Raw genomic sequence first — 57,671 nt, 5'->3', positions numbered from 1 at the left:
AGAATGGATTCTAGATTCTCATCTACTGACTTCGCTAGAAAAAGAAGTGCTACATTTCAATCACTTCCAAACGAATGGTTATTTAAAACAACTACATTTTGGTACGATAAGCCAGCAAACAATTATTTCAAATGGTTTCATGTGTTTGAAGATGAATTGAGTCATCGTGGACAAATTCGAATTATTAAAAAGATGCAACAAGCTCATTCCGTAAAATAATATACAAAAAGATGTATTACTGTATACGTGAAGTAGTACATCTTTTTATTATGACTTTGATTTATCCCGCTACTTTTGGGAAGTAAGACCTTGATGATTAGTTGAACTTTATTTCATTTACATAAAAGACGCTTTTATTTTGGTAAATGAAATTATATACTTTCTTTCGCCCCAGACTCACACTCTTTCTCTTCAAACATGACAGAGCACACCTATTCAATAGAAGCGTGCTCTGATGGTTATTGGATTAATGTCCCTACTCTATCAAGTTTTAAAATACGCTAGACTTATTGCCCTCATGAATTTAACTTATATGCTTTAATGGTGTGTCTTCTTTCTTTCTATTCCGACCTTTAAATAAAGCAACACCAATTAAAATTGCTAAAGTTGTAAAACAAACCACTGTTCCGACTGAAATCCCATTACTAAACGTTGAGCCTATGAAAATAATACACAATCCTACGATTCCAATAATAGTCGTAGTTGGAAATAACCTCATTTTAAAATTTGGCATTGTTGAATAAGTAGGACGTAATTTAAGTTGCGCAAAGCAAATACTTAGCCAAAGCAATAACATTGTAAATCCTGGAATTGTCATCATTGTTCCGATAATACTATCTGGAGCAAAGAATGCTAGGCCTGCCCCTATCAATAATAATAAGCCATTCAAAGAAATTGCAATGATTGGTGCACCTGATTTCGCAGTCTTTTTCAATATTTTTGGCGCTTCTCCTTTTTCAGCTAACGCAACCATTGTTCTGGAAGTAGCAAAAACTCCTGAATTCGCAGCTGAAAGAACTGCAGTTAATAAAACAAAATTCATGATGTGTGCAACACCCGGAATACCAATTGCATTCATTACTTGTATAAATGGACTTTCATTTCCTGCAACTTTATTCCAAGGTATTAATCCCGCAATAATTGTAATGGGTAAGATATAAAATATGATAACGCGCCAAACAACACCCTTTATCACTTTAGGTAAAACCTTTTCAACGTCTTTTGTCTCAGAAATTGCTACCCCTATTAACTCAGATCCTCCGAACGAAAACATTACAATAAAACAAGCACTAAAAACTCCTTTAATACCATTTGGAAAGAATCCTCCATGTCCAAGTAAATGTTCCGTTGGTGTCGATGGAGCAAAATTCGTTAGTCCGAATAAGACTGCTCCACCTAAAAGGATGAATAATACAAGTGCCAAAATTTTTATACTAGCAAACCAAAATTCCATTTCGCCATAAAATTTCACCTGAAAACTGTTAATCCCCACAACTAAAAGCGCACAAACAGCACTTAGTAACCAAAGAGGTACATTCGAAAACCAAAACTGTAAAAAAGATCCTGCAGCTAATATTTCTACAATTGTAACAAGCGTCCAGTTAATCCAGTATAGCCATCCAACTACAAATGATACATGAAATCCAAAAGCCTTATGAACTAAATGTTGAACATTATGATTTGGGTAAACAACAGCCATTTCAGCTAAAGCCACCATAACAATCATCATTAATAATCCACCAAGTAAGTACGAAATAATTACGCCAGGCCCGGCAATCCCTAAAGTATCTCCACTACCTTTAAAAATACCCGTACCAATCATTCCCGCTAACGCTAAAAATTGAACATGTCTAGGTAATAACTCTTTCTTTAAACCATCCTTCTTCATTCTTTTTTCCTCTTTCTGTTCCTAATTTTTTTAATGGTTTTGCAAGTAATCTTACATAATAATAGCCATCTTCCATGGCTATTCACCTCCTTTACATCACTATTTTTACTTGGCGAATGAGTTAATTTATATGATCTATATAAATCCAATTTGATTTCTCGACATATAAATCGCTGCTATGCAGAATATAACATGACCGCTACTTGCTTTCTCCTTTTGTTTTAAAACCCCGCATGTGGCAGAAAAAGGCACTGACCGCTTCTATGCACGGCCAGTTGCTCTCGCCCACCGAGAAAAAATGGTTTTATGTCGGTTTTTTAGTTTGGATTTATATAAATCCATTTTTTCAGAATAAAGACATGTAAATCTCATCCACAATTAAGCCTCCTAAAGACATAATCATCATTCATACATTTAAATACTTCTACTTTTAAAAGCAAATAAAAAAATCCCTACTGAAATTAATCAGTAGGGACGATTTCATTCGCGGTACCACCCTAATTATTGACAAACTTTATATGTCAATCTCTTCATTCTCTATAACGGCTCTTTACCGTCTTCCCCTTACAATTCGCTCGAAGAAGATGCTCCTGGATTGTAATTCATGCTGTTCTTTGTACTGACTTGCACCAACCGTCAGCTCTCTTTAACAGGGAGAACATACACTACTTTATTCCATTCATCGCTTATCTATTATTTAGTTGTTATGAAAATACAAAAAATCCCTACTGAAATTAATCAGTAGGGACGACTTTATTCGCGGTACCACCCTAATTATTGACAAACTTTATATGTCAATCTCTTCATTCTCTATAACGGCTCTTCACCGTCTTCCCCTTACAATTCGTTCGAAGAAGATGCTCCTGGACTGTAATTCATGCTGTTCTTTGCACTGACTTGCACCAACCGTCAGCTCTCTTTAACAGGGAGAACATACACTACTTTATTCCATTCCTCGCTTATCTATTATTTAGTTGTTATGAAAATACAAAAAATCCCTACTGAAACTAATCAGTAGGGACGATTTTATTCGCGGTACCACCCTAATTATTGACAAACTTTATATGTCAATCTCTTCATTCTCTATAACGGCTCTTCACCGTCTTCCCCTTACAATTCGCTCGAAGAAGATGCTCCTGGATTGTAATTCATGTTATTCTATGTACTGACTTGCACCAACCGTCAGCTCTCTTTAACAGGGAGAATATACACTACTTTATTCCATTCATCGCTTATCTTATTTACTTAATGATTATCCTATAATAAATAAGGTGAAAAAGCAATATTTTTTATGCATTAGATGTATCGTCATATAATAATAACTTTCTATTCACTGTGGAAACAATCATTCCAGAAACGATTAAAATTACAAATATATAAACGAATTTCGCTAAAAATAACCACTCTTGAAAAAATGACATAACAGCCATTTTCTTCTGACCTTCTATTAAGAGAAATGCTACAGTAGGTACTAGAATAATAAATTCGATCGTAAAAATTAGTTTCTTTTTCTTATTTAAATTTCGAATATCGTCCCACCTGTATAGTAAAGCAAAAATAATTCCAGCAACAAAAACAATGTTTATCCAATTACTTTCAATTAGATGATTTAAAATAATAGATAAAATAAAACAACCATTTAAGCCGTAAAAACCTATTTTTTTCGCCATTAAACCCTCCATTATATTCCATATTTAGGATTACTTTCATTATAACATTTACTCATTATTTTTTTCTGTATGTCATTCTTATTTCATTACGATAAGTGAAATTATTTCCACATGTAACTTCTGCTATAAGCAACCCGCGAAATGACATTCTATTCGAAAGTGTGCGAATTTTTCTATAAATACGGTAATCCCCATCTCATTTATGGTAATATAAACCATATACAATAACAGAAAGGAGTAATATTTATGCCACACATTATTTCCCTCAATATCGGAACACCGCAAAAATTACAGTTTCAAGGAAAAGAAATTGAAACCGGCCTCTTTAAAGCAAGTGTTAACAGACCGTTATATTTATCGACACTCAACTTCGAAGGCGACGGTCAAGCTGATTTAAAACACCACGGCGGAAAAGATAAAGCTGTTTGTATATATCCCTTTGAACATTATCCATATTGGGAACAAGAGCTAGCGCAGCAACTTCCATACGGGGCATTCGGAGAAAACTTAACAGTAACCGGATTACTGGAATCAGATATATGCATTGGTGGTATATATAAAATAGGTGAAGCGCTCGTTCAAGTAACGCAGCCGAGACAACCTTGCTATAAGTTATCTTATCGCTACGATCGAAAAGATTTCCCGCTTCTTGTTCAAAATACAGGATTTACTGGTTTTTACGTACGAGTGTTAGAGGAGGGAACTGTTTCCCCTTCTGATGAAATGAAGTTAATAGAACAAAATGAGCATCACATAACAATTGCCTTCGCAAACGAAATGATGCACCACGATAAACATAATATAAAAGGAATAAAGAGCATATTAGCAGTTGATTCTCTATCAGAAAGCTGGCGAAATACATTTACGAAGCGATTAGAAGGAAAAGAAACGAGTACAGAAAAGCGTCTGACAGGAAAATAACAAACTTATAGGAAAAGAGGACAGCGCATGAGTGAATTTATATTCGCATTACTTGTTTGTCCATTGCTTGTCTTTATTTTCTCTGTTATTGGTACACGGATTACAAAAACGTATTATACGATGCCTATTATAACGTTTGCGATTTTTCTTATATTGGCAGTAACCTTGTTTAATCGATCATTTTTCTTTTGGGTCGGGATGTATAGTATTTTTTCATTTCTTGTTTCTTATATAACGCTATTATTTGTAAAGGGTGAAAAGGAAGTAGATAAAAAGCAATAACTATATGAATCTATTTTAATTTTTCGACATATAGATTGCTACTATGTAGAAGAGCATGCACTCACTTTCTCCTTTTGTTTGAACTTCGCATGTGGTAGAAAAAGGCCCTGACCGCTTCTATACACGGCTAGATGTACTCGCCTACTGAAAAAGAATGGTTTTATGTCGCTTTTTTATTTGGATTTATATATAACTTTTATTCCATTTTTTAAGGAGCACTATTCATGATTTTCTTTGATATTGATGGTACTTTACTTGATTATGAACTTGCTGAAAGAAATGGTATTCTTGACTTCTTTCGTGAGTATAGTCACATTTTTTCTGGTGAGGAACTTGAAGCTAGCAAACTATGGAATCAACTCTCAGAACAATACTTCAATCAATTTTTATGTAATAAACTATCATTTCAAGAACAAAAAAGGTTCAGAATGATAGGCCTTTTTCAAAAGTATGGCGTACTCTTAACAAACGAAGAAGCTGATCAGAAATTCAACTTATATTTATCCTTATATAAAGAAAAATGGGTAGTGTATGAAGATGTAATGGATGTATTAGATACTTTAAAGCAAAAAGGTTATCTAATGGGAATTATTAGTAATGGAGATTATGATCAACAAATTGAAAAACTAAGTCGTTTAAACATCTTACATTATTTTAACCCAATCATCACCTCTAGTAGAGTAGGGGTCGCAAAACCAAATATTGCTATCTTTCAAATAGCTAGTATGAAAGCAAAATCCCCAATTCAAGATTGCTATTATATAGGAGACAGATTAGAAACAGATGCCCTAAGTAGTAAAAATGCTGGTATGCATGGAATATGGTTAGATCGATGTAATAAAAAACAACAATGCAGTGTTCCAACTATACAATCGTTGTATGAGCTAATTCATATACTTACATAAACGCTCTAGTACGAATACTTAGACTGCCTATTATAAAACAAGAAAAGAAAGGAATAACATATGTACCCATTATTAAAAATTCTAGTCAATCTCATTTTTGTTTGTTGTATCTTCTTTTTAGCATTTGCATGGGATAAAACCGAGCAATTTCTTAATACAACAATTTTAAAAAGGCTTAGTGAAAAGTGGAGAAAGGTCATCTTAACAGCCATGACCATCTTCTTCGAATTACTAGTAATCTGGCGCCTCTCAGTTTTTTTCAAAGTATCTGCCTTAGAAAGTTTAGTTATGGGAAGTATTTTATTATTATGTTGCATTTGGCTCATTCCTTATTTCGTTACGATTCAAAGAAACAAGGCTAAAATTTTTGATAAATATCATAGCGGTGGTGTGGATTTAGGATCAGTAGCAGTATTCCGCCTTTCTTTAAATCCTCTTGTATTAGGAACGATAATTTTATCAACTGTAAGTATTGGTATTGGCATACTTTATTACCTACCTTATTTTTTATAATAAGATTGATAGATAATGATTTCTGTAACTCCCCTTTATTTTCTCTGAATTTTGAGATAATGAACCATGTAGTCCATGAATGTAAAAAACACGACCGCGTTTCCCCCTCGGTCGTGTTTTCTTTATCATTACGCTGTAACCCAAGCCTCATCAGCTGGATTTTTGCGCCATTCTTGTAGTTTCTTTGTTTCTGCTTCGCCAATCATACCTTTTTCTGCAGCTACTTTTGTAAGTGCAGTGTAGTCGCTTAAAGAGTATGATGCAACGTTTGCTGCTGCTAATTTTTCTTTTCCTGCTTCCAGTTCGTATGTGAAGATTGATACGATTCCTAATACTTCACAACCAGCTTCGCGAAGTGCCTCTACACAAGTGATTGCACTACCGCCAGTTGAAATTAAATCTTCTACTACGACAACTTTTTGGCCTTTTTCTGCTTTACCTTCGATCTGGTTTCCTTTACCATGACCTTTTGCCTTGCTGCGTACATAGCACATTGGTAAGTTCATACGATCGCTTACCCAAGCAGCGTGCGCAATACCTGCTGTTGCTGTACCTGCAATAACTTCTACAGATGGGAAGTGTGTTTGAATTAATTCTTCTAATCCTGCAGCAATCGCCCCGCGTACTTCTGGGTATGATAACGTTAAACGGTTATCACAATAAATTGGTGATTTCATGCCAGAAGACCATGTAAATGGATCATTTGGTTGTAAGAATACTGCTCCGATATCTAATAAATGAGATGCAATTTGTTTTTTCATATTGTTACACCCTCCCACTGTTCTTTTACAATTCGATACGCCTCTAGCGGATTTTCTGCTTTTGTAATACTACGTCCTACTACGATATAACTAGAGCCTAGTTCACGTGCACGTTTTGGCGTTGCTACGCGCACTTGGTCATTTACATCGTCGCTTGCAAGACGAATCCCCGGTGTTACTGTTACGAAAGCGTCTCCGCATACTTCGCGTAGTTTTGGTACTTCAAGTGTTGAACAAACAACGCCGTCCAAACCGCTTTCTTTTGTTAATTTCGCATAGTGAGCAACCGCTTCTTCTAACGTTTTCTCAATGCCAATCTCTTTTTTCATTACTTCTTCCGATGTACTTGTTAGCTGTGTAACTGCAATACAAATCGGTCTCTCTTTTCCTTCTTTCTTACCTTCCTCTAATCCCTCAAGCGCATATTTCATCATGCGGCTTCCCCCAGCAGCATGAACGTTTACCATATCAACTTCTAAACTAGCTAAATTGCGCATTGCACTTTTTACTGTGTTCGGAATATCATGAAGTTTCAAATCTAGAAAAATTTGATGTCCTTTTTCTTTAAGATACGTGATAATAGCAGGTCCCTCTTTATAAAACAGTTCCATACCAACTTTGACAAATAATTGTTCCCCTTCAAAGTGACTTAAAAACTGTTCAACCTCTGCCTTACCCGGAAAATCTAGTGCAACAATTAAAGATTGTGACATGTTTACTTCCAGCTCCTTCCCTGACATTCCGAAATATGTTCAAATCCTAATTCATCTAAAAGCGCTGGTAATTCTTCAATAATTGTTGGACAGACAAATGGATCAACAAAGTTTGCTGTTCCAACTGCTACTGCACTTGCACCAGCATAGAAGAACTCAATTACATCTTCCGCCGATTCAATTCCGCCCATTCCGATAATCGGAATATTAACAGCTTGACTCACTTCGTGCACCATGCGAATTGCCACTGGCTTAATCGCTGGTCCAGATAATCCGCCTGTACGGTTTGCTAAAATTGGTTTTGCTGTTTTTAAATCTAAACGCATGCCAAGCAATGTATTAATCATCGTTAATCCGTCTGCCCCTGCGTTTTCAATTGCTTTTGCAATCTCAACAATGTTTGCAACGTTTGGTGATAGCTTTACATATACCGGAACTTCAGATACTTCTTTTACACGTTTTGTTAAATCTGCAGCAATTTCCGGTACGGTACCGAAAGCAATCCCACCTGTCTTCACATTCGGACAAGAAATATTTAACTCTAATGCATGAACATTTGGTGCTTTTGAAATTTCTTTCGCAACTGCCACATAGTCTTCAGCTTGTGATCCTGCAACGTTCGCAATAATAGGAAGATCGAATTGCTCTAGAAAAGGTAATTCCGAAGTCATTACCTTTTCTAGGCCAGGATTTTGAAGTCCAATTGCATTTAACATTCCACCTGGTGTTTCAGCAACACGAGGCGTTGGATTTCCATAACGAGGTTGCTCTGTCGTTGCTTTAATCATGATTGATCCAAGTACACTTAAATCGTAAAATTGTGCATACTCACGACCAAACCCGAAGCAACCAGAAGCCGGGATGATTGGATTTTTTAATGATAATCCTGGTAATTCAACTTGCAATCTGTTCATAGTACAACCTCCCCGATTGGAAATACTGGCCCGTCGCTACACACCTTCTTGTATGAATGTCCGCTTGGATCTTCTTGCAAGTGGCATACACATGCGAAACACGCCCCAATACCACAGCCCATACGTTCTTCTAGTGAAATGTAGGCCTTTTTCTCTTTATAACGGCCTTCTAATGCACGTAGCATCGCTAAAGGTCCACATGAGTATAAAATGTCAAAGTCAATTCCATACGCATCAATCACATCTGTTACAAATCCTTTTGTACCATGTGTGCCGTCTACTGTTGCAACGTACGTATCACCAAGCTCTGCAAATTTTTCTTCGTAGAAGACAACATCTTTTGACTGAAAACCTAAGATGTGGATGACGCGAACCCCTTTTGCTGTAAGGCGCTGTGATAATTCATACAATGGAGGTACGCCAATTCCGCCCCCTACTAAAAGAGCTGTTTGCCCAGCTTCAGCTTCTTCCACCGGAAAACCGTTGCCTAATGGACCTAATACATCGACCATTTCACCTTGTTTCTTTCGTGACAACGTTTTTGTTCCTTGTCCTTCTGCACGGTATAGCATTGTAAATTCATTTTTCTCTTGATTTATATTACAAATACTAATCGGGCGACGTAGCAGAGGCGTGCTGCCTTCTGCTACTTTAATGTGTACAAATTGCCCTGGCTCGTTCATGTGCTCTACTAAATCACCTTGAAGTACGAGTTCATAAATATTTTTTGCGATTTCTTTTTGGTTAACGACGATCATATTTTGCTTTTGCATCATGCATGTACCACCTCGTGACGCTCAGCCCCCGCAAATTCTTTCATTGCGTGAGCTGAAAATGTCATAGACTCTAGTACGCGTAAAATTGCTCTTGTTGTATCTAGTGACGTTAAGCATGCTACACCATTTTCTACAGACTCACGACGAATACGGAAGCCATCACGCGCTGGTTGTTTTCCTTTTGTTAATGTGTTAATAACAAATTGCGCTTTTCCTTGGCGAATAATATCAAGCAAGTTATAGTCTTCAGAATCAATTTTGTTTACAACTTGAACTGGAACACCTTGGTCTGTTAATGATTTCGCAGTTCCTGCTGTCGCTAATAAGTTATAGCCAATTTCATGGAATCGTTTTGCGATTTCCATTGCTTCTTCTTTATCTTTATCTGCTACTGTGATGATTACAGATCCGTGCGTTGGAATATTGATTCCAGCAGCAACAAGTCCTTTATATAATGCTTTTTCAAGCGTTAAGTCTTTCCCCATTACTTCCCCTGTTGATTTCATTTCAGGCCCTAATGTTGTATCAACAGAACGTAGTTTCGCAAAAGAGAATACCGGAGCTTTTACATACACTTCTTTCTCTTCTGGGCGATATCCAGTTTCATATCCTTGTTCTACAAGATTTTGACCTAAAATAACTTTTGTTGCGATATTCGCCATTGGTACACCTGTAATTTTACTTAAGAATGGTACTGTACGACTCGCACGTGGGTTTACTTCAATTACATACACTTCGTCTTTGAATACTACAAACTGGATATTCAGTAATCCAACAATGTTTAATCCTCTTCCAAGTGCAATTGTATTTTCGATAATTTGTTCTTTCAGTTTTGCAGATAAGCTTTGCGGTGGGTATACTCCAATTGAGTCACCAGAGTGAACTCCAGCGCGTTCAATATGTTCCATAATACCTGGAATGAATACATTTTCACCGTCTGAAATTGCATCTACTTCAATTTCTTTACCAACCATGTAACGGTCAATTAATACTGGATGATCCGCATGAACTTTAACCGCATTTTTCATGTAGTGCAGTAGTTCTTCTTGACGATATACGATTTCCATCGCACGCCCACCTAGTACGTAAGATGGTCTTACTAATACTGGGTAACCAATTTCTTCAGCGATTGCTACCGCTTGTTCTACAGTCGTTGCTGTTTTTCCAACTGGCTGTGGAATGCCTAGTTCTGTTAAAGCTGCTTCAAATTTATCACGGTCTTCTGCGCGATCTAAATCTTCTAGTGATGTACCTAAAATTTTCACGCCGCGTTCTTGTAATTTTGCCGCTAAGTTAATTGCTGTTTGACCACCAAATTGTACGATTACGCCTTCTGGTTTTTCTAAATCGATAATGTGCATTACATCTTCAATTGTAAGTGGTTCAAAATATAATTTATCTGAAATACTAAAGTCTGTTGAAACTGTTTCTGGGTTATTATTTACAATAATTGCTTCGTAACCAGCTTCTTTAATTGCCCATACAGAATGAACTGTTGCATAGTCAAACTCGACACCTTGACCGATGCGAATTGGACCTGAACCAAGAACGACTACACTTTTACGCTCTGTCACGATTGATTCATTTTCATCGCCATATGTGCTGTAGTAGTAAGGCGTTGCAGACTCAAATTCCGCTGCACATGTATCTACCATTTTGAATACTGGTGTCATGCCGTTTTCTTTACGCATATCGTAAATTTCACGTTCTGTTTTACCCCAAGCAGCTGCGATGTAATGATCACTGAATCCCATTGCTTTTGCTTCTTGTAATACTTCCATATCACCTACATGGTTTTTAACGTTACGCTCCATGTTTACGATGTTTTCAACTTTTTGTAAGAAGAAGAAGTCCATTTCACACCATGCATTAATTTCTTCTTTCGTTACACCTTGACGAATTGCTTCTGCTACAACGAACAGACGCTCATCATCTGCTTTTATAATACGTTTTTTCATTGTTTCTTTATCAAGCTCTTTTAAATGATCAATCTCTAAATGATAAATACCAAGCTCTAAAGAACGAACTGCTTTTAATAATGATTCTTCTAAATTACGACCGATAGACATGACTTCCCCAGTCGCTTTCATTTGTGTGCCAAGCGTTCTGTTTGCTGATTCAAATTTATCAAATGGCCAGCGTGGAATTTTAGAAACCACATAGTCTAATGCTGGTTCAAAGCATGCATATGTTTTTTGTGTAACCGGGTTTACAATTTCATCAAGCGTTAAGCCGACTGCAATTTTCGCTGCCAATTTTGCAATTGGATATCCTGTTGCTTTTGATGCTAATGCGGATGAACGACTTACACGTGGATTTACTTCGATTACATAGTATTGGAAACTATGCGGATCAAGTGCAAGCTGAACGTTACATCCACCTTCAATTCCTAATGCACGAATAATTCTTAATGAAGTATTACGAAGCATTTGATATTCACGGTCACTTAATGTTTGGCTAGGTGCAATAACGATTGAATCTCCTGTATGCACACCAACTGGGTCAATATTTTCCATATTACATACTACAATCGCATTATCGTTTGCATCACGCATTACTTCATATTCAATCTCTTTAAAACCAGCGATACTTTTTTCTAATAAACATTGTGTTACTGGACTATGTTTTAGACCACTTGTTACAATTTCAATTAGCTCTTCTTCATTATCGCAAATACCACCGCCAGTTCCGCCTAGCGTAAATGCAGGACGAACAATTACTGGATAGCCAATTTCTTTTACAAATTCATATGCTTCATCAAGCGTATGAATAATTTCACTTGGTGGTACCGGTTCGTTTAAATCGTGCATTAATGTACGGAATAAATCACGATCTTCCGCTTGCTCAATTGCTGATAATTTTGTTCCTAAAATTTCAACTCCGCACTCTTCAAGTACACCTGATTTCGCAAGTTCAACAGCCATGTTTAATCCCGTTTGTCCACCAAGTGTTGGCAAGATTGCATCCGGGCGCTCTTTACGAATAATGCGGCTTACAAATTCTAATGTTAATGGTTCAATATATACTTTATCTGCTGTTGCAGTATCCGTCATAATTGTTGCTGGGTTAGAGTTTACAAGGATTACTTTGTAACCTTCTTCTTTAAGAGATTGACAAGCTTGCGTTCCAGAGTAGTCAAACTCCGCTGCTTGCCCGATTACAATAGGTCCTGATCCGATTACTAAAATTGTGTTAATGTCTAGGCGTTTTGGCATAACTCTTCCCCTTCTTTCTTAAAGTTTTCAATCATTGTTAAGAAGTCTTCAAATAAGTTGTTTGCATCTTCTGGTCCTGCTGATGCTTCTGGATGATATTGCACTGTAAATGCTGGGAACTTCGTATGACGAAGACCTTCTACTGTACCATCATTTAATGCAACGTGTGTAATTTCAAGATCGGTAGTTGCTACGGACTCTTCTTCTACTGCGTATCCGTGGTTTTGAGATGTAATCGCAACTTTTCCAGTTTCTAAATGTTTTACAGGATGATTTAAACCACGGTGACCAAATTTTAATTTGATTGTATTTGCACCAGATGCTAGTGCAAATAATTGGTGCCCAAGGCAAATTCCGAATAATGGTACTTTTCCAAGGATGCCTTTAATCATTTCAATTGCTTCTGGTACATCTTTTGGATCCCCAGGTCCGTTACTTAACATGATACCGTCTGGATTTAATCGTAAAATCTCTTCAGCTGTTGTATTGTAAGGTACAACAATTACATCACAATCGCGTTTATTTAATTCTCGTAAAATACCGTGTTTCATTCCGAAGTCAACAAGTACAACACGATGACCACGGCCTGGGCTTGGGTATGGATCTTTTGTTGATACACGTTTTACATGATCTGTAAATACTGTCGCTTTTAATTGGCTAACGATGTACTCTACATCCGCATCCATGTTACAAAGACGTCCGCGTAGTGTTCCATATTGACGAATTTTTCGTGTTAATTTTCTTGTATCAATTCCTGCTAGCCCGGGAATATTTCTTTCTTTTAAGTAATCATCTAACGAAATTTCATTACGGAAGTTAGATGGATGATCACAAATTTCATTTACAATTAACCCATTTACAGATGGATGAATAGATTCAAAATCGTCACGGTTAATACCGTAGTTTCCAATTAACGGATACGTAAATGTTACGATTTGACCGCAGTAAGATGGATCAGATAATGTCTCTTGGTATCCAGTCATTCCTGTTGTAAATACCACTTCACCTGATTTTTCAATTTCTCCGCCGAAACCTTTTCCAATTAAAATTGTTCCATCTTCTAAGATAAGCTGTCTTTTCATACTAATGCACTCTCCTTTTGCCATGCGATCTTACCGTCAACTAATGTCATAATCGGCCATCCTTGGCACTTCCAGCCTGCGAATGGCGTATTTTTTCCTTTTGATAAGAATGTTGCTGGGTCAATCTCTTCTTCTTGTTCTAAATCGATAATTGTAATATCAGCGGCTCTTCCTTCTTGCAGTCGGCCAGCTTCTAAACCAAATGTGTCAGCTGGTTTTTCTGTTAAGAATTGAATTAACTGTTCTAATGTGATAATTCCCTTTTTCACAAGGTTTGTATATAGTAATGGGAATGCTGTTTCAAAACCAGTAATTCCAAATGGCGCTCTTTCAATACCTTGTGCTTTTTCTTCTGCTGCATGCGGTGCATGATCTGTTGCGATGATATCGATTGTTCCATCTAATAACCCTTCAATTAATGCTTCTTGGTCTTCTTTTCCTCGAAGCGGTGGGTTCATTTTAAAGTTTGGATCAACCGATGGGATATCATCTTCACATAATACTAAGTGATGCGGTGTTACTTCTGCTGTTACTTTAATTCCAGCACGTTTCGCATCACGAATCACGCGAACAGATCCTTTTGTACTTACGTGACATACGTGATAGTGGCAATCCGCCGCTTCCGCAAGTAATATGTCCCGGGCAATATGTACAGATTCACATACTGATGGGATACCGTTTAATCCGTGTTTCTCAGAAAACTTCCCTTCATGTACACAACCTTTATTAATTAACGTATTTTCTTCACAGTGTGCAACAACTGCCATATTTAATTTTGCTGCACGTTTCATTGCTGCCAGCATCATACTTGCATCTTGTACGCCTACTCCATCATCAGTAAACGCGAATGCTCCAAGTTCTTTTAATGTTTCAAAGTCTGTCATTTCAGAACCTGCTTGGCGCACTGTAATCGCGCCATATGGCAGTACGTTTACATGTGCTTTTTCTTGAATTCGTTTTTGCAGGTCTTCCATATGTTCTCTGCAGTCTGGTACTGGACGTGTATTTGGCATTGCGCAAATTGTTGTAAATCCACCTTTTGCTGCCGCAAGTGTACCTGTTTCAATTGTTTCTTTATGTTCACCACCTGGTTCGCGAAGATGTACGTGTACATCAATTAACCCAGGTGCAATTAATTTTCCATTTACATCAATTACTTCTACATTTTCAGCAGTAATGTTTTCTGCTACTTTCGCAATTTTACCGTCTTGTACGAGAAGGTCTGTTGTGACGATATTTCCCTCTTCATTTACATAGCGACCATTTTTAAACAAATAATTCATGTTTCATTCCTCCTAATACATTTGGTAATGCGCGTTTTAGTACAGCCATTCTTGCATAAACACCGTTTTCCATCTGTTTAAAGATACGTGAACGCTCACACTCGACAAGTTCACTTGCAATTTCTACATCACGGTTCACAGGTGCTGGGTGCATAATAATGCTTCCTGACTTCATGCGTTTCTCACGATCAATCGTTAAACCGTGCTCTTCATGATACTTTTTCATAATGTCTGTTTCATAGTGATCATGTCGCTCATGCTGCACGCGTAGTAACATCATTACATCAACTTCTGGAACTAATTCGTCTAATGCTTTGTACGTTCCAAATGTGTTCGTTTCGTCTTTCCATTCTTCTGGACTTGCAAAATAAACGGTTGCTCCTAATTTCGTTAACGCCTCTGCATTTGAGCGCGCCACTCGGCTATGACTGATATCTCCAACAATTGCCACTTTCAGCCCTTCAAATGTTCTAAATTCTTGTTTTATCGTTAGTAGGTCAAGCAAACATTGTGTTGGATGATTTCCACATCCATCTCCTGCATTTAAGATTGGAATATTCACTTGCTCTCTAAGCTCATCAAAATAACGATCTTGCTCGTGGCGGATGACAACAGCTCTTGTTCCGATTGATTCTAGTGTTTTTACCGTATCGTACAATGTTTCTCCTTTTTGTACGCTAGAAGACTCTGCTGAAAAGTCGAGAACATCTAAGCCTAAACGTTTCTCTGCTACTTCAAAGCTAAAACGCGTTCTCGTACTATTCTCAAAGAATAAGTTTGCGACAAACGTTTGCTCTGTCGCTTTTATACCCTTTCCGTTCGCGAAATCTTCTGCATCTTTCAGGATTTCTGAAATCTCCTGCTCCGATAACTCACTCATCGTTAACAAATGGTTCATTGTCATCCCTCATCTTTCTAGTTTTTATGATCATACTTTTGAATTTATATAACATCAACTGCATAAAAAACACCCTAGCCGTGTGAGACTAGGGTGTAACAAACTACACACCCCTTTCCGTCTCACAGGACTGAATTAAAAGGCTGCCTTTATGAAGCAATTCGCTTTGATTGCTTTTTCGTTTTCATTTCAGGTAAAACTAGATTCAACAGTACTCCCACTAATGCTGCAAGGGCCATGCCTTCTACTTGAAAAGACTCACCAATATGAAGCACTGCACCGCCGATTCCAATGACTAGTATAACAGATGCAATCATTAGGTTGCGCTTATCTCCTAAATCTATTCCCTCATCTACTAACATGCGTAAACCGCTTGATGCGATAACACCGAAAAGTAAGATCGATACACCGCCCATCACTGCGGTTGGAATCGAATGGATCAGTGCTGAGATTTTCCCAATAAACCCGAAGATAATTGCAAGTACTGCCGATCCGACGAATAAGTACACGCTGTATGCTCTTGTGATCGCAAGCACTCCAATATTTTCACCATATGTTGTATTTGGTGGCCCTCCAATTGTGGATGCGATAAACGTTGCAATGCCGTCTCCCATAATAGAGCGGTGCAAACCTGGTTTTTCAATTAAATCTCTATTTATTACATTTCCAAGTACAATTTGATGTCCGATATGTTCTGAAATTGTTACAACTGCAACTGGTACCATGACTAGGACGATTTTCCACGAAAATTCTGGTGTGTATGTGACAAATGGTACTATGAAGTCTGGCATTTGAAACCATTTTGCTTCTATTACTGGTTTCAAATCAACTAATCCTTGAGTGTAAGCAAAGATATAGCCACCAATGATTCCAATTAAAACTGGTATGATGCTAAAGAATCCTCTTCCAAAAATCGAACAGATAATTGTAATTGCTAATGTTACGAGTGCGACTGAAAAGTGTGTAAAGCTATATTTTCCGTCCGCATTATTCATTGCCATATTTACCGCAGTATGTGCAAGCCCCAGTCCAATTACCATAACAACTGGTCCCACTACAATTGGCGGTAAGAGATTCATAATCCAGTTTGATCCGGATTTTTTAATTCCTAGTGCAACTAACATGTAAACTAGCCCTGCCATCATTCCGCCAAGCATAGCTGCTCCTGGACCACCTGCTGCTTTTGCTGTAATAATCGGTGCAATGAATGCAAACGATGATCCGAGATAAGCAGGTACTTGCCCTTTCGTCACAATTAGGAATGCTAGCGTTCCTAATCCACTTGAAATTAAAGCAACTGCTGGACTTAATCCTGTTAAGAATGGCACAAGCACCGTTGCCCCAAACATTGCGAATAAATGTTGTATACTTAACAATAACCATTTTCCTGGTTTCGGTACTTCATGAATGTCTAACACTGGCTTTTGTTCCATTGTTATCTCCTCCTCCAATGTTAAAAACTTGCAATAAAAAAACTCTTTGTGTCTATGCACAAAGAGTCCTATACTTACGTATGTCAAACTAGACATATGAAAGCCAAGACCCTTTGGCAGTCTCACAGGACTACATTTAAAAGGGCTTTATTTTTCGTATATGCTTACTCGATCTTGTTTATCAGTTTCTTGAAGGTCTACTTCAATACGTTCTTCGCTTGATGTTGGAATGTTTTTCCCTACATAGTCAGCGCGAATTGGCAGTTCACGGTGACCTCTATCTACGAGAACAGCTAACTGAATTTGCGATGGTCTACCGATATCCATTAATGCATCCATTGCAGCTCGCACTGTTCTTCCTGTATACAATACATCGTCAACAAGAATAACTTTTTTATTTGTAATATCAACTGGAATGTCTGAACCTTTTACAAGTGGCTCTTTGTTTTTAGATTGTAAAGTTAAGTCATCACGATATAACGTAATATCTAACTCACCAACAGCCATTTCTTTTCCTTCAATTTGAGCAATTCGTTCTACTAAGCGCTGTGCGATGAAAATACCGCGTGTTTTAATTCCAACTAGAACACAATTTTCAACACCTTTATTGCGTTCTACAATTTCATGACTAATACGTGTTAAAGCACGGCGAATCATTTGATCATCTAGTACCACTGCTTTTTCTTTCATGTTCTTCACCTCCAGGCTTATTTCTTGCGTGAGAGGAATGGTATAAAAAAACCCTCTCGTCGTGTGCGAGAGGGTTTTCTGAAAAAGGGTATACAATACCCTATATATTTCAAACCGTTACCTTCTCAACCTCACGGGGTTGCGTTAAAGGACTTATTCAACTGCTGTTATTATGTCAGTTTTTATAGCGATTGTCAATATTATTTTCGTAAATCATTTAAAAGATCGGCAAAAATTTGTGGAACTGGTGCTTCAAACTCTAAATATTCACCTGTACGTGGGTGAATGAAACCTAAAATACCTGCATGTAAAGCTTGACCATTTATATCAAATGTTTTCTTTGGTCCATATTTCGGATCACCTGCAAGTGGATATCCAATATATTTCATATGTACACGAATTTGATGCGTACGGCCTGTTTCTAGTTGACACTCTACATGAGTGAAGTTATTAAAACGTTCTAATACACGGAAGTGTGTCACAGCATGTTTTCCTTTTTCTTCAACGGTCATACTTTGACGGTCTTGTTTATCACGACCAATTGGCGCATCAATCGTTCCTTTATCATGAGGAATAACACCATGAACAATTGCTTGATAACGTCTCGTTACCGTTTTCTCTACAAGCTGATTGACAAGCGCCTCATGTGCCATATCATTTTTTGCCACCATCAATAATCCAGATGTATCTTTATCTATGCGATGGACAATCCCCGGACGCATTACACCGTTAATACCTGATAAATCTTTACAATGATACATTAAGCCATTCACTAACGTACCACTCGTATGCCCTGGTGCAGGATGTACAACCATGCCGCGTGGCTTGTTTACAACAAGTACATCACTATCCTCATAATGAATCTCTAAATTCATATCTTCTGGAAGGATATCTAATGATTCTGGCTCTGGAATCGTAACTGTAATTTCATCATTTGTTTTTACTTTATAATTCCCTTTGATGTCTTTTCCATTTACCGTTACAACACCATCTTTAATCCATTGCTGTACTTGTGAACGAGACCATTCATTGTTCACCCCTGCAAGAAACTTATCAATCCGTTCACTTTTGTTCTCTTCTGTAACTGTTACTTGTACTACTTCGCTCATTATTTACTCCTTTGCTTTCTTTCCTTCTAGTAATGTTTGAATAATAATTAATGCCACACCCACACATAATGCCGAATCTGCAACGTTAAATACAGGGAAGTTGTATGAAAAAATATACGTATGAATAAAATCAACAACTTCTTTTCGTACGACACGATCAATAAAATTACCAATTGCCCCGCCTAGAATAAGACCAAGCGAAATGCCGAGAAGCTTGTCTGTCTTTGCGTATTTCTTCATATAAAACAGAATAAAAACAACAAAGATGACTGTAATAACATAGAAGAACCACATTTTATTTTCTAAAATGCCCCATGCAGCTCCGCGATTGCGGTGAGACGTTATATACAGCACATTATCAATAATTGGAATGCTCTCACCTAACTCCATTTCCTTCACGATAATCCATTTTGATACTTGATCAATGGCAATCACAAATAATGCTATTAAATAATATATCATTTTCGTTTCCCCCACAATGACAGTGTACCTCAAAATTTTAGCATAGCTGCTATGTTTTCACAATGAAGCATCGCATGAGAGCATAAAATAAAATGAATTAGGTAATATAATATTGTTATCTTTAAGGTGTTTTTACTTTTCCATAGAAACATTCATGGACTGTACGTGCTATTGGCATTCCCTTTAATTGTCTAAGTGTCATTCTTTGTCCGGTTTCTTCACAAATTCCATACATCCCAATTTCCATTTTCCAAAGTGCTCGCTCTACATCTTTTAAATCTTCTCTCATATCATGCAATAATAATTTATTTTTCACATCTGTTTTAACGATACCTAACAATTCTTGACCAAATTCTACATTATACGCATACAACTCTTCTTTTGCTAATCTCTCCTGTAATTCTCGCTGCATTAATTGTAGTTCTGCTTGAATCTCCATGTATGTGTCAGTCACAAGTGCGTCCCTCCCGGCTGGAATGTATCGTTAGTTTATCCGAAACGCACACGATTACCGCACACACATTTTTCCTTCCAAGGAAGAAAAAAAAATCGACTGCCTTGTATGCAGTCGATTCTTTTATTTCATTATTTTACATAATGTTCTGTTACAACTTCTCCGCAACGCTTACATAATGTTGGATGATCTGCATTACTTCCTACTGTCTCAGAGACAACCCAGCAACGTTCGCACGTTTCACCAGTTGCTTGCGCTACAACAACAGCTGTATGTTCATATTTCGGTGCATCAGCTGGTGCTTCTTCCATCATTCCACCAAGATTGTACTCAGAAACGATAAATAATTGTTTCACATCTTCTGTAATGGATTGTAACAATTCTTTCATTTCTGCTGTTGGATAAAGTGTGATACTTGCGTTTAATGATTTACCAATCACTTTTGCATTACGCGCATCTTCTAACGCTTTTAATACATCATCGCGAAGTGTCATAAATGCATCCCATTTTCCTTTTAACTCTTCAGCATCTTCTACTTCTACAGATTCTGGCATATCAGTTAATTGGACGCTCTCTTCTACTACTCCAGGGATATATGGCCATACTTCATCTGCTGTATGCGGTAAAATTGGCGTTACAAGTTTTGTTAATGCAACAAGTACATCATATAGTACCGTTTGAATTGCACGACGGTCCTGATTATTTTCTGATTCGATATATAAAATATCTTTTGCAAAATCTAAATAGAATGAACTTAAATCAATTGTACAGAAGTTATGAATCGCATGATATACAGCAGCAAATTCATATGTTTCATAAGCATCTTTCACTTTTGCAATTAAGTCATTTAATTTCACTAACATGTAGCGGTCTACTTCACGAAGCTTCGCAGCAGATACCACATCTTTACTTGGATCAAAATCAGCTAAGTTCCCTAATAAGAAACGGAATGTATTACGAATTTTACGATATACTTCTGCTACTTGTTTTAAAATATCATCAGAAATACGTACATCAGATTGATAATCAACTGAAGATACCCATAAACGTAAAATATCGCCGCCTAATTGGTCCATAATTTTCTTCGGTACAACAATGTTTCCAATAGACTTACTCATCTTACGACCTTCACCATCAAGTACGAAGCCGTGACTTAAGACACCTTTATACGGCGCTTTACCTGTTACCGCAACTGCTGTTGATAATGAAGAGTTAAACCAACCTCGATATTGGTCAGATCCTTCTAAATATAAATCAGCTGGACGTTGCAAATCATCACGCTCTTCTAATACAGCCTGATGAGAAGAACCAGAATCAAACCATACATCCATAATGTCTGTTTCTTTACGGAATTCACCATTTGGACTAGATGGGTGTGTAAAGCCTTCTGGTAGTAAATCTTTCGCTTCACGTTCAAACCATACGTTCGAACCATGTTCACGGAATAACGCTGCCACATGATTAATTGTCTCATCTGTAATAATTGGATCACCATTTTCTGCATAGAATACAGGAATCGGAACACCCCATGCACGTTGACGAGAAATACACCAGTCACCACGGTCACGAACCATGTTATGAAGACGAGTTTCCCCCCAAGCTGGTACCCATTTTGTTTCCTCCACAGCTTGTAATAACTCTTTGCGGAACGCTTCAATAGATGCAAACCACTGTGCCGTTGCGCGGAAAATAATTGGTTGTTTCGTTCTCCAGTCATGCGGATAAGAATGCGTAATAAATGTTAATTTTAATAACGCACCAACCTCTTCTAATTTTTCTGTAATTGGTTTATTTGCTTTATCATAGAATAATCCTTCAAATCCAGGAGCTTCGCTTGTTAATACCCCTTTATCATCAACTGGACAAAGAACTTCTAAACCGTATTGCTTTCCAACTAGGAAGTCATCTTCCCCATGTCCAGGTGCTGTATGTACACACCCTGTACCAGCATCTGTTGTAACATGCTCACCAAGCATAACTAGAGAATCACGGTCATAGAATGGGTGTTTGGCCGTTGTATATTCCATTTCGCTACCTTTTACTGTTTTCACAACTTCAGCATTTTCCCACTCTAATGTTTTCGCAACTGTTTCAAATAACTCAGAAGCAATGATATATTTCGCATCCGCCACTTTCACAATGCTGTATTCAAGTTCTGGATGAACAGAAATACCTAAGTTAGCTGGCAACGTCCAAGGTGTCGTTGTCCAAATAATGAATTTTTCGTCGCCTTCTAAAACATTCTTTCCATCTTTTACAGGGAACGCCACATAAATAGATGCAGATTTTTTATCTTTATACTCAATTTCCGCTTCAGCTAACGCAGACTCACTCGTTGGAGACCAGTAAACAGGTTTTTGTCCTTTATAGATATAACCTTTTTTCGCCATTTCACCAAATACTTTAATTTGCTGTGCTTCATATGCTGGCTCTAATGTAATGTATGGATGATCCCAATCACCGCGTACACCTAAACGTTTAAATTGCTCGCGCTGACGATTTACTTGCTCGTATGCATATTCTTCACAAAGTTTACGGAATTCAGCAACTGTCATTTCTTTACGCTTAACACCTTTATTTGTTAAAGCTTGCTCAATTGGTAATCCGTGTGTATCCCAACCTGGTACATATGGTGCACAGTATCCCATCATTGATTTATAACGAACAATAAAGTCTTTTAATACTTTATTTAACGCATGTCCCATATGAATATCACCGTTCGCATATGGCGGTCCATCATGCAGCACAAATAGCGTGCGTCCTTTTGTACGTTCTTGTACTTTTTCATAAATGTTCATTTCTGCCCATGTCTCTTGCATGACAGGCTCACGTTTCGGTAAATTTCCACGCATCGGAAATTCAGTTTTTGGCATTAATAATGTATCTTTATACTCCATGCTCAAATTCCTCCTTGATTATATAAAAGAATGACATTTTTTCTAGATAAAATGGAATAAAAAAGAGACCTTCTCATCCCCAAAAAGGGACGAGAAGGTCTCCCGCGGTACCACCCTAGTAGACTACTACATATAGTAATCCTCTTTATATTCTTAACGCGAATACACGCCTCTACTTACTTTGTTGTTCAGCGAGGAACTCCAGGGTGATATTCCCATTCTCTCCTTATCCTGAGCTTACACCGTCCTCAGTTCGCTATATAAGGTATGAAAAAAGTACTTATCCCTATCTTCGTTTTTCTAAAAAATTATGTTGTATAGAATTATATGTAATAAAGCGAAAAACGTCAAGTTTACACTGTTTCTTCTTTCTTAAGAAGCTCATCTACCTCTTCTTCTAACTCAATTAGCTTGTCCCAATCATCATTGTTTAACATTTCAAGCTGCGCTTCTAATAGCATACGGAAACGTGTACGGAACACTTTTGCCTGCTTTTTCAATTCTTCAATATCAAATGCCACTTTTCTTGATTTTACTAGCGCTTCATTAATAATACGGTCCGCATTTTTCTCTGCTTCACGAACAATTAATTTCGCCTCTTTTTGTGCATTACGTTTAACTTCTTCTGCTGCTTCTTGCGCTACAACGATAGATTTATTCAATGTATCTTCAATATTAGAGAAATGTTCTAATTTCCCTTCTAGTTGTGCGACTTTTTCTTCTAACGCCTTCTTCTCACGAATTACTAATTCATAATCTTTGATGACTTGATCAAGAAATTCATTTACTTGATCCTCATCATAGCCACGAAAACCACGACTAAATTCTTTATTATGAATATCTAACGGTGTTAACGGCACAAACGCCACCTCCAAGTAGGTTATCTAAAATTTCCTTTTTTAATTATATCTTTTCTTCGACAAAATGGGAGACTTTCCTTCTAAAAAAAGAAATCATTTTAAGATTCCATACAAAATTCTCCATTTATCGCGCTTTGTTTTTCCTTCAACAGTGAGTAATTTACTTCTGCCAAAACCTCTCACAGAAAATACGTCTCCCGGAAAGCATTCGTAAGCAGATTGCTCAACGACTTTCCAATTCACTTTCACAAGACCATTTTTAATGAACGGTTGAACCTTTTGACGAGATACATGAAACATTTCTGCTAGTAATACATCTACTCGCAGTGATGATACTGTCCCCGACTTTTCATTCCACTGATCTTCTATATGTAATGCATGATCAGTAGACACAGGCGATAAAGATACTTTTGTTTTTCCAATTGATTGTAAATTCATTCCTATATACGATACAACTTCTTTTGCAACTACAATTTGGGCACGATCGTTTTGGAGCCAAATATCTCCGCATTTCTCTCGCTTTAAACCAAGTGACATAAATGCTCCTAATATTTGACGATGCTCCAGTGAATAAAATTTAGAAGGATAGTCAATTTCTAATATTTCTATTTGAAATTCTTCTGTATTCGGCATAAGGTAATTAGGATAAATTAACGCCCGTTTTCTTTCTGCACTGGAAGCAGCACCATATAACTGAAACGCAGTATCTCCTTGATGTCCAACAATCATCGAAACAATTTGTTGTTCCCGCGGGTCAAGAAAATCGGTAAGTTTTATTTGATGATATTCTTCTGCTGCGTGCTTCCATTCTAATACTTTATCAACAAAAACCATTTCTTCAGGTCTAAAATGTTCATAAATGCTCATCTATATTCTCTTACCTCAAAAAAAATTCAAATACACGCACTAATCCTGAACTCGCTAAATTTAGTACAAGGATTGCCACGATTGGAGATATATCAATTACACCAAGTGGTGGAATAAATCTCCGGAATGGTTCTAAATACGGCTCACAAATACGGGCAAGGAAATCACCAAATGTTGACTCTCTTGCTCCCGGAACCCAAGATAAAAGAATATAAATAATAAGCGCATATGAATAAAATTGAAACAGATAGTACAATATTTGAAAAATTATTGTCATAGCGCACTACCACCTTTTTGTATTTGTATCTTCTTCTTCACCAAACAATTCAGAAATTGCTCCAACAATATCTACATTATCCGGCGTACATATAAATGTTTTTGGACCTAGCTTTTGAATATCCCCGCTGATTGCATATACAGTTCCACTTAGAAAATCAACGATACGCAGCGCTTGATCTGTAGACATGCGTTGTAAATTAATCACAACTGCACGGCGACCTTTCAAATGATCGGCAATCCCTTGTGCCTCTGAGTACGTACGCGGCTCTAATAAAACAACTTTCGAAGGTTGTTTCGCTGTTTCAATGCTTACTACATTTTGTTTCGGTGGTACCTTTGCAAGAGGAATATCCTGCTCTGGGTCCTGCTGTTTTTTCATTTCAGTTTGCTCCTTTTCGTAAGCATATTGTGCTTCTCGCTCTTCTGGTGTGTCAAAAAAGAAGTACTTTACTTTTGACCAACTCATAATAAAATTCTCCTTCCTTCTATTCTTTTCCCACTAAAATCGTTCCCAAACGAATAAATGAAGCGCCCTCTTCAATTGCAATTGTATAATCATTTGACATCCCCATTGATAACTCCAGACACGGAGCATTCGATAAGTTTAAATCTTGTACTTGCTTTTGCAGTTTACGCAACATTTGAAAACAACTGCGAATTTGCATTTCATCGTCTGTGTAAGGTGCCATTGTCATCAATCCGACAACTTCAATTTTATCAAATTGTTGTAAGTTGTAAATAAAGTCAATTGTCTCATCTATGTCTAGCCCCTGTTTAGACTCTTCTGCTGAGGTTTTTACCTGAACAAAGCAGCGAATTGGTTTCGCTCTTCGTTTTTGAATTTCTTTTGCAAGTGAAAGACGATCAAGTGAATGTAAATAATCAACTTCATTTATGATCTCTTTTACTTTTCTAGTTTGCAATGATCCGATAAAGTGCCATGTCGCTTTGCTTCCAAAATACTCATACTTCTGCAAAAAACCTTCATTGCGATTTTCACCAAGATGTACAAGCCCAGCTTGTAACACTTCATTTGTCTTTTCAATACCTACTGTTTTTGTAACAGCAACAAGTGTAATTTCGTCTAAGGATCGATTCACTCGCTGACATGCTCTTTCAACTTCTTGCCCGACACATTCTAAATTCCCTTGTACTGTCACCGCTTTCCAGCCTCCTTAAAACCAATAAAACTAAGCATTCTTCCTGTCTTTCCTTGGTCGCGGCGATGTGAGAAGAATAATTGCGTTTCACAGCTTGTACAAAAAGATGACATCGCAATATTTTCTTCTTTAATCCCAGCTTGTAAACATAGCAAACGATTTATTTCCTTTAAATCTATTGCATATTGTCCCTCAGAAATCATTTCATATGGAACAGAACCATGAAGCACTTGTTTAGCAGCAGATAATACGCGATCATCTACAACATAACAACACGCGCCAATAGACGGACCAATAGCAACATGTATATCATCAAGCGGTATACCTTCCGCATTCCACTTGCCGATCATTTCATTTGCAATTCCTTTTACAGTTCCTTTCCAGCCAGCATGCGCAAGTCCAATCATTCTATAAGATGGTGCATAAAAGTAGAGTGGGACACAATCCGCATAACAAGATGTTAACAACACATCTGTATCCGTCGTATATATACCATCCGTATTAGGAATACCATCTTCATAAGAAAAGACACCTTTTCCTTTCTCTTGCTTACCTACTTTTACAACATGACGATCATGAACTTGTTCCGAACAAATCCAAGTTTCTAATGAAACGTGCAACTTTTCTGCTAAAAGGCTCCGGTTTTCATGAACATCTTCTACATTGTCATGAACGTGTAACCCTAGATTCATTGTATGAAAGGGGCCGGTACTCACTCCACCTTCTTTTGTAGTAAATCCAGCTATAATGTTTCCAAGTTCTTCCCACATATGTAAATGTAACATACCGTCCTTATATGTAAATGGTTCTCTCATAAAAAGGCTCCTTATAATAAAATAACATAAAAAGTATGGTACTTCCTGTCTATTTTACCATACTTTTATTTTTCCATAATGACAACATAAAAAAAAGAGAAATTTGTAATATTCTTTAAGAAGTTGTCGGTGTTTGTATTGTTTCTGTAACAGTTGGAACGTGATCCGCTCGAACTAAAATAACATCTTCGCCTATTTTTACAATTTGTTTCCAAGGAATTACAAATTCTTCTTCTTTTCCGAATAACCCTAACATTTTTCCTTGCTTTGTAATTATAACTGCCTGAATCTTCCCTGTTCTCATATCAATGTCGATATCTCCAATATTTCCAAGTCTTTTTCCATCGGATACATTGACAACATCTTTCATTTGAAACTCTGAAATACGTAGCATTGTCATCCTCTCCTTTATCTCATACTTACCTAATCCCGTCACAAATTCGACTTTAGTGTGCAAATATAGTAAATCTTCCAGCATCTGTCTCTCACTAAACGAGAGCACGCCAGCAGTTATCACACACCTACCTTCTCCACTTCTCTCTGAATCTTAAAGTGGTAGAACCAACCTTTCCGTGAATAGTGAGATAAAGTAAACCTTCACGCTTTAAGCATATATTCTTTACGTACAAAAATTTTTCTTTATAGTTATCATATGAACTCCCTATCCTTCCTATGAACAAAATCTTTCTTCAATACGGTATAAACTCATTTTGATCTTTCAACATATACATTACTATGAAGAAAAATAGATTCTGCACTCTCTTTCTCCCTTTGTTTGAACTTTGCATGTGGAAGAAAAAGGAACTGACCGCTTCAACGCATGGCCGGATGCTCTCGCCCACCTAAAAAGAAAAGGGTTTTTATGTCGTTTTTTTAACTTGGATTTATATATATATAAAAGGTCTCATCATAAATGATGAGACCTTACCCTTGAATTGTTTTATTCATTTGTTTAATTGCCGATTTTTCAAGGCGTGACACTTGTGCTTGAGAAATCCCAATTTCCTCGGCCACTTCCATTTGTGTTTTCCCTTGAAAGAAACGTTTACGAATAATCATCTTTTCTCGTTCATTTAATCGCTTCATTCCTTCTTTTAATGCCAGCTCTTCGACCCATTGCTCGTCCCTTTGTTTATCATCACTTAACTGATCCATAACAAAAATTGGATCTCCACCATCGTTATATATCGGCTCAAATAATGAAACGGGGTCTTGAATTGCATCAAGTGCAAACACAATTTCTTCATGCGTCACATCAAGTACTTTTGCAATATCCATTGCTGTCGGTTCCTTCGAATTTTCAGCAATAAGTTTTTCACGTACTTGCAACGCTTTATACGCAATATCTCGCAAGGAACGCGATACTCGTATTGGATTATTATCACGTAAATATCTTCGAATCTCTCCGATAATCATTGGTACAGCATATGTTGAAAATTTAACATTTTGGCCTAAATCAAAATTATCAATGGATTTCATAAGTCCAATGCAGCCAACTTGAAATAAATCATCAACAAACTCCCCTCTGTTGTTAAATCTTTGGATGACGCTCAGTACAAGACGTAAGTTTCCGTTTACTAGTTTCTCTCTTGCGCTTATATCACCGCTTTGCATTTCTCGAAATAGCCGCCGCATTTCTTCGTTTTTTAGTACTGGAAGTTTAGATGTATCAACACCGCAAATTTCTACTTTGTTTCTCGTCAAAGTGTTCCCTCCTATCGGGAGTTGCTGTACAGTGTAAAGTATCTCCTTAGGAGGGAATTTTATGCACATATTCATTTATTGCACTTTATCAAATGAAACTTACATTATTTATAACGAGACAATCGACCGCTTAACCTCATACCATTTTATTAAATTCTTTGCGAAGCCTTTTAATAATTCGTTTTTCTAAACGTGATATATAGGACTGAGAAATTCCAAGCATATCAGCAACATCCTTTTGTGTTTTTTCTTCTCCACCATCTAAACCAAAACGAAGTTCCATAATTTGCTTCTCTCGATCATTTAATTGATGCAATGCTTTCATAAGTAAATGACGGTCAACAGTTGCTTCCAAATCCTTTGTAATAATATCTTCATCTGTTCCTAAAACATCTGATAACAATAGTTCATTTCCATCCCAATCAATATTAAGCGGCTCATCAAATGATACTTCCGAACGATTTTTATTATTTCTCCGCAAATGCATCAATATTTCATTCTCGATACACCTTGATGCATACGTTGCAAGTTTGATTTTTTTTTCTGGATTAAATGTATTAACCGCTTTAATTAAACCAATAGTTCCAATACTAATAAGATCCTCGATATTAATTCCTGTATTTTCAAACTTTCTAGCAATGTATACAACAAGACGTAAATTGCGTTCTATTAAAAGCGACCTTGCTGTTTCATCTCCTTTTGGTAGTTTTTGCAGCAAAATTTCTTCTTCTTCTTTTGTTAATGGAGGTGGCAATGCTTCACTTCCACCGATATAGTAAATTTCATCGGTCTTAATTCCAAGTTTTAGTAATAATTTATACCAAAGATACGTTAACCGAAATTTCAATTTCAACCCAATCCCTCCGTTTCTGTATTAAGCAATTGTTATTTTTTGTGACAATAACATTTTTGGATGTAGAATACATTGATACTCTCCATTCGCTGATAACTGCTGGGCATTCAAACCAATTAATACTTTATTTACAATCAACTTCGTACCTTCATGATCAATTTGCACATAGTCAGGTTTAAACGCCCATAAAAATTGTTGATTAATCCCTACAGCTCGGTATGGAATTAAACGCAAACGAGTTGCCCATTGTGATTCTTCATCTGGTATATAAGGAATAGCCGTTTTCATTTGAACTTGTTCTATTAGCCATTGCGGGAGCACATGTTCCAAAGAAGAAACATGGATAATCATAACTGGTGTTTTTGTAAGCGGGTCATGTAATTGATTTCCACTATCAATCAATCCATCTAGTTGAATATCATTTATATCAATTTTGATATCTACTTTCACAATTTGCTCATAATGAATTTTTGTCACTTCTACATCCTCAATTCTCTTTTTAGAAAAATAATAAATAACAGGAAACCCAATGATAACAAACAACCAACTTACAGGATCACCATACGAAATAGATTTCGTCGAAATTAGTCCATTCATCATGTCATTTGTTTGAAGAAAAAAGTGTGTTCCAACGAGACCACCTCCTACCATAAACGTTACAAAATAAAACGTTAAAACCCTCTGTAGAAATGTTCGAAAACGAATAAAGCCAAATGCAGCATAAACTATAAGAAATGAATATATTAATTTCATTACAGGATGTGTCATCAACGATGCTAACGGCGTGAATGCAAAAACAACAATTGTTGAACCGATACATGCGCCAAGCACTAGTCTCCACCTTTTCACTTTCTGTTTTAAAACAATTGCTGTTAATAAAAGTAAAAGAAAATCAATGCAGACATTTAATAACCATATAATGTCGGCGTAAACAACCAAACGGTTCACCTCTTTTTTATAAAGTTGAGACTAGTATAATGCATATCCAATGGAAAAGTGTGTCAATTTACGGAAGGGATTTCTTGTTATTTTGAAACTTTGAGGAATAATTTGTCATCTAAAAAAAGGGCTTTCTTTGAGTAAGTAACGGAATTTATATCTATATAAATCCAAATTAAAAAACCGACATAAAACCATTCTTTTTAGGTGGGCGAGAGAATCTGTCCGTGCATAGAAGCGGTCAGGGCCTTTTTCGGCCACATGCGCAGTGAAAACCAGAGATAGCAAGCAAGTGCAGCTTCCTTTTTTCTGCATCGCAGCAAGCTATATGTCGAAAATTTAAAATGGTTTTATATATAAAGCAAAACTTCTATCAGTAAGGATTTTACTAACCAAAAATAGCGGGATAAAAAGAATAAAAAAAGGCAACCATCTATAATGCATAGTTGGTTGCCTTTTTTATATTCCATGATATACGAAAATTCATCTCGCTACCTATGAACAGGAAGAGCTTGATTGGTTTAAAGAATAAGCAGTGGGGAGTCCCCACTGCTTAAAGTTTCACTTTATAATCGCTCCCTTAGCGTCTGCGACGATTACGTAAAAATGCTGGGATATCGATATCATCTACATCTGCGTGACGATCATTCACAACTGGCTCTTCACGCATAACCTCACGCTTTACTTCACGTTGTTTAACCGGTTGTACTGATTGCTGCACACTTTTAGTAGAAGTTGCTGTAGGACGAGTAAGTGGCTTAGGTGGTTGCATTGAGATGCTATCATCAAAACCTGTTGCAATCACTGTTACAACAATTTCATCTTTTAAACCTTCATTAATTACTGAACCGAAAATCATATTTACTTCCGGATCTGAAGCTGAAGCTACAATATCTGCTGCTTCTTGTACTTCATATAAACTTAAATTCGTGCCACCTGTAATGTTCATAATAACACCTTGTGCACCATCAATAGATGTTTCTAACAATGGACTAGAAATCGCGCGTTTTGCCGCTTCTGTCGCACGGTTTTCACCAGTTCCGATACCAATACCCATTAAGGCAGAACCTTTGTTAGACATGATTGTTTTTACGTCTGCAAAGTCTAAGTTAATAAGACCAGGCGTTGCAATTAAGTCAGAAATACCTTGAACACCTTGACGTAATACATTATCTGCTTCCCGGAACGCTTCAAGCATTGGTGTATTTTTATCCACAATTTCTAAAATACGATCATTCGGGATAACAATAATTGTATCTACATTTTCTTTAAACGCAGCAATTCCAGATGTAGCTTGCGTTGCACGCTTGCGACCTTCAAATGTAAATGGGCGAGTTACAACTCCAACTGTTAATGCGCCTAGCTCTTTTGCAATTTGTGCAATAACTGGAGCTGCTCCTGTCCCAGTTCCACCGCCCATACCAGCTGTGACAAAGACCATATCCGCACCACGAAGTGCTTCTTGAATTTGTTCTTTACTTTCTTCAGCAGCTTTTTTTCCTACTTCTGGATTTGCTCCAGCACCAAGTCCGCGCGTTAATTTACCACCGATTTGCATTCTTGTTTCAGCTTTTGATAAATTTAGTGCTTGTGCATCTGTGTTTACGGCGATAAAGTCCACGCCCTGTACACCATTTTCAATCATACGATTGACAGCATTGTTTCCGCCGCCGCCAACACCAATAACTTTTATATTTGCTAATTGATCTTGTGTAGTATCAAACTCTAACATGTCGAAATCCCCCTAGAACCTCATTTTTCGCGTTCAAACCTAATCCCATAAATATCGGAATACACGCTTCACTTTTGACATCATTCGTTCATTGTTATTATCGTTATTGTTATTATTGTTGTTATTATTGTTACGAGGCTTTTGCTTTGCCGGTTGTTGCACTGCAGCAGGTACTGGTGCATGTGTATGCTGTAATTCAAAGTTTTCCTGCTTTTCCTGCATACTCTTTCCTCGCAACTTAGCTTTTTGGTATGCATTTTTAATAAGTCCAACACCAATTGTATATTGTGGTTCACGTACACCAATATAATCTGGCGTCGCAATACGAACATTTTGATGTAGAATGTCATTTGCAAGATCAAGAATACCAGACATAGAAACAACACCACCAGTAAGTACATAACCAGCTGGTAACTGTTTAATGCCAAATTTTTGTACCTCATCTTGTACAAGTATAAGAATTTCCTCTACACGAGCTTCAATGACATCAGCTAACTCTACTTGAGAATATTGCTCTGTTTGATCACTACCCATCATTGAAACAGTAAACACTTCTTCCTCAGATGCTGTATCATAAAAAGCATGTCCATATTTCAGCTTAATTTGTTCGGCATTTTCAGTTGATGTTTTCAAACCGATGGCAATATCTTTTGTAATATGATCTCCGCCAATCGGTAATATACTTGTTGTTTGTAATTCTCCATCTTGGAAAATTGATAATGTCGTCGAACCTCCACCGATGTCAACAAGAGCAACCCCTCTATTTTTTTCATCGTTCGATAAAGCAACTGCTGATGCTGCTAATGGCTGAAGGCAAATATCAATTATTTCAAGGCCCGCTTTTTCTACACATCGAAGTAAATTATGTAACAATGTTCTCGAGCCTGTAACTAATGTACCTTCCATTTCTAAACGTACGCCAATCATTCCGCGCGGATCATTAATTTCATCGAGACCGTCTACGATAAACTGTCGAGGTACCACATCAATAAATTCGCGCTCTGGTGCAATTGACACAACTTGTGCTGCATCAAGTACCCGAAGCACATCTTCGTTTCCAATTTCACGGTCTTCATTTGAAACAGCGACTACTCCATGACAAGGAAGAAGCTGTACTTGATTTGCATTTACACCTACAACAACTCGTTCAATGTGTATTCCTACCATGCGTTCAGCTTGTTCGATAGCCTTTTTAATCGATTGTACAGTCTCATCTATGTCAACAATGGAGCCCTTTTTCAAACCATTTGACTTTACATTTCCAACACCAATAATGTTTAAAGCGTCATTGACCATCTCGCCAATTATGACTTTAACATTGGATGTACCGATGTCAAGACTAACATATATTTCATTGCTGTTCATTCTCTGGCACCTCCTTCTTTATTTATACCATAAAAATCAATATATGGAACAACAATCGTTGCTTTACTATGTTATAAGAAAAATATTCAACGTATTTATGAGTTTCCCTTTTTTAACACTATATTTTTCTTATTTTTATTTGGCATTCATTCACTTTTATAACAATAATATGCAAATCGCTGTTATATTTTGAAATAATCTTCTCTAAATACAAAGATTACCGCCAATTATAAGTCTACACTAAGATGTACTTCTAGAAAAGTGAAACTTGCACCTAAGATTATATTAAAAAAGAAAACAGGAAAAAATATGACTAAATTACATAATTTTCAAGAATACATTCCTATTTTTCCTAACAAAACATATTTTACAATCAAAGTATCTACTTTACCACCTTTTATATCATTTAATTGATATATTCAGTATAAGCACCTACTTCTAGATGAATAATTGCTTTTTTATCTGGCGATAAATTCTTAATAATAAGAGGGTAAGCTTCCATTCGTTTTGCAAAGTCTTGAATCACCACACTTACTTCGTATCCCTCATTCATATACAATGTAAGATGATCTGCATACAAATCTGTTGGTTTGTATTGAATTTCTGAAATGGATCGAAGAACAGCTGGTGTTAATTTTTCTAGTTCAGCAATCAATTCTTTCATTTTCTTTTCGTCAAAAGGAATAAAAATCGGTGCAGCAACTGGCAACTTCCCATTTGGAAGAGCATCTAATGATTTTCCATTTTGCAAAAGGGGATATAATTTACCATCTTTATTAATGTAGCCAATTGTCACATATTCCTCAACGTCGATAACAATTTTATTTGGAAATTGTTTTTTCACATGGACATTTTTAATTTCCTTTTGCTTTTTTAAATTCTCTTCTGCTTGATGACCGACTACACGAAAATAACCTGTTTTATATGTAATTCCTGTCTGCTCCATTATTTGTTCATCCGTCATATAATGATTACCATGAACTGTAATCTGCTTTATATTGCTAAGCGGAGATTGAAAATAAATTAAAAAAAGCACCAATAAAAATAAAATCGATACATATAAAATTAATCGATTATTTCCTTGTTTTTTCTTCTTCTGATTTTTTAACTTTGGTACACGATCTTGTAACTTAATAACTTTACTATTCTTCATGTACGCTCCCCCTATGTAACATAAAGAACGGCATGTTATGCATGCCGTTCTGCTTCTTATTATATCATAAATGACAATAAGCGGGACAGACAACTGTTATCTTCCAATGATTTCTACTTCGGTATACATATTTATCCCAAACTGTTCTTTTATTGTCTTCTTTACAAAAGCGATTAAATCAAGAACATCTTGAGCTGATGCTGCACCTGTATTTACAATAAAATTCCCATGCATTTCTGAAATTTTCGCACCACCAATTTGATAACCGCGCAGTCCAGCCTTTTCGACTAGATTACCTGCATAGTTTGGTAGCGGATTTCTAAAAATACTTCCTGCACAAGGATGATTCCAGGGTTGTGTATCACGACGATAATCTTTATTTTTTTGCATAATACCAATAATTTCGTCACGATTTCCTTCTTCCAACTGCAATTCCACTTCTAGTACTATACCAGGGCACTTCTTTTGTAAAACAGATGTACGATAAGAAAAGTCTAGTTCTTCTTTCGTTAGCCACTCAATCTTTCCATCTTCAAACAACACACGAGCTCTCTTCAAAATTTCAGACATATCCGATTTATGAGCACCTGCATTCATATAAACGGCTCCGCCTACACTTCCCGGAATTCCACTAGCAAACTCTAATCCTGCGAGTCCTTGACGGCTTAGTAAAGTTGAAAGCTTGATAAGAGGATATCCTCCTCCTACACGGACATTTGTTCCAGTCACTTCTAAATGATCCAAACCCTCTCCTAATCGAATGACAACACCTTCAATTCCGTTATCTGAGATAAGCAGATTAGATCCACGACCAATTGCAGTCCACTTTGTTCCATGCTTTTTCACAAGCTCTAACGATTTTTCTACACCTTCCACGTTGCTTGGAATTACTAAGATATCTGCTGGACCACCTATTTTCATCGTTGTATAACGAGCTAATGGTTCATTTTCTAATACTTTTCCTACTTGCGCTTCCATAAGTTCGTTTGCTAATTGTTTCATGATGCTCTCCCCCATATTAAATCTCTATACTACAGTAGTATGCAGGGCATTCACCTTACGTTATTTTCTACAAGTTTTTTCATTACTTCAAATAACTTGTTTGCTGCATCTGGAATTCCTAACTGTTTTGCAGCTAGTTTCATATTTTGTAATTTCTGTGTATCCAATAAAATCTCATCAATATCGCCAAGAAGTGTTTCACCTGTTAACTCTTTCTCAAGAAGCATCTTCGCTGCTCCTTTCTCAACGACAGAAAGGGCATTTTTCTCTTGGTGATTGTTTGTTACATATGGACTTGGAATTAAGATACTTGGTTTTCCTAAAGCTGTCAACTCAGCTAGCGTTGTAGCACCTGCACGTGAAACAACAAGATCCACTCCTGTAAGTACTTCAGGCATATTATCAATAAACGGCTTAATGATAACATTGTGTGGATTCCCTTTTTGTTTCACCAATTCCATCACTTTATCATAATGCACTTCACCTGTAACATACAATACTTCATAAGTTTTATTACCAAATTGTTCAATTGCTTCTAAAAACGCGTCATTAATTGGTCTAGCGCCTCTACTTCCACCAAAAATTAGCACTGATTTTTTGGAAAGAGATAAACCTACAGAGCGCTTTCCTCTCATACCATTTTGCTTCAGCACTTCTGAAGCACGAGGATTTCCTGTCATCACAACTTTATTTTGCGGGAAATGTTCTGCTGCGTCTTCAAAACATACCGCTACTTTATTCACGTAACGGCTCAAAAATTTATTTGTTACACCAGGTACACTATTTTGTTCATGTACAATTGTTGGAATACCAAGTTTAGCTGCTGCGTATACAACTGGACCACATACATAACCACCTGTTCCAATTACAACATCTGGATTAAAACGACGTATATATCGTTTGCTATCCTGTACACCTTTTACAAAACGCATCACCGTTTTCACATTATCAATTGATAATTTCCGCTTAAAACCACTAATAACTATAGATTGAAATGGTATACCAGCTTTGCGAACAATTTTGCTTTCTAAACCATTTTCTGTACCAATATATAAAAACCTTGCTTCTGGATGTATTTTTTTGATTTCTCGAATTAACGCAAGAGCTGGATAAATGTGCCCGCCCGTTCCGCCACCACTGACTAATACTCGCACTGCCTATTCCTCCGCTTCCTTTTTCTATTATCCCGCTAATTTCGGACAATAAAAGTACAATTTGTTGTGCTAACCTTACTCATAGTAAATTTCACTGTATGCTATCCATATGTCAATCGCATAATTTCTATTTTTACATACGAAAAACCCTGTCATAAAAACAGGGTTTAGTAGCGAGAATGACGACTTATATTTAGTAACACTCCAACCGCCATTAACATAAGGGTCAAGCTGGACCCACCATAGCTTAAAAATGGTAAGGTAATTCCTGTAACTGGCATTAACCCAGTTACAACGCCGATGTTAATCATTACTTGAATCGCAATCATCGCCACAATCCCGACTGCTAAAAAAGTACCGTATAAGTCTGGCGCCCCTAACGCTACACGAATCCCGCGCCATACCAACAGACTAAATAATAATAACACAAACGAACCACCAATAAAACCTAATTCTTCAGACAGAATCGCAAAAATAAAGTCTGTTTGCGGCTCTGGTAAGTAAAGAAATTTTTGTCTACTTTGACCAAGACCAAGGCCAAATAATCCTCCCGGTCCGATTGCAAGTAGCGATTGAATAATTTGAAATCCACTTCCAAGCGGATCTGCCCATGGATCTAGATAAGATGTAATCCGTTTTATTCGATACGGTGCCGATGCAATCAGCCCTACAAACCCTGCAACTCCTATAAGTCCTAACATAGCAAAATGAAAAATCCGTGCTCCCGAAACAAAAATCATAACGATACAAGTTCCAACCATTACAGTTCCTGTTCCCAAATCTGGTTGCAACATAATCATACCAAATGCTACAAATACAAAACTAAGTGAAGGAAGTAATCCCTGTTTAAAAGATGTGATCATTTTTTGTTTTTCCGATAAAAATTTCGCTAAAAAAATAATCATCGCAAACTTCATAAACTCAGAAGGCTGAATAGAAAATGCCCCTATCCCAATCCAACTGCGCGCTCCGCCGCGTACTAGTCCAATGCCAGGAATCAAAACTAGAATAAGGAGAACAAAACAGATAAGTAAAATTAATTTGGAATATGTACGCCATACCCAATAATCAATTCTCATGATGAAAAACATAGCAACGACACCAAGCCCAGCAAATAACAATTGACGCTTTGCAAAAAAGAATGAATCTCCCATTTTATACGAAGCCCATACAGCACTAGCACTGTACACCATCACCATTCCTACTGTTAAAAGTAACAATGTTACAATAATAAGAATAAAGTCAGGAGTCTTCTTTGCCCGCAATAAGTATCACCTCTTTGAATGCAGCTTTTCGTTAACCATAGTTTCTTCACAACCGAAGCCTCATTTATTCAGCCATCTAGCAGCATGATTCCCACCTCAAAATTGCGAAAAATCAAAGAAGATATGTGCGAAATAACTGCCTATAAAATTTCCATTAGTGGATGCTGAAACCTCCCACTAATAGAAATTTCATATTATCCTACCTATAAAAGAATCATCAGTAGAAATAATCCACTGATGATTCTTTCACTTTATACTAGCTTATGCACAGCTTGTATAAACATGTCTCCTCTTTCTTCAAATGTTTTAAATTGATCCCAACTTGCACATGCAGGAGATAAGAGAATTACATCTCCTTCTTCAGACAGAGCAAATGCTTCTTGTACCGCTTGTTCCACATTATCGACACATTTAATAACTTTTATTCCAGCCTTTTCTGCAGCTTTGACAAGTTTCGGTGCAGTTTGTCCAAATGTAAGTAGCGTCTTCACATGCTCAAAGTATGGAATTAAATCGTCAAATTCATTCCCGCGATCTAGTCCACCAGCTAATAAAATAACTGGGTTTGTAAATGCAGATAACGCTTTTTCTGTCGCCAGCATATTCGTTGCTTTCGAATCATTATAAAACTTACGGTTTTGAATCGTCGTTACATATTCTAAACGATGCTTTACACCTGTAAAGCGTTTTAAAACTACTATAATTGCTTCATTCGCAACTCCCATAAGCTTTGCAATACTCATAGCAGCTAGTATATTTTCTAAATTATGTTTCCCCGGCAATACGATATCTTGAACATCAATTACCTTTTCACCTTTGAAGTAAAGAGCACCGTCTTTTACACAAGCACCTTCTTCAATTACTTTCGTCGTAGAAAAGTATACCTTTTGTCCTTTACTTTGCTCAGAAAACATCATTACATCATCATCGTCAGCATTAATGATACTATAGTCATTTTCAGTTTGATTTTTAAAGATATTCGCTTTTGCTAAACCGTATTCTTCCTTCGTACCATGATAATCTAAGTGTGCTTCAAATAAATTTAATAGTACCGCAATCTTCGGCTGAAATGTTTCAATCCCCATTAATTGAAAAGAAGAAAGTTCTGTTACAACCACTTCTTGTTTCGTTATATTTTGCGCAACTTCACATGCCACCGTCCCGATATTTCCAGCAATAACAGGGTGTTTTTCTCCTTCTTTTAACATTTCAAACGTTAATGTTGTTGTCGTTGTTTTCCCGTTTGATCCTGTAATCCCAATAAACGGGGCTTCCGAAATACGATACGCTAGTTCTACTTCTGTTACAATCGGAATATTTTTTTCTTTTGCTGCTATAAGTAACGGATTTGAATACGGAATCCCTGGATTTTTTACAACGACAGAAATATTTTTTTCTAATAATTCTAAAGGATGGCCGCCACATACAACTTTCATACCTTGATTTTGTAATTCTGTCGCTAACGGATTTTCAACTAGCGGCTTGCTATCATTTACAATTACATTTGCTCCAAGTTTCTTTAATAAGACAGCTGCAGCATAGCCACTTTTTGCCATACCTAATACAAGAATATTTTTATTTTGATAGTCAGTTATCGTTTTCAATTACATCCACACCCCGATATAAATTCCTAGCACTGCAAATAAAAGTCCAACTGACCAGAATGTTACAACCACTCGCCATTCTGACCAACCACATAATTCATAGTGGTGATGAAGCGGACTCATTTTAAATACACGCTTTCCTCGCGTTTTAAACGACACAACTTGAATAATAACAGAGAGTGTCTCAATAACAAACATTCCACCAATGATAACTAATAATAATTCTGTTTTCGTTAAAATAGAAACAGCTGCTAAAGCACCGCCAAGGGCTAAAGATCCTGTATCTCCCATAAACACTTTCGCAGGATGAGCATTAAATACTAAAAATCCTAATACAGCCCCCACGACTGCCATACAAAAAATAGCGACTGTATAATGTTCCTGAGCAAACGCAATAATACTATACGCACCAAATGCAATAGCAGCTGTTCCTGCTAATAATCCGTCTAAACCATCTGTTAAATTGACTGCGTTTGAAGCTCCTATCAACATAAAGAGCACAAGAATAAAATAAGCCCAGTGTAGGTCAAACTTAATTTCTGTTCCTGGAATCATTAAATGTGTGTCAAATCCCTGTCCTTTTGCAATGATAAAGAAGGCTACCGCAATAATAAATTGACCCACTAATTTTTGTTTTGATGTTAAACCAAGATTTCTTTTTTTAACAACTTTAATATAATCATCTAAAAATCCGATTAACCCATAACCAAATGTAACAAGAAGCAATAAGTACATCTCAGCGCCTTTTTGAAACTTAAACATCATAATAATAGACGTAATCATAATTGAAATAAAAATAACAATTCCGCCCATAGTCGGTGTTCCCGATTTCTTTTGATGTGATTTTGGCCCTTCATCACGAATGCTCTGTCCAAACTTTAAACGACGTAAAAATGGAATGAAAATTGGTGACAACGCAACCGAAATTAAAAATGCCACCCCAACTGTAATTAATAATCCTTGTTCAAGCATATTTAGTCCCCCTCTCTTGTTGTTATTCTTTCATGCTTAAACGTTGTGCAATTGCCTCTCCAGCAACTTCACGATCGTCAAAATGATGTACTTCTGCACCAATAATTTGATATGTCTCATGCCCTTTACCCGCAATTACAATAATGTCTCCAGCTTTTGCCTCTGATACAGCATGAAATATCGCTTCTTTTCGCTCAACAATTACTTCATAATTATTTCCTTTTATACCTTCAATCATATCATCAAGAATTGCTTGTGGCTGTTCGCTGCGCGGATTATCTGACGTATAGATTGCATGCGTTGCGTACTTCGATGCAACACTGGCCATAATTGGCCGTTTCGTACGATCTCGGTCTCCGCCGCAACCAACAATGCAATACACATTTCCTTTTGCAAATTGTTTCGTTGTCAACAATACATTTTCTAAGCTATCTGGTGTATGTGCATAATCAACAATGACAGTATAATCTTGCCCTCTATCAACAACTTCAAAGCGGCCTGGTACACCTTTTAATTCTTTCACAACGTCAATAATTGTTTGCAGCGCTACACCAGAAACAAGACATGCAGCTGTTGCAGCTAATACATTATATACATTAAACTTCCCAATTAATTTCATCGTGATATCGATACTTTCACTTGGAGTTACAAGCTTAAACGCCGTGCCTGCACTTGTCATCTCAATGTTTTTCGCCATTATATCACTTTTTGTATCAATCCCATACGTAATGACTGTTGCTGCTGTATTTTTCGTATAGTCTATCGCTGCAGCGTCGTCATTATTTAATACAGCGTACTTTACATGATTATGATGATAACTATTACCAAGCTGTGCAAATAGCAACCCTTTTGCATATTTATACCCTTCCATCGTTTTATGATAATCCAAATGATCTTGTGTTAAGTTTGTAAACACCGCTACATCATAGTCACATCCATGCACTCTTCCAAGATGCAAAGCGTGTGAAGATACTTCCATAACAGCGCTATTTACATTTTGTTCGATCATTTTAGCGAACGTCTTTTGTAATGTTAATGCATCAGGTGTAGTGTTTTTCACCTCATACGTTTCATCACCTATTTTCATATTAATTGTTCCAATTAATCCTGTTTTATGTCCATGTGCGCGCATAATTTCGTCCATTATATGCGATGTTGTTGTCTTTCCATTTGTACCTGTAATTCCAATTAAGTGTAACTTTTGCGTCGGCTGTCCATAAAAATAATCAGCTAACATTGCTAATGAACGTACTGTATCTTTAACAAGTACAACTGGAACGTCAACATCAATAGGCCTTTCCGCAACAATAGCAGCCGCACCTTGCGCGGCTGCTTGCATAGCAAATTCATGACTATCAACCGTAAAACCTTTTATACATACAAATAAACTTCCAGTTGTCACTTTACGTGAATCTGCTTCAATAGATGTAATTTCTGGATTTTCTTTTGGAATGACCGGAAAATCATGCAAACTTGATACGAGTGTATGCAACTTCATTTCTTTAAATCCTCTCTACTCTTTTATTTATCCCTTATAAATGGATACGTTCAAAATACTCCATATTTAAGAGTGTCATGTATTTCATGAACAGACAGTGTGAATCCAACAACTCACTACTATATATAAAGCCATTTTGATTTTTCAACATATAAGTCACTGCTATACAGAACACAACATGACCTGCACTTGCTTTCTCCCTTTGTTTTAAACTTCGCATGTGGTAGGAAAAGGAACTGACCGCTTCTATGCACGGCCAGATGCTCTTGCCCACCTAAAAGAAAGGGCTTTTATGTCGGTTTTTCAATTTGTATTTATATAGTTAGTTGAGTGTTATTATATCGTACACACATGCCTTCATACTTACTTATTAAAATATATTCGAACCTTGGATCCTGCTTTTACTTTCGTACCTGGTTTTGGAGATTGTTCAACCACTTTGCTTCCATCACCGCTGGCATCAATTTGTAGATCAACAAGTTGACTTTGTAATTCCTTTCGATCCATCCCTACTATATTAGGGACCTCAACTAAAGGCGTCTCATCCCAAGTTAATTTCTTTTCAATTTGCTCTTTTCTAGGCTCTACTCCCATAACCGGTAAGACATCACGAAGAATATTCCCAACGATTGGTGCAGCAACAACCCCGCCAAATTGTGTAATCCCCTTCGGATTATCTACAGCAACATATACAACAATTTGCGGATCATCTGCTGGTGCAAACCCAATAAATGATACGATATAGTTGTTATCCAAATACTTTCCATCTTTAACCTTTTGTGCTGTACCAGTTTTCCCTCCAACACGATATCCATCAATATATGCTTTGTTACCTGATCCTTTCGCAACAACATTCTCAAGTGCATAACGTACCTTTTCAGATGTTTCCTTGGAAATAACATCTTTCTTTGCGACAGGCGTTTTTTTACTAATTACTTTGTTCGTAGTTGGGTCCAAGAATTCTTTCGCAATATAAGGCTGATATAAGGTGCCTCCATTTACAGCAGCCGCTACTGCTGCTACTTGTTGAATCGGGGTAACAGAGACTCCTTGACCAAACGCTGTAGTCGCTTGTTCAACAGGTCCTACTTTTTTTAAATCAAATAAAATCCCTTTACCTTCTCCTTGTAAATCAATACCTGTTTTTTGTCCAAATCCAAAATCACGGATATATTGAAACAGCTTTTCTTTTCCTAAACGGTCTCCAAGTTCTATAAAACCTGGGTTACAAGAGTTTTGAACAACCTCTAAAAACGTTTGGCTGCCATGCCCCCCCGCTTTCCAGCAACGCAATCTTGCGCCGCCAACTTCTGCCGCTCCATCATCATAAAACGTATCTTTCTCCAAGTCTACTAATTTTTCATTTAAAGCAGCTGCAAGTGTTATAATTTTAAATGTGGACCCTGGTTCATATGTACTCCAGACCGGAAGATTTCGGTTAAACACTTCTGGTGAAACACTCTTGAAATCTGCTGGATCAAAACTCGGACGGCTGGACATACCTAAAATTTCACCGTTATTTGGATTCATAGCAATCGCGATGATTCCATCTGGATGATATGTAGACTCTGCAATATTTAATTCTCTCTCCATAATTGTTTGAATACGCGAATCGATTGTCAACTTTAAGTTCAAGCCGTCACCAGGTTCTTTATAATCATCGCCAATATTTGGCATGCGCTGTCCTTTCGCATCAGCAAAAAAACGGACATATCCTTTATCACCATTTAATTCTTTGTCATAAAATGACTCTAGTCCCATAAGCCCTTGATTATCACTCCCAGCAAACCCAAGCACATGTGATAAATACTTACCAAACGGATAGTATCGAATTGAATCTTCAGCAATATATACACCTTTTAAACTTAAAGCTCTAACTTCTTTTGCCTTATCATGAGAAATTTTCCGTCCGCCTTTGTCTAATCTGACTATAGACTCTTTTTTCGTAAGGCGTTGATAAACATCTTCTTTCGACACACCTAAAACTGCAGCTAATTTCTCTGCAGTCTCTGCTGGTTTTTCAATTTGCCTTGGTACCACAAAGACAGTTGGTGCACTTTTATTTGTTGCAAGTTCAACACCATTGCGATCTACAATTTTCCCCCGTTCAGGTTCAAATGTAATATTACGACTCCATGAATCTTTCGCACGATCTGTTAACATATTACCAAGAAAAAACTGCACATATCCAAGACGAATATCAATAATTGTAAAAATAAGTATACCAAAAATCAGCACAAAAATAAGTCTTTTTCTTACTGTTACATTTGATACACGCATATTGGAACAAGCCTCCTTTACGCCTAGCTTGTTCCAATATATGCTTGTACTTGTTTCATTAGAACACGTACACTTCTCCTATTTTTACGTGCCCTCTTTCTTTTCCTTCTTATTTGGTTCCTTCTCTGCTTCTTGCTGCGGTTCAAGAGGCGGTTCAAGTTTTACTTCTACCTGTGTTCTTTCTTGTAAAGGGGTACCTTCAGCGACACTTTGCTCTGTTACATAACCTGTACCAGAAAGCTTCAAATCAAGATTTAATATTTTCGCTAAATTCATCACATCACGAAGTGCCCAACCATTAATATTCGGCATTTTCGGTTGATTTCCTACTAAGAATACACGATCACCCGTTAACGTTTTTTCGTTCGCTTTTGGCACTTGTTGCCCGATTTTCCCCTCGCCTAAAACAACAGGTCGAAACTTCGCCTTTTCCAATATTCCCTGTGCTTCTTCCATTGTTTTACCCGTTACATTTGGAACAGTAGCTTGCTGCTGGTTTACTTGCTTTTTCACATCTTTTATTTCGTTCGGCTTAATTTTTAAATACTCCAAACTATTTTTCGTTACAGATTTAAACATTTCCGATAATGGCTGTGCACCATTTTCAGTGTCTTTCAATTTAGGCTGTTTAATCGCTAAATATACAACAAGCTGCGGATCATCCATTGGCGCCATACCAAGGAAGGAGAAAATATAATTATTCTTCCCTGTCATATAACCGCCTTTTCCATCTGGAATTTGTGCTGTTCCTGTTTTACCACCAACGGAATAGCCATCAAGTTTATACATCGTTCCAGTCCCTTTCGGCGATGTTACAACTCGTTCTAACAGTTGCCTTACTTGCGTTGCGGTCTCTTTTGTAACTGGTTTTCCTACTTCCTCCGGACGGTGTTTCAAGACGACTTTATCATCCATCGGATCTACAATTTGATCAATCACATAAGGTTTCATCATTTTCCCATCATTTGCAATTGCAGTAGCTGCTTGTACAAGCTGAATTGGGGTTACAGTAGAACCTTGTCCAAATGCTGTTGTTACTTGTTGGATTTTCTTATCAAATAAAATTGTATTTTGGCCTTCTCCAGGTAAATCAATACCTGTTTTTTCGTCTAGACCAAACTTATGAATATATTGACGAAAACGATCCGGTCCTAGCTTTTCATTTCCTAAAATAGCAAAGGCAACGTTCGATGAGCGCTCAACGCCTTCATCAAACGTAATAGAACCCCATCCTGCACCGCCATTATGGTCTTTAATTTCCTCATTCCCTACTTTATATCTACCAGATTGATAGTAATCTTGACCTTTGTATACCCCCTCATTAATGGCAGATGCTAATGTGAAGATTTTCATCGTTGAACCAGGCTCAAAAGCATTGGCAATCGGGTCATTTAAAAAGTATTGAATATCTCGTTTATTCGGATCATAACTTGGTCTGCTAGACATCGCTAAAATCTTTCCTGTTTTCGGATCTGCTACAACTCCAATTAACATAGACGGATCGTAATGTTTTTCTGCCTCTTCCATCGAATCTTCTAGATAACCTTGAATCCGTTGATCGATTGTTAAATATACATTATCTCCGTTTTTAGGCGGCTTCACTGACTGCTTTCCACCTTCTAACGCGATACCTTTCGTATCTCCTGTATACTTCACGCTTCCGTTAGAAGCTCTTAAATATTTATCTAAGCTTTGTTCAAGTCCAAATTTCCCTTCTGCAATTCCTTCATCATTTGGTTTTGCAAATCCAAGTATGTAAGAAGCAAAATCTCCATTCGGATATATTCTTGCTTTTTCTGTAACAAAAGATATTCCATCTATCTTCAGATTCTTAATTTGATCTTTCTTTTCTTTCGTTAAGTTTTTTCCAATTGATCCGAACTCTACTTGCGCAGCATCTTTATTTAAATACTGTAAAATTTCTTTTTTATCAACCTCAAGTACTTTCGATATTTTTTCTGCAGCATCTTCTTTGTCTTTCACATACTCTTGTCCTTTAAGTGAAGCAACCATTTTATATGAATTTGCATCTTGGGCAAGTACGTAACCATTTTGATCGTAAATCGTTCCTCGACTTGCTTCAAGGACACCCTCTTTATTGTGCTTTTGCTGTGCAAGTGGCTTTAAGTCTACCCCATGCACTGTTTTCGTTGCTTGAATATATAGAAAGCGTGCTAACAACAGAAAAAAGAGCAGGAGAAACACCTTAATGAAGAATCCTGCTCCTTTGTTGGTATGAAATTTACGTATATTCATCTCTTCTTCACACCTATTGTATTAATTTAAGCCTTTTACATGATTCGCATTAATTTCAAGTCCATGTTTTTTTGCAATTTCTGCAATGCGATCATATCGTGTTAGCTTTTCAGTTTCCGCTTGTAATTCCTTGTTTTCTTTTTGTTGATTTATGAGATTGCTTTCCATTTCTGTTACTTTAGCATCAGCTTCATATAACGCTGCTTTATTACCAATAAAAGCTATGCATGCATATAGTAAGAAACCAATAAATACTACATACAATAATTTTTCAATTCTTGTAATTTTTGTTTTTACAGCTGGCTGTCCTACTTGCTGCGGAGCTTGAGATTGTACTTCTACTTCTTGCTTTTTATACTTAACAGCTAAATTTGTCATACCTCTCTCTCCTTTTTATAACTTTTCAGCAATTCGCAGCTTCGAAGAACGTGCTCGATTATTTTCTTCTAACTCTTCATCAGAAGGCAAAATTGGCTTTCTTGTAATAAGTTTTAACTTTGGCTTGTATTCATCAGGAATAATTGGCAATCCTGGTGGAAGCTGTGGTGTTGTACTGTTTCTTTTAAATGTCGTTTTACAAATCCGATCTTCTAACGAGTGGAATGTAATCACACTAATTCGGCCACCTGTTTTCGTCACGTCAATCGCCGCTTCCAACGCTTCCTCAAATACTTTCAATTCATCATTAACTGCAATACGAATTGCCTGAAATACTCGCTTCGCAGGATGTCCTCCAGTCCGCCTTGCCGGAGCTGGAATTCCTTCTTTAATTAACTCCACTAGTTCTCCGGTTGTTTCAATTGGTTGTTTTTCGCGGTACGCTTCAATTTTCCTTGCAATTTGCTTTGAAAACTTTTCTTCACCATATTGAAAAAAGATTCTTACAAGTTGTTCATATGACCAACTGTTTACAACGTCATATGCTGTTAGCGGGGCATCTTGATCCATGCGCATATCAAGCGGAGCATCGTGGTGATAACTAAATCCACGTTCTGGCGTATCTAATTGTGGGGAAGAAACACCTAAATCAAATAAAATACCGTCTACTTCCGTTATTCCTAATTCAAATAACTTTTCCTTTAAATAGCGAAAGTTACTTTTTACAGTTATAAATTGACCGTCATAAGAAGAGAATTTTTCTTTTGCACTTTGAATTGCAACCTCATCTTGATCAAATGCAATTAGTTTTCCTTCTTCAGAAAGTTGAGATAGTAAATAAGCACTATGTCCCCCACCCCCTAACGTACAATCTACATATGTACCGTTTGGTTTAATTTCTAAACCGTCTACTGTTTCTTTTAAAAGAACTGTTACATGTTTAAACATTGTTGCACCTACTTTTTGCAAAATAATCCTCTTGAATCATCTGTTTATTCCTCTTTAAAAGTCAATTCCAAAAACGATAAAGAATTGAAATCATTTCCCATAAGAGTTCGATTGGTGAGGTTTGTAATTAGTAAGAATTCAACTCCCTACTAAATAATAGTTTGATCTTATTATATACTAAATTTTATCATCTTTTTCGGGAAATTTCATAAAAACATGTCGAAAAAAGATAATAATCCGCTTCTTTTTGTTTCATTTTGTCAAAATAGTGTTGTTCTTCCGAAACAGATTACTTTCAATCCATATACTTTCCGTTCCACATAGTCAATAATTAAATTTATTTTACAGGTAATTCCACAAAAAAAAATAAAATCCTGCTCTTGTGAGCAAGATTTTATAATTTAATCATATGATGTTTTCCATTCCAACGAAAAGGTTGTTTCATAACTCGCTCTACAAAATCAAGCCCATAGCCGTTTAAATAATAACAAATATTCCATATCCGTTCTTGCGGCGCACCTAATGGTTGTAATGAGTGATCAATTCTTCTGAATTTATTAAGCTGCACTTCATACTTTCTCTCTAAGTCAGCTTGAAGTGTCTTCTCTAACAATTCAAGTTGTTGCATAATTTTCAATTCATTTTTCTCCGCAAAATCTCGAAGGCCTGGACTCACTTTCTGAACAAACTGCTGCAAAGATGCATGAATTGCTCCAATTTGCTCCGTTGCATTCATGAATTGACTATCTACCGATTCTTCAACTTGCATAGATAACCACTTTTCTCGTAATGCAGCTATACCTTTATGGAACACTTCGCTCTCTTGAATCTGCAAATCCTGTAAATCAGTTTCAATATCACGCGCTAAATAACTAATTGTCAAACGAGGAACGACAGGCGGCATTTGAAAATCCAGCGCATGAAATACTTGCTGTAATTCACTCCAGTATGCAATCTCCCCCGGACCACCAATAAATGCAAGCGTCGGAAAAATATATTCTTGCATAAGAGGTCTAGTTACAACATTGTTACTAAATTGTTCAGGATGATTCTCTATACGTTCGATAATCTCCTCATACGAAAACGAATACATCCCTTCTTTACAAATAAAACGCCCTTCTTCTTCTTCTAACAAAAGACGCTCACCATTCATTTCCATAAAAATATGAACGACATTCTGTTTTGTCTCAATAATTGGTTTATACCCTAACTCATGTAATACACGTTGTTGGTCGTTAAGTGCTACTTGCACATTTTTGTAGCGGGCTAGTAGTTCTTTTAAAAAAGGAACTTCAATATTCCGAAGCATAGGGTGATGAGAATCTACAAGAATTAAACCTGAATGCGCAAATAGTTTTGTAATAAGGTGTGCAAAAAAATCAACATATGTGCGTGATTGCTGTAAACATTCTTCTACAAATCGAATTACATCCTTTGTATATTTTGTTTCCGGATATGTTTTAAATATTTCTTCAATCCATTGTTTGCAATCCTCAATGGAAATCTCCGTTTTAGAGGCACTTGTTTTATTCAGGTGACGTTCATGAAAAATTGTCTTTTTCACTTTTCCGTTTTTCGTAACGAACGCATGGTTAATTTCATCAATGTCATGATCTTCCCCAGCAATCCAAAAAACAGGAACAACTCGTACTCCAAGCGAAGCTTCTTTTTCCTTTGCAAGTTGTAAAATAGAGATAATTTTATGAATTGTATAAAGAGGACCAGTTAACAATCCAGCTTGCTGTCCCCCTACAATAACGTATGTATCTTCCTCTAACAAAGCACGAATATTTTGAAGCGTTTCTTCACCTGCATGTAATTCTTGATTATATTGTAATAAATGCGATACTAACTCCTGCCTTGGATACTGTCTATTTCGTAAATCTTGTATACGTCTTACAAAGCTCTCTTCCGTTATCGGATAATCAAAGCATTCTTGAATGTCTTTTTCATGGTTTAAATAGTCCGCAACAACTCCTTGAAGCGGGACAGAGATTTCTTTTATCTCCATATACGTCTTCCTTTCATCTCCTGATCTCTCACCAACCAAATTGTAGTCAATGTTCGTTATAAAAGCAAAGAATATCTCTTATCTTTCTAATCCTTTTATAGAATGATACAAAAAAGACAGCGTCGGAACTGATTTTTGTTGTTTCTTCGCTTCTTGAATTAAATAACCGACAATTGCATCAATTTCTGTTTTTCTATTATTGTGTATATCCGTTAACATAGAGGAAGTGTTGTGAGCTGTATTTTCGCATACTGTGCATACACGATCCCAATGCTCTTTACATTGTATGTTGCCGACAACTCCCATTACTTCTGAAAATACTTGCTTCATCACTTTGTGAAACGAGGGATTTGTCAATAACTCTCCATTTTGTATACCAAACAGTGCCGTTAATGGGTTAATACACGCATTAACGACAAGCTTATTTATCATCGTTTGCTTCCAATCATTCTCAACCACTACCGGGAATAAATTCGAAGAAAATGCAGTGAACAATGGTTCAAATTGCTTCCTTTCTCCATGTATGAATCCAAATTTCGTACTCCCTACCCCAGTATGATGAACAATGCTCACATTTTCCTTTTTCGCTCCATGCTCTACAATCCCCACCGCAACGCTAGCCCCTTGAATTTGCTGCAATAAATGAAGGTGTCCCATCCCATTTTGTAAGAAAACTAGTCGTTTTTTCGCTTGCAAATACGGTATTACATCTTCTAAATGATATTGTTTTACAGCAACAAATGTATAATCATGTCTTCCATTGTTTATATTCTCTAAAGGGCTAACATGAGGAAATACAGTTTCCCTAATACCGTTTTGTACACATGTAATCCCGCACTTTTCCAAGCGCTCAGATTGCTCTACCGTTCGTGTATACAGTGTGACATCCTGCCCATTTTTTTGTAAATAAAATGCAAAAAGAAGTCCAATTGCGCCTGGCCCAACAATTCCAATCTCCATCTTTAAAAAGCCCCCCGTTTTAAACACGCTATACATCAAAATTCAAAAGATATATTATGAATAACTTTTTACAAAAAACAATTGTAAAAAGTTCCCGATAATAACAATTCCCTACTAACAAAAGCTTTACTATTATAGTTTATAAAATTAGTTTAGCAAACTTCTAAAAAAAGTATCGAAAGAATGATCTCTTTTCTTCATAAAAATTAAAAAATGCGTTATAATATTATTGTAAATATTTATACTTTTCTTTATTTTACAACAAGAAAAGGATGTGGTTCTATGCATTTTCCGAAAGTTGAGCGCTTGCTCATCAATTATAAAACGTTAGAAGAGTTTAAAAAATTCAAAGGATGCGGTGCTGAAGAATTATCTATGCTGGAGGATTTACAAGCAAATATTATCGAGAACGATAGCGAATCCCCTTTTTATGGAGTTTATTACGGCGGTTCTCTTGTCGCACGTATGAGCTTGTATACGAGACAACAGTCCAGTATCAATTTGTTTTCTGGCCCTTATGTAGAACTTTTTAAACTTGAGGTGTTACCAACATTCCAAAAACAAGGATTCGGTAAGATGCTTGTCAATTATGCAAAACAATTGCATCTTCCTATCAAAACGATTGCCCGAGTCCATTCTGCTGATTTTTGGGAGAAATTACACTTCGAAAAAGTAACCATTGACGATAGTGATTTCTACACTTGGTATCCAAATGCAAATTTGAATACGGTTACAAAAAGTGAATCTGCTTAAAAATAAAAACAGCTGCGTGACAGCTGTTTTTATTTTGATGTTTTTTCAAGTATTCCTTTTTCTCGTTTTCTCTCTCTTTCAGAAGGCTCTAATACCATCGAGTTTCTTTTTCGATCAATATAATCGAATAAAGTACGGTATTCTTCTTCATACAAAGACAATTGCTGCAAAAGCCCTTCTTTTTCCTTTTGCAATGCTTCAATTTTTTTATATAACTCCATTTTTTCTTCTTCTTTTTTATAGCTTTGCAAAAAGACAATTACATCTTCTAACGTTATTGAGAGAGAGCTCACTTTCTCTTTCTTTTGTTCTTGCACTTCATAATTTTCAGCTTTCCGTATTTGCTTCGCTTCTTCAATGCGTTCTTTATATTGTTTACGCACATAAGAATTCCAACGAAATCCACAAGCAGCAGGTGTCCGCGATAAATGTCTCCCTACTTCTTTGAAGGCAGAAAGCTGCGTTCCTCCTTCGCGAATATGCCGGAGCACTACTTCTGCCAGAAGTAAATCTTCGTCATCAGTCCATGCATCTTGTCTTGTCGTTGCCATCTCTCTAGTCCTCCTTATGCATTTTTTATTAAACATATGCAGTTACTAGAAAAGATAGAAGAATAACATGTAAAGAAAAGCGAAAAAATAAACGCAGGAGGTTTCCCTCCTGCGTTTATTTTTTGCAATTACTTGCTGATTACTTCTTTACCTTTGTAAGTACCGCATGCTTTACATACACGGTGAGCTAATTTTGCTTCACCACAGCTTGGGCACTCTACCATACCAGGTACTGATAATTTGAAATGCGTGCGACGCTTTCTTTTTACTGTTTTAGAAGTTCTTCTAAAAGGTACTGCCATTCTTCCCACCTCCTTAAAAGAGAGAGTTATTTTCATACGAAAGCCCGAACTGGTCTTCTGATTATTTGTCAAAAAACTTCGCAAGTCCTGCTAATCTTGGATCAACAGGTTTTTCTTCGCTTTTTTCCGAAATCACTTGCCAGTCTCGACCTTGCATCGGTGTTCCTTCTGAAACATCCTCACTGAAAATTTGCATTGGAATCTCCAATAGTATATTTTCCTTAATTACAGGGAGTAAGTCAAGTACTTCTCCTTCTAAGTAATGAAAATCTGCTTCAGTTTCATAATCTTCTTTCGAAACTAAGAACACCTCAGTTGTTTCAATGTCAAATGGTAATGTTACATCTACTAACGTTCTAGAACATGGCAATACCATGCTTCCTGTTATATGTAGATGAAACGTAAATTTGTTAGAGCCAAAATCAACTCTACCTGTCACATGAACAGGAGTAATGTCTCGAACATCTTTCTCGACATTTTTCATCTCACTAACATCTACCATCTCATCTAACGTTAGTCCTTTTTGTCGATATTTGTTCAATTGATGAATCGACCATTTCATATCATATCACCTCAAGGCAACAAACAAAATTATAGCTAGCCATTGTATATTTGTCAATATTTTTTCTTTACACGTCTGTAAAAGCACTGTGTCCATTATGTGATAAAATAAGGCTTTTTGTCTAGTGTTATTTTACCTTTTGTACAAAATGGACATAAAGTAAATAATAAATGTGGTACAAGCTGTGGTCAGTGTGGTACAGGTGGTCAAAAGAGAGTGGTCAAATAACAGCCACTCTCTTCCTATATATATTCTCGTCTATAATGATTTGTTTTATTATTTTTTATTTCAACTCATCCATACTATCGCTAATTGATCGTGTCCTTTTCACTCTCTGTTATTAAAAACTTCATATCTTTTCATATGCTCCACAATCACATTCGTTTTTTCTTGTTATAATCCCTATACATTTTTCTTAAATTTCTAAAAAAATATGACCTTAAAAAAGGATTTTTCCTGTACATATAAAAATTATTATAAAGACAAACTAAAATAAGTAATCCTGCATTGACAACCTATTGAAAGATGAACTTGCCATACTTCCTATCTCATACCGATTTGCCAGAGTCATTAAATATGATGTTAGAGGATATTGGATTAAAGAGGAGTACTAACTATCTATGGCTAGGGAAAAGAAGTCTCACTTATATATTGGCGAAGTAACATATGGGAAACGAAAGATTGATTATATATTGGCGAAGTAACATATGGGAAACGAAAGATTGAAGATGTATTCAAGGAAGTTTATGAACATTACCTTGGAGTAGAGGTCACAGTCAGGAGAAAAACCAAACAAGAATTAGAAGAAATGAAACAACAAAAGAAAAAAGATTAAATATTAAATATATACATTATGCAAAATTACATATTTTATCTATATAATATAACATTATAATTATATAGAAAGGTTTCTAACTACTTTTGTATTTGTAATGTCATAACTAATGTTTGATTAGGAAACTGTCATCTTGTCAAACAACAAAAAGCCCTGATGCTCTACTTCATCAGGGCTTTTTGTTAGTTATCTCAACCAATTCACATATGACTCATCAAAATACATCCAACCTTCAACGCCCTCGCCCGTTACATAAATCCAATTTTCGTAACGATAATGAACGTCATAAGCAGAACGCTTTGTAATTTTATTCATAACAGGGTCACCAGTGGATGCACCTCTACGTAAATTGATGTCAGTACCGTTTACCCAAACGACACCTTGAGATTTTCCGTCTTTATTGATACTTGCTGTATCATCGCGCATCCAGTTTTCTGGGTTTACTCGATACCAGAAGTGAGAACCATCATAAGACCATTCATAATAAGTATGACCTTGTCCTTTTGTAGCTTGACGCATAATAGGTGCATTTACATTAGGTTCTTTACGAATATTGGCTACATCAGCAGTAGTTGTAAGATAACCTAAAACATCTTCTTGTAGTTGTAAGGATTGAGTACTACCGCCTGTAAACCATTCTAAAGACTTGTCACCGTTCAGATAGTTCAGGTCTACCTTTCCGATACCATCAAGCCATCCACCTGTTTCACCGTCTGCATACTGCCAAATGTCACAAGCGTATTTTGGTGGGTTTGTACTGTATCGTGGAATCCAAAGAAAATCAGCTTGTACACTTTGTAAATTGTAAAGTGGATACAGTTCATGAGATACATAGAAACCCACTTTCCAGCCAGCATCTTTTAATGTATTAATGAACGCTTGTGATGCTTCTGCTAGATTATCTCCACCGCAAGCATCTAATGTGTCTTTCTCACAATCTAAAACTAGGAATTTTGCATTAGGATTAACACGAACAAGGAAGTCTTTTGCTTCCACAACTGCATCAGCTACACTGACATAGCATCCATAAGCATATGCTGCATGTGGAATGCCATATGATTCTAATGCCTCCACATACTCGTTGTATTTAACATCTTTCTTATTCGAACCGTATTGTACTCGGCAAATAGCCAAATCTAATTGTGGTGCTAATACATCCCAATCTGGATTTCCGTTGTGGTATGAAATATCGATAATACGTTTAGTCATTATTTATTCTCTCCTTTGTTTTTACTATTTAAGATCTCAACAGCGTTTGTTAATGCAGATGGTAACTTGATACCCATACGACCAGCATTTTCAAGAATAGAAAGTAACTCATTTCCCATGAAAAAAAAGATAGTTGCCTCACGTACTGCATTGTTGCTACCAATCGCAGCATCTACTTGAGTAGCAGCTCCGACCAATAAAAAAAGCACTACCTTTTTGGCAATGCCTCGAAATCCGATTTTGCTTTTTAACTCTCCGTTATATCCTGCTGCAATCATCCCTGTTGCATAATCAATTGCTGCCATTGTAACTAAAATTTTCAGTGACACGTCCCAACCTCCTAAAAAATATCCGATGAATGCACCAGATGTTGCTATAAATGATTTTACTAACAAACTAATTTGATTCATTGATTTTCCTCCTTTTCCAAAATAAAAAGAGAGACGTTTGTCCCTCTTTTTTTCACAATCTATTTAATTCTTAAAAAATCAAATTTAGTTATCTTTCTTATCAAGATCGTCGGATAACTCTTTTAAAATATCACGCGCTTCTTTCTTTTCATCTTCTGTTAATTTTGCTTTCTTACTTTTTGCTCGAAGTGATTTAAGTACCTCCATGTATGTACTTTCTTTTGTACATACGTTGTCTGTATAGTCATCGCCAATTGCTATTAAGGAAGTATAATTATCATCAGAATTTGATGAAATATATCTTCCAAGAATGTATAAGGTTCCATCTTTACCAATTGCTATTGATTTATTAGCATCACCAACACTAAAATATGTTGTTGATTTAGGCAAACTCCACTTAAGCGTCCCATCGGGGTTTAATGCATATAGTTCACTATCTGTTTCAGCATAAATTACACCATTTTTATCAATTACAGGCGCCTCTTGAGGATACCCTTTTTTAATGGGATATTTCCATTTTATGGAATAATCTGGATTATATGCGTAAATATAACCTTTCCCACCCACATAAATTGTTCCATCTTTAGAAGAAATCGTAGGTGCGGAAAGCAATCCTTCATTATCTTTTTCTTTCCACTGATGCACTATGTTCCCATTCTTATCAAAAACATATAATTTGTCCTGTGTATTTACAAGTATTTCATTATTTATCCCTAAAGTGAATCCCTTACCGCCGTATTCCCCCTTAACATATTTATGCCACAATTCCTTACCATTTTTATCATAAGCATAGAGATATTTATTCCCAAGATCCACGTCTAATATATAAATCGTGCCATCTTTTGAAATGAGAATACTTCCATACGATCCACGAATAAATTCATTTGATGACCACTTCTTTGAACCATCTGGATTATAGGCTTCTAACCTTTTTCCTTCTACATTTCTTACATAAATTGTACCATCACGATCCAAAACAGGAGTATCTATAATATGTGAACCTTTCGTTTGCCATTTAATCACACCATCTGGATTGAAAGCAATTAAATTACCCGCAGCAACATAAATAGTTCCATCTTCAGCAATAACGGGCGGGTTGTATCCTCCCCCCATAATTTCCTTCTTCCATTTTACCGAACCATCTGGATTGAAAGCGTACAACTTTTTATTCACATGTGTATTAAATCCAGTAAAGGTTGTTGCATAGATAGTTCCATCACGTCCAATTGCTGGTTGTGCTTCAAATCTTGGCGTACTAATACTTTGAGGAATCTCTTTAGTATCTTTTTGGTAAAGTTTATACTCCCATTTCACTTTAGGATTCTCTGTTCCAGCATAAAGTGAATTCCTATTCCAATTCTGCCCGAAAGGAGATTCAGCTTGTAAATCATATTTCCCTTGCTCAAATTGTTCACCTTGTGTGTTAGTAGTTTGTGCCTGTGTTATTGTATGAGGGTTTAATCCTACCATCAAAGCAAACAGTAGCAACATTAACATAAATTTCTTTTTCATAGTTTTCCTCCTATGTAATAATTTGTGAGACATAACGTTTAAAATAATAACACATTAACTTTATATTGTAATTTATTATTTTAAAGAACTGGTAAGGAGGTACCTGAACAATTAAACCACTAAACAAAAGAAAAAGACATTCTTCGAAATATAACTAAAAGCCGTATTTTGTTGTAAAAATAAAAAAAGCCTTACTTATTAGTAGACTTTGGTTTCAACTTCTCATTTTCTTCTCTTAAATTACGATTTTCTGCTTCTAATTCGATTACGCGAGCTAAATAAATATTTTTCTCTTGCGTGGCTGCGTTTAGTTGTTCTTCTACGACTTTTGCGTACACTTCTGCGTTTGCTGTTATTTTCATCAATAATCACCTTTTCTATTTTATCTAGTCTATCGTCTGTTTTGTGTACATACTGCTGAAAACCTCTTATTGTAACTGATAATGACCCATACAGATTAATACCTTCTCGTTTTTCATCAGTAAATGGTAATGGACAATCATCTACCATAAATCCATACCTTTTCGGAATATCTTTCAACGTGTATGGAGCTTGTCCACCTTCTTTGTTTTCCCGCATTTCATACAAACTAGCTACATCACTTTTGAAATAGTAC

At 36.6% G+C, this 57,671-nt stretch carries 52 protein-coding genes, 2 pseudogenes and 4 other annotated features; of the genes and pseudogenes, 6 read left to right on the top strand and 48 right to left on the bottom strand.

The annotated features are described in order from the left end of the window. Positions 1-39: 39 nt before the first annotated feature. Positions 40-219, top strand: a pseudogene (locus tag Q9306_RS17740) (integrase); the annotation flags it as partial. Positions 220-523: 304 nt separating this feature from the next. Here the strand turns inward: Q9306_RS17740 and Q9306_RS17735 are convergent. Together Q9306_RS17735 and Q9306_RS17730 are read right to left on the bottom strand one after the other, a co-directional pair. Next, positions 524-1,888: an amino acid permease gene (locus tag Q9306_RS17735; RefSeq protein ID WP_306200856.1), complete on the bottom strand. Its 1,365-nt coding sequence runs from the start codon at positions 1,886-1,888 to the stop codon at positions 524-526. A gap of 467 nt (positions 1,889-2,355) precedes the next feature. Then, positions 2,356-2,580 (bottom strand) — a binding site (T-box leader). 48 nt (positions 2,581-2,628) lie between these two features. Continuing rightward, positions 2,629-2,853, bottom strand: a binding site (T-box leader). Between the two features lie 48 nt (positions 2,854-2,901). Further along, positions 2,902-3,126 (bottom strand) — a binding site (T-box leader). A gap of 51 nt (positions 3,127-3,177) precedes the next feature. Then, the gene (locus Q9306_RS17730) at positions 3,178-3,558 is read right to left on the bottom strand and encodes a YoqO family protein (RefSeq protein ID WP_306200854.1); all 381 of its coding nucleotides are present in this window, start codon (positions 3,556-3,558) and stop codon (positions 3,178-3,180) included. A 246-nt stretch (positions 3,559-3,804) separates the two neighbouring features. Here Q9306_RS17730 and Q9306_RS17725 point away from each other — a divergent pair, with 246 nt between their 5' ends. From Q9306_RS17725 to Q9306_RS17710, 4 genes are all read left to right on the top strand, one after another. Further along, positions 3,805-4,479 carry an MOSC domain-containing protein gene (locus Q9306_RS17725; RefSeq protein WP_306200852.1) on the top strand — a complete coding sequence of 225 codons (675 nt, stop codon included), beginning with the start codon at positions 3,805-3,807 and terminating at the stop codon, positions 4,477-4,479. 27 nt (positions 4,480-4,506) lie between these two features. Further along, the gene (locus Q9306_RS17720; protein WP_306200850.1) at positions 4,507-4,761 is read left to right on the top strand and encodes a YbeF family protein; all 255 of its coding nucleotides are present in this window, start codon (positions 4,507-4,509) and stop codon (positions 4,759-4,761) included. A 224-nt stretch (positions 4,762-4,985) separates the two neighbouring features. Next, positions 4,986-5,666, top strand: a complete 681-nt coding sequence (locus Q9306_RS17715) for an HAD family hydrolase (protein ID WP_306200848.1) — start codon at positions 4,986-4,988, stop codon at positions 5,664-5,666. 60 nt (positions 5,667-5,726) lie between these two features. Beyond that, positions 5,727-6,179, top strand: coding sequence for a hypothetical protein (locus Q9306_RS17710; protein WP_306200846.1), 453 nt, complete (start codon positions 5,727-5,729; stop codon positions 6,177-6,179). Between the two features lie 128 nt (positions 6,180-6,307). Here the strand turns inward: Q9306_RS17710 and pyrE are convergent, their stop codons facing one another. From pyrE to Q9306_RS17510, 39 genes are all read right to left on the bottom strand, one after another. Next, positions 6,308-6,940: an orotate phosphoribosyltransferase gene (gene pyrE / locus Q9306_RS17705; RefSeq protein WP_306200844.1), complete on the bottom strand. Its 633-nt coding sequence runs from the start codon at positions 6,938-6,940 to the stop codon at positions 6,308-6,310. Beyond that, the gene (pyrF, locus tag Q9306_RS17700; protein WP_306200842.1) at positions 6,937-7,653 is read right to left on the bottom strand and encodes an orotidine-5'-phosphate decarboxylase; all 717 of its coding nucleotides are present in this window, start codon (positions 7,651-7,653) and stop codon (positions 6,937-6,939) included. Before pyrF ends, pyrE begins: the two co-directional genes overlap by 4 nt. 2 nt (positions 7,654-7,655) lie before the next feature. Next, positions 7,656-8,567, bottom strand: a complete 912-nt coding sequence (gene pyrD, locus Q9306_RS17695; RefSeq protein ID WP_306200840.1) for a dihydroorotate oxidase B catalytic subunit — start codon at positions 8,565-8,567, stop codon at positions 7,656-7,658. Next, on the bottom strand, positions 8,564-9,343 hold the full coding sequence (gene pyrK, locus Q9306_RS17690) for a dihydroorotate oxidase B electron transfer subunit (RefSeq protein WP_306200838.1): 780 nt from the start codon (positions 9,341-9,343) through the stop codon (positions 8,564-8,566). The genes pyrD and pyrK overlap by 4 nt, the downstream gene beginning before the upstream one ends. Continuing rightward, a complete protein-coding gene (gene carB, locus Q9306_RS17685) occupies positions 9,340-12,558 on the bottom strand; it encodes a carbamoyl-phosphate synthase large subunit (protein WP_306200836.1) in 3,219 nt (1,072 codons plus the stop codon). The genes pyrK and carB overlap by 4 nt, the downstream gene beginning before the upstream one ends. After that, on the bottom strand, positions 12,543-13,640 hold the full coding sequence (locus Q9306_RS17680; RefSeq protein ID WP_306200834.1) for a carbamoyl phosphate synthase small subunit: 1,098 nt from the start codon (positions 13,638-13,640) through the stop codon (positions 12,543-12,545). The genes carB and Q9306_RS17680 overlap by 16 nt, the downstream gene beginning before the upstream one ends. Next, the gene (gene pyrC / locus Q9306_RS17675; protein WP_306200832.1) at positions 13,637-14,923 is read right to left on the bottom strand and encodes a dihydroorotase; all 1,287 of its coding nucleotides are present in this window, start codon (positions 14,921-14,923) and stop codon (positions 13,637-13,639) included. Before pyrC ends, Q9306_RS17680 begins: the two co-directional genes overlap by 4 nt. Next, positions 14,907-15,821 carry an aspartate carbamoyltransferase catalytic subunit gene (locus tag Q9306_RS17670; protein ID WP_306200830.1) on the bottom strand — a complete coding sequence of 305 codons (915 nt, stop codon included), beginning with the start codon at positions 15,819-15,821 and terminating at the stop codon, positions 14,907-14,909. The genes pyrC and Q9306_RS17670 overlap by 17 nt, the downstream gene beginning before the upstream one ends. A gap of 149 nt (positions 15,822-15,970) precedes the next feature. Then, positions 15,971-17,254 (bottom strand): solute carrier family 23 protein, encoded by a 1,284-nt coding sequence (locus Q9306_RS17665; protein ID WP_306200828.1) that lies wholly within the window; start codon positions 17,252-17,254, stop codon positions 15,971-15,973. A gap of 147 nt (positions 17,255-17,401) precedes the next feature. Continuing rightward, positions 17,402-17,944 carry a bifunctional pyrimidine operon transcriptional regulator/uracil phosphoribosyltransferase gene (pyrR, locus tag Q9306_RS17660; RefSeq protein WP_306200826.1) on the bottom strand — a complete coding sequence of 181 codons (543 nt, stop codon included), beginning with the start codon at positions 17,942-17,944 and terminating at the stop codon, positions 17,402-17,404. A 200-nt stretch (positions 17,945-18,144) separates the two neighbouring features. Next, positions 18,145-19,053, bottom strand: a complete 909-nt coding sequence (locus tag Q9306_RS17655) for an RluA family pseudouridine synthase (RefSeq protein ID WP_306200824.1) — start codon at positions 19,051-19,053, stop codon at positions 18,145-18,147. 3 nt (positions 19,054-19,056) lie between these two features. Further along, a complete protein-coding gene (lspA, locus tag Q9306_RS17650) occupies positions 19,057-19,515 on the bottom strand; it encodes a signal peptidase II (protein WP_306200822.1) in 459 nt (152 codons plus the stop codon). 121 nt (positions 19,516-19,636) lie between these two features. After that, positions 19,637-19,969, bottom strand: a complete 333-nt coding sequence (locus Q9306_RS17645) for a molecular chaperone DnaK (protein WP_306200820.1) — start codon at positions 19,967-19,969, stop codon at positions 19,637-19,639. Positions 19,970-20,100: 131 nt separating this feature from the next. Then, positions 20,101-22,866, bottom strand: coding sequence for an isoleucine--tRNA ligase (ileS, locus tag Q9306_RS17640; RefSeq protein WP_306200818.1), 2,766 nt, complete (start codon positions 22,864-22,866; stop codon positions 20,101-20,103). Between the two features lie 82 nt (positions 22,867-22,948). Beyond that, positions 22,949-23,168 (bottom strand) — a binding site (T-box leader). 51 nt (positions 23,169-23,219) lie between these two features. Then, positions 23,220-23,726: a septum site-determining protein DivIVA gene (gene divIVA, locus Q9306_RS17635; protein ID WP_098916275.1), complete on the bottom strand. Its 507-nt coding sequence runs from the start codon at positions 23,724-23,726 to the stop codon at positions 23,220-23,222. Between the two features lie 93 nt (positions 23,727-23,819). Continuing rightward, positions 23,820-24,593 (bottom strand): YlmH family RNA-binding protein, encoded by a 774-nt coding sequence (locus Q9306_RS17630; RefSeq protein ID WP_306200816.1) that lies wholly within the window; start codon positions 24,591-24,593, stop codon positions 23,820-23,822. 10 nt (positions 24,594-24,603) lie between these two features. After that, positions 24,604-24,870 carry a YggT family protein gene (locus Q9306_RS17625; protein ID WP_306200814.1) on the bottom strand — a complete coding sequence of 89 codons (267 nt, stop codon included), beginning with the start codon at positions 24,868-24,870 and terminating at the stop codon, positions 24,604-24,606. 6 nt (positions 24,871-24,876) lie between these two features. Continuing rightward, positions 24,877-25,338 (bottom strand): cell division protein SepF, encoded by a 462-nt coding sequence (locus Q9306_RS17620; protein WP_306200812.1) that lies wholly within the window; start codon positions 25,336-25,338, stop codon positions 24,877-24,879. A 19-nt stretch (positions 25,339-25,357) separates the two neighbouring features. Next, complete coding sequence (locus Q9306_RS17615) at positions 25,358-26,032, bottom strand: YggS family pyridoxal phosphate-dependent enzyme (protein ID WP_306200810.1); 675 nt, start codon at positions 26,030-26,032, stop codon at positions 25,358-25,360. Next, positions 26,029-26,847 (bottom strand): peptidoglycan editing factor PgeF, encoded by an 819-nt coding sequence (gene pgeF, locus Q9306_RS17610; protein ID WP_306200808.1) that lies wholly within the window; start codon positions 26,845-26,847, stop codon positions 26,029-26,031. The genes Q9306_RS17615 and pgeF overlap by 4 nt, the downstream gene beginning before the upstream one ends. A 115-nt stretch (positions 26,848-26,962) precedes the next feature. Next, positions 26,963-27,241, bottom strand: a complete 279-nt coding sequence (locus Q9306_RS17605; protein WP_020059241.1) for a YlmC/YmxH family sporulation protein — start codon at positions 27,239-27,241, stop codon at positions 26,963-26,965. 530 nt (positions 27,242-27,771) lie between these two features. Then, on the bottom strand, positions 27,772-28,551 hold the full coding sequence (gene sigG, locus Q9306_RS17600) for an RNA polymerase sporulation sigma factor SigG (protein ID WP_020059243.1): 780 nt from the start codon (positions 28,549-28,551) through the stop codon (positions 27,772-27,774). A 136-nt stretch (positions 28,552-28,687) separates the two neighbouring features. Then, positions 28,688-29,404: an RNA polymerase sporulation sigma factor SigE gene (gene sigE / locus Q9306_RS17595; RefSeq protein ID WP_020059244.1), complete on the bottom strand. Its 717-nt coding sequence runs from the start codon at positions 29,402-29,404 to the stop codon at positions 28,688-28,690. Positions 29,405-29,425: 21 nt separating this feature from the next. After that, positions 29,426-30,343: a sigma-E processing peptidase SpoIIGA gene (gene spoIIGA, locus Q9306_RS17590; protein WP_306200804.1), complete on the bottom strand. Its 918-nt coding sequence runs from the start codon at positions 30,341-30,343 to the stop codon at positions 29,426-29,428. Between the two features lie 580 nt (positions 30,344-30,923). Then, positions 30,924-32,075 (bottom strand): cell division protein FtsZ, encoded by a 1,152-nt coding sequence (gene ftsZ, locus Q9306_RS17585; protein WP_306200803.1) that lies wholly within the window; start codon positions 32,073-32,075, stop codon positions 30,924-30,926. A 39-nt stretch (positions 32,076-32,114) separates the two neighbouring features. After that, complete coding sequence (gene ftsA, locus Q9306_RS17580; RefSeq protein ID WP_306200801.1) at positions 32,115-33,440, bottom strand: cell division protein FtsA; 1,326 nt, start codon at positions 33,438-33,440, stop codon at positions 32,115-32,117. 406 nt (positions 33,441-33,846) lie between these two features. Further along, positions 33,847-34,593, bottom strand: coding sequence for a cell division protein FtsQ/DivIB (locus tag Q9306_RS17570; protein ID WP_306200799.1), 747 nt, complete (start codon positions 34,591-34,593; stop codon positions 33,847-33,849). Positions 34,594-34,689: 96 nt separating this feature from the next. After that, positions 34,690-35,595 (bottom strand): UDP-N-acetylmuramate dehydrogenase, encoded by a 906-nt coding sequence (gene murB / locus Q9306_RS17565; RefSeq protein ID WP_306200797.1) that lies wholly within the window; start codon positions 35,593-35,595, stop codon positions 34,690-34,692. A gap of 50 nt (positions 35,596-35,645) precedes the next feature. After that, the gene (gene murG / locus Q9306_RS17560) at positions 35,646-36,749 is read right to left on the bottom strand and encodes an undecaprenyldiphospho-muramoylpentapeptide beta-N-acetylglucosaminyltransferase (RefSeq protein WP_306200795.1); all 1,104 of its coding nucleotides are present in this window, start codon (positions 36,747-36,749) and stop codon (positions 35,646-35,648) included. A gap of 167 nt (positions 36,750-36,916) precedes the next feature. Then, a complete protein-coding gene (gene spoVE / locus Q9306_RS17555) occupies positions 36,917-38,014 on the bottom strand; it encodes a stage V sporulation protein E (RefSeq protein ID WP_306200793.1) in 1,098 nt (365 codons plus the stop codon). 251 nt (positions 38,015-38,265) lie between these two features. Next, positions 38,266-39,618 (bottom strand): UDP-N-acetylmuramoyl-L-alanine--D-glutamate ligase, encoded by a 1,353-nt coding sequence (gene murD / locus Q9306_RS17550; RefSeq protein WP_306200791.1) that lies wholly within the window; start codon positions 39,616-39,618, stop codon positions 38,266-38,268. Then, positions 39,619-40,590, bottom strand: coding sequence for a phospho-N-acetylmuramoyl-pentapeptide-transferase (gene mraY, locus Q9306_RS17545; RefSeq protein WP_306200789.1), 972 nt, complete (start codon positions 40,588-40,590; stop codon positions 39,619-39,621). A gap of 22 nt (positions 40,591-40,612) precedes the next feature. Next, a complete protein-coding gene (locus Q9306_RS17540; RefSeq protein ID WP_306200787.1) occupies positions 40,613-42,088 on the bottom strand; it encodes a UDP-N-acetylmuramoyl-L-alanyl-D-glutamate--2,6-diaminopimelate ligase in 1,476 nt (491 codons plus the stop codon). 363 nt (positions 42,089-42,451) lie between these two features. After that, positions 42,452-44,368, bottom strand: coding sequence for a stage V sporulation protein D (locus Q9306_RS17535; RefSeq protein ID WP_306200785.1), 1,917 nt, complete (start codon positions 44,366-44,368; stop codon positions 42,452-42,454). An 84-nt stretch (positions 44,369-44,452) separates the two neighbouring features. After that, entirely contained in the window at positions 44,453-46,624 is a 2,172-nt protein-coding gene (locus Q9306_RS17530) for a PASTA domain-containing penicillin-binding protein (protein WP_306200783.1), read from the bottom strand. Positions 46,625-46,645: 21 nt separating this feature from the next. Further along, positions 46,646-47,002, bottom strand: coding sequence for a cell division protein FtsL (gene ftsL, locus Q9306_RS17525; protein WP_306200781.1), 357 nt, complete (start codon positions 47,000-47,002; stop codon positions 46,646-46,648). A 15-nt stretch (positions 47,003-47,017) separates the two neighbouring features. Next, positions 47,018-47,950 carry a 16S rRNA (cytosine(1402)-N(4))-methyltransferase RsmH gene (gene rsmH, locus Q9306_RS17520; RefSeq protein WP_306200864.1) on the bottom strand — a complete coding sequence of 311 codons (933 nt, stop codon included), beginning with the start codon at positions 47,948-47,950 and terminating at the stop codon, positions 47,018-47,020. A gap of 394 nt (positions 47,951-48,344) precedes the next feature. Then, positions 48,345-49,961, bottom strand: coding sequence for a bacillithiol biosynthesis cysteine-adding enzyme BshC (bshC, locus tag Q9306_RS17515; protein ID WP_306200779.1), 1,617 nt, complete (start codon positions 49,959-49,961; stop codon positions 48,345-48,347). A 78-nt stretch (positions 49,962-50,039) separates the two neighbouring features. Then, the gene (locus tag Q9306_RS17510; RefSeq protein ID WP_306200777.1) at positions 50,040-50,921 is read right to left on the bottom strand and encodes a 2-dehydropantoate 2-reductase; all 882 of its coding nucleotides are present in this window, start codon (positions 50,919-50,921) and stop codon (positions 50,040-50,042) included. Positions 50,922-51,203: 282 nt separating this feature from the next. Between Q9306_RS17510 and Q9306_RS17505 the strand changes: the two genes are divergently transcribed. Next, entirely contained in the window at positions 51,204-51,674 is a 471-nt protein-coding gene (locus tag Q9306_RS17505; RefSeq protein WP_306200775.1) for an N-acetyltransferase, read from the top strand. Positions 51,675-51,703: 29 nt separating this feature from the next. Here Q9306_RS17505 and Q9306_RS17500 read toward each other — a convergent pair whose 3' ends face one another. The 7 genes and pseudogenes from Q9306_RS17500 to Q9306_RS17470 form a co-directional block, all read right to left on the bottom strand. Further along, positions 51,704-52,225, bottom strand: a complete 522-nt coding sequence (locus Q9306_RS17500; RefSeq protein WP_306200773.1) for an RsfA family transcriptional regulator — start codon at positions 52,223-52,225, stop codon at positions 51,704-51,706. A gap of 128 nt (positions 52,226-52,353) precedes the next feature. Next, entirely contained in the window at positions 52,354-52,527 is a 174-nt protein-coding gene (gene rpmF / locus Q9306_RS17495; protein WP_001984764.1) for a 50S ribosomal protein L32, read from the bottom strand. Positions 52,528-52,588: 61 nt separating this feature from the next. Beyond that, complete coding sequence (locus Q9306_RS17490) at positions 52,589-53,089, bottom strand: YceD family protein (protein ID WP_306200772.1); 501 nt, start codon at positions 53,087-53,089, stop codon at positions 52,589-52,591. A 1,021-nt stretch (positions 53,090-54,110) separates the two neighbouring features. Then, on the bottom strand, positions 54,111-55,133 hold the full coding sequence (locus Q9306_RS17485; RefSeq protein WP_306200770.1) for a GH25 family lysozyme: 1,023 nt from the start codon (positions 55,131-55,133) through the stop codon (positions 54,111-54,113). Further along, positions 55,133-55,543, bottom strand: coding sequence for a phage holin family protein (locus Q9306_RS17480; protein WP_306200768.1), 411 nt, complete (start codon positions 55,541-55,543; stop codon positions 55,133-55,135). Before Q9306_RS17480 ends, Q9306_RS17485 begins: the two co-directional genes overlap by 1 nt. A gap of 84 nt (positions 55,544-55,627) precedes the next feature. Further along, a complete protein-coding gene (locus tag Q9306_RS17475; RefSeq protein ID WP_306200766.1) occupies positions 55,628-57,055 on the bottom strand; it encodes an outer membrane protein assembly factor BamB family protein in 1,428 nt (475 codons plus the stop codon). A 240-nt stretch (positions 57,056-57,295) separates the two neighbouring features. Further along, positions 57,296-57,671 (bottom strand): annotated as a pseudogene (locus Q9306_RS17470) (hypothetical protein); the annotation flags it as partial.

The sequence above is a fragment of the Bacillus multifaciens genome (genome assembly GCF_030756675.1).
GTDB classification, from domain to species: Bacteria; Bacillota; Bacilli; order Bacillales; family Bacillaceae_G; genus Bacillus_A; species Bacillus_A multifaciens.
This window is presented reverse-complemented; position numbering and strand designations above follow the sequence as displayed.

Coding starts and splice junctions, on each gene's coding strand:
- Q9306_RS17735 (WP_306200856.1), bottom strand. CDS start 1,888: ATGAAGAAGGATGGTTTAAAGAAAGAGTTATTACCTAGACATGTTCAA.
- Q9306_RS17730 (WP_306200854.1), bottom strand. CDS start 3,558: ATGGCGAAAAAAATAGGTTTTTACGGCTTAAATGGTTGTTTTATTTTA.
- Q9306_RS17725 (WP_306200852.1), top strand. CDS start 3,805: ATGCCACACATTATTTCCCTCAATATCGGAACACCGCAAAAATTACAG.
- Q9306_RS17720 (WP_306200850.1), top strand. CDS start 4,507: ATGAGTGAATTTATATTCGCATTACTTGTTTGTCCATTGCTTGTCTTT.
- Q9306_RS17715 (WP_306200848.1), top strand. CDS start 4,986: ATGATTTTCTTTGATATTGATGGTACTTTACTTGATTATGAACTTGCT.
- Q9306_RS17710 (WP_306200846.1), top strand. CDS start 5,727: ATGTACCCATTATTAAAAATTCTAGTCAATCTCATTTTTGTTTGTTGT.
- pyrE (WP_306200844.1), bottom strand. CDS start 6,940: ATGAAAAAACAAATTGCATCTCATTTATTAGATATCGGAGCAGTATTC.
- pyrF (WP_306200842.1), bottom strand. CDS start 7,653: ATGTCACAATCTTTAATTGTTGCACTAGATTTTCCGGGTAAGGCAGAG.
- pyrD (WP_306200840.1), bottom strand. CDS start 8,567: ATGAACAGATTGCAAGTTGAATTACCAGGATTATCATTAAAAAATCCA.
- pyrK (WP_306200838.1), bottom strand. CDS start 9,343: ATGATGCAAAAGCAAAATATGATCGTCGTTAACCAAAAAGAAATCGCA.
- carB (WP_306200836.1), bottom strand. CDS start 12,558: ATGCCAAAACGCCTAGACATTAACACAATTTTAGTAATCGGATCAGGA.
- Q9306_RS17680 (WP_306200834.1), bottom strand. CDS start 13,640: ATGAAAAGACAGCTTATCTTAGAAGATGGAACAATTTTAATTGGAAAA.
- pyrC (WP_306200832.1), bottom strand. CDS start 14,923: ATGAATTATTTGTTTAAAAATGGTCGCTATGTAAATGAAGAGGGAAAT.
- Q9306_RS17670 (WP_306200830.1), bottom strand. CDS start 15,821: ATGAACCATTTGTTAACGATGAGTGAGTTATCGGAGCAGGAGATTTCA.
- Q9306_RS17665 (WP_306200828.1), bottom strand. CDS start 17,254: ATGGAACAAAAGCCAGTGTTAGACATTCATGAAGTACCGAAACCAGGA.
- pyrR (WP_306200826.1), bottom strand. CDS start 17,944: ATGAAAGAAAAAGCAGTGGTACTAGATGATCAAATGATTCGCCGTGCT.
- Q9306_RS17655 (WP_306200824.1), bottom strand. CDS start 19,053: ATGAGCGAAGTAGTACAAGTAACAGTTACAGAAGAGAACAAAAGTGAA.
- lspA (WP_306200822.1), bottom strand. CDS start 19,515: ATGATATATTATTTAATAGCATTATTTGTGATTGCCATTGATCAAGTA.
- ileS (WP_306200818.1), bottom strand. CDS start 22,866: ATGGAGTATAAAGATACATTATTAATGCCAAAAACTGAATTTCCGATG.
- Q9306_RS17630 (WP_306200816.1), bottom strand. CDS start 24,593: ATGAGCATTTATGAACATTTTAGACCTGAAGAAATGGTTTTTGTTGAT.
- Q9306_RS17625 (WP_306200814.1), bottom strand. CDS start 24,870: ATGACAATAATTTTTCAAATATTGTACTATCTGTTTCAATTTTATTCA.
- Q9306_RS17620 (WP_306200812.1), bottom strand. CDS start 25,338: ATGAGTTGGTCAAAAGTAAAGTACTTCTTTTTTGACACACCAGAAGAG.
- pgeF (WP_306200808.1), bottom strand. CDS start 26,847: ATGAGAGAACCATTTACATATAAGGACGGTATGTTACATTTACATATG.
- Q9306_RS17605 (WP_020059241.1), bottom strand. CDS start 27,241: ATGCTACGTATTTCAGAGTTTCAAATGAAAGATGTTGTCAATGTATCC.
- ftsZ (WP_306200803.1), bottom strand. CDS start 32,075: ATGTTAGAGTTTGATACTACACAAGATCAATTAGCAAATATAAAAGTT.
- ftsA (WP_306200801.1), bottom strand. CDS start 33,440: ATGAACAGCAATGAAATATATGTTAGTCTTGACATCGGTACATCCAAT.
- Q9306_RS17570 (WP_306200799.1), bottom strand. CDS start 34,593: ATGAAGAATAGTAAAGTTATTAAGTTACAAGATCGTGTACCAAAGTTA.
- murB (WP_306200797.1), bottom strand. CDS start 35,595: ATGAAACAATTAGCAAACGAACTTATGGAAGCGCAAGTAGGAAAAGTA.
- mraY (WP_306200789.1), bottom strand. CDS start 40,590: ATGCTTGAACAAGGATTATTAATTACAGTTGGGGTGGCATTTTTAATT.
- Q9306_RS17540 (WP_306200787.1), bottom strand. CDS start 42,088: ATGAAGTTGCATACACTCGTATCAAGTTTGCATGATTTTCCGGTCATT.
- Q9306_RS17535 (WP_306200785.1), bottom strand. CDS start 44,368: ATGCGTGTATCAAATGTAACAGTAAGAAAAAGACTTATTTTTGTGCTG.
- Q9306_RS17530 (WP_306200783.1), bottom strand. CDS start 46,624: ATGAATATACGTAAATTTCATACCAACAAAGGAGCAGGATTCTTCATT.
- ftsL (WP_306200781.1), bottom strand. CDS start 47,002: ATGACAAATTTAGCTGTTAAGTATAAAAAGCAAGAAGTAGAAGTACAA.
- rsmH (WP_306200864.1), bottom strand. CDS start 47,950: ATGTTTAAACATGTAACAGTTCTTTTAAAAGAAACAGTAGACGGTTTA.
- bshC (WP_306200779.1), bottom strand. CDS start 49,961: ATGGAGATAAAAGAAATCTCTGTCCCGCTTCAAGGAGTTGTTGCGGAC.
- Q9306_RS17510 (WP_306200777.1), bottom strand. CDS start 50,921: ATGGAGATTGGAATTGTTGGGCCAGGCGCAATTGGACTTCTTTTTGCA.
- Q9306_RS17505 (WP_306200775.1), top strand. CDS start 51,204: ATGCATTTTCCGAAAGTTGAGCGCTTGCTCATCAATTATAAAACGTTA.
- Q9306_RS17500 (WP_306200773.1), bottom strand. CDS start 52,225: ATGGCAACGACAAGACAAGATGCATGGACTGATGACGAAGATTTACTT.
- rpmF (WP_001984764.1), bottom strand. CDS start 52,527: ATGGCAGTACCTTTTAGAAGAACTTCTAAAACAGTAAAAAGAAAGCGT.
- Q9306_RS17490 (WP_306200772.1), bottom strand. CDS start 53,089: ATGAAATGGTCGATTCATCAATTGAACAAATATCGACAAAAAGGACTA.
- Q9306_RS17485 (WP_306200770.1), bottom strand. CDS start 55,133: ATGACTAAACGTATTATCGATATTTCATACCACAACGGAAATCCAGAT.
- Q9306_RS17480 (WP_306200768.1), bottom strand. CDS start 55,543: ATGAATCAAATTAGTTTGTTAGTAAAATCATTTATAGCAACATCTGGT.
- Q9306_RS17475 (WP_306200766.1), bottom strand. CDS start 57,055: ATGAAAAAGAAATTTATGTTAATGTTGCTACTGTTTGCTTTGATGGTA.